Consider the following 57,671-nt stretch of genomic DNA (forward strand, 5'->3'; position numbering starts at 1 on the left):
CAGGCGGACCTTGCGCGTTTGCGCGGCGGCACGGGCCGGCATCATGGCGTCGAGCATGGGCAGGGCGATTGCGGCACCCAGGCCCTTCAGGACGGTACGGCGAGCAAGACGCTTATTCGTGATGACATTCATACATTCGCCTCGTAATCGGCAGCACTAAAGTGCTGCCCTACTGGCACCTCTTGCGGGTGCCGCCCTTCTGGCACTTCTTGTCACGGTACTGCGGCCACGGCGGTCGTGGCGGGTTCGGCGGCGCTGCCCCTCGTGAACAACGGACTGGTCGCCACGGCCTTTACGAAGGCCGACATCTTGTAGTCACGCTTGGCGGCCTCGCGCACCAACTGGCGCACCGCCCACATGTCGGGTGCCTCGATCCGGCGACCGAGCGCATAGGTCATCAGGTTCTCGGTGAAGCTCAGGAGGAACACTTCCTGGTGCTTCAGCAACGCCGCGCGCAGGCCGGCGGCGCCGTTCATGGGCGTGCCGTCGTAGAGCGTGCCGCTCGGGTCCACCGGCATGCCGCTGTCCTTGATCCGCCACTTGCCGGTCGCGTCGAAGTTCTCGAGCGCCAGCCCCAGCGGGTCGATCACGCGGTGGCACGAGGTGCACTGCGGGTTCTTGCGGTGCTCTTCCATGCGCTCGCGCACGGTCAGCACCTTGCCAGAGACATCGCCCTTGGTCTCCTCGAGCGCCGGCACGTTGGGCGGCGGCGGGGGCGGCGGCGAGCCCATCATCACTTCCATCACCCACTTGCCGCGCATCACCGGCGACGTGCGATCCGCCACCGACGTCAGCACCAGCACGCTGCCGTGCGTCAGGATGCCGCGGCGCTCGGCCGGCAGGGTCACCCGGCGAAACGCGTTGCCGGCGACGTTGGGAATGCCGTAGTGCCGGGCAATCCGTTCGTTGACGAACGAGTAGTCCGCCGTCAGCAGATCCAGCACGCTGCGGTCCTCGCGCACGATGCTGTCGAAGAAGAGTTCGGATTCCGTGACGAAGGCATCGCCCAGCGTGCGATCGAAATAGGGATAGGCCACCGCGTCGGGCAGCACGCCTTCCACGTCCCCCAGGCGCAGCCACTGGCGGGCAAACCGCGTCGACAACGCTTCGGACCGCGGATCCGCCACCAGCCGGGCGATCTGCTTCTCGTAAACCCCGGGCACGCTCAGGCGGCCCTGCGCCGCCAGCTTCGCCAGCTCGGCATCGGGCGCGGCGCCCCAGATGAAGTACGACAGCCGCGACGCCAGTTCGCCGTCATTCAGGCGGAACGACTGCCCCGCCTTCAACGTCGCCGGCGTGCTTTCGAGCTTGAACAGGAACTGCGGGCTGGCGAGGATCGCTTCAATGGCGCCGCCGATGGCGTATTCGAAATCGCCTTCCTTGCGGCCATCCTGGTAAAACTTCATCAACGAGGAGAGGTCGCGCTCGGCCACGTTGCCGCGAAAGGCCTGCGTCGCCAGCGTCCGCACAATCCGGGTGGCGCACGTGGCCTCGTCCGCGGCCGAGGTCGGCCGGCACGAGAACACCTTGCGCCGGCTGGCCGTGTCGGAAATGCCCGTGACGTTGTAGGGACCGACGATGCTGAAGTCCTTGACGTGCGGGAGAGTGGTGATGCCGATGGCGACGCCGATCTGCGTGTCGGCGAGCGTGTGATCGATCGGCGCGACCAGGTCGTTGACGGGCCCCTCGAAGCGCTGAACGAAGGCCGCGGTCACGCGCTGCACGCCGGCCTTGACGGCAATCGGCGGCGTCTTCAGCGACAGGCCGGTCGTGGTCTCGGCCATGCGCGGATCGATCTTCATGATCGCCTTGCGCTCGCCGTTCACCGACACTTCCACGGTTTCGCCTTCGTTGGGGCCGCCGAACAGGACGCCACACGCGTTGCTGTGCAGCTCCACCTTGAACACGTAGTCGCCGTCGGCCGGGAACGTGTGCGGCACCGACACGCCGCCGCGCGTGCCGAACGGCGCGCCCTCGACGCGCGCCAGCTGCGACGCGGTCTTCGGGACACGGTAATTGGTTTCCGTCGCGGCCGCCTCGGGATCGCCGATGGCCAGGGCCGTAACGCGGGCCGCGGCGCGCAGGTAGCTTTCCATCAGCGTCGGCGAGAACGACTGCGCGTCGGCGACGTTGTCGAAGCCGTTGCTGATGGTGTCGGCGGGCAGCAGGCTGGCCACATCGATGTCGACGTCGAGGAGGTCCTTCACCGCGCGCGCGTACTCGGCACGGTTCAACCGCTGGAACGGACGCGAGCCGGGATTGGGGTTGAGTGCGGCGGCGCGGTCAACGCGCGTCTCGAGCGCGGCGGCCAGCGCGAGAATCTGGCCGGCCGCGGGCCGCCGGGCGCCGGCCGGCGGCATCATCTGCGCGCGCAGCTTGCGAATGATCTTCTCCGTGAGCACCACATCGTCAGCCGCCTGGCCCGCATCGAACGCCGCCAGCGTCAGCCCGCCGGCCTTGCCGCGATCGCTGTGGCAGGCCACGCAGTACTGCTTGACCATGGCGTTCTGCTCGGCAGCGCCGAAGACAGGCACCACCGGCGCATGCGACGCCACCGGCTTCGGTGCCGCGGCAGGTGCCGGAGCGGCTGGCTTGGCGGGCGCTGTCGCGGCGGGCGCAGCGGGAGCCTGCCCGCTATCTCGCTCGGCGGTGACAGCAATATGGAGACTGGGAAGCGCGGCGACAAGCACCGCGATGATCAATCGCTTCATGGCCCTCGATTTCTGGCGCCAGTATAGCCGACTAAGTGCTGTCTCCGCAGAGACATCGGGAGACAGGACGGGGTGAGGTCCGATGCGCCGGGCCTACCTCTTGAGGAGGACGTATAAGCCGGGAAGATAGGCCATTGACCACGCCACGAAATGGCGAAATACCGAGAATTCCGGCGGCGGCCATCCCCGGTACAGCTGGAACAGCACGACGGCGAAGCCGAGGCCGGCGGCGAGGGCGGTCGCCAGACCGCGGCCGAGGGCCCTGGCAATGTCGAGACGACCGTCGAGGTGGGTCTGCAGCGCCGCCAGCATGATCCACAGCAGGACCCACGACACGATCATCATCGCGTAGCCACCAATCGGCGCCAGCGCGTAGAACGACAGCGCGGCCAGCATGCCGCTCAACAGGCCGCCGATCGCGCCGGCCGCCAGCTTGCCCTTGCGCCAACCCAGGTAGCCGCCGAGCGCGGCAAACAACACCGAGCCGTGGATCATGCCCGACGACACCTGGTGCTGCGGGATGTCGAGAAACCAGACGTAGTCGGCCACCGTGCTGAGCACGGCCAGCAGCATGGAACCGATCAACGCGGGGCCGAGCAACGTCATGGTCCTATCGTCCCGCGGCCGCGCGCCCGATCTTGATCGCCTCGTCGGCCTGAGGGCCGTTCATCAACAACGCCAGGAAGCCTTCCTTCACGCGGGTTTCAACATCCTTCGCGTTGGCCGTGAGCATGTTGGCGATCTTCACGCGCTTGGTCTCCACCAGCACCTGTTGCGTGCCGGCTTCGGCGCCGGCCCGCGCGGACTCGCGATCGCCGCCGATGGCTTGCGCCAGGCTGCCGATACCGCAGGCGAGGACGCTCAGGTTGGGCAAGTTGGCGATCTCGGCACGCTGACCAATAGCCTTCGGATCCTCGAGCATCAGCATGGCGAGCTTGGTGCCCTGGGGATTAGCGGGCGACCAAACGTCGGCCTTGGCCGCGGCGAAGAAGCTGAGCGCGAGCTTCGCCTCCTCGATGTCGCGGATGTGCGGAATAGTCACGCCGTCAGCGCCGGCATCAAGAATCTCCTTCACGCGGGCGCGCGTCACGTCCGCGCCGTCCCTGGAAATGGGCGGGATCCGGACGATCAGGGTCTTCTGGCTGGCCTTCCTGAGACCGGTGCCGTAGGCCTTCACGGCGGCAGCATCGTACGCGCCTTCGAGATTCAGGAACACATAGTCATACAACGGGTTCGCGGCCACCTTCGCCGCGCCATCGGGCGTGTAGACCGGCGGCTTGCCGCGCTCCGCTTCGCTCGGCGCGTAGACGCCGAAGGCGACCTTGCCTTGCGACCAGAGCGGGATGACCTGCGCGTGCGCCGCGGATGCGGTTACAACGGCGGCCACGGTGATGATGCCAGTGCGAATGAAAGCGTTCATGGTTGGTAGATGCTACCCGACCGCGGCGTCTTTTCAAATGCAGCCGCAGATTGCGCAGATTACGCAGATACGAACGAGCCGCGCCGCCGGTCGAAGACCGGCGGCCAGGGAACGCACGAGACCCGGCTGGCAAGACCACAATGCGCTGGACCAGGTCTTGCCAGCCGGGTCTCGCGCGTTCCACGCGGCGGCCTTGGGCCGCCGCGGCTCGTTGCAGTCTGGTTTCGCGGTCGAGTGAGGATCATGAGTCTCCGTTTCGGAATCGGTGAAATCTGCGAAATCTGTGGCCGTATTTGATTTACCCTGCGGCTGCAACCGGAGGCCCTGATGGCTGATGAGAAGAAGTCGGGAGTATCTCGGCGCGATCTGTTGAAGCGGGCGGGCATGGCGGGCGCGGCGATGACTATGCCGATCGCGCCGGTCACCGGCGACTCGGCGCCTGCGGCCCCCCATAAAGGGGGGCCCTACGAGGAAGCCCTGCAATCGGCGTTGCGGCGAGAGCCCATCGAGAATCTCACGGCATCTGAGGCCGATCTGCTCGAGGTGATCTGTTCGCGGATCATCCCCTCTGACGAGAACGGTCCTGGCGCGCGCGAAGCGCGGGCGGCGCATTACATCGATCGTGCGCTCGGCGGCGCGCTCGCGGCATCCAAGCCGGCCTACTCCGCGGGCTTCGCGGCCCTCGACCGCTACGCCCGCTCGTCGCGCGGCAAACCGTTCCTCGAGTTGTCCGAGCGCGACATGGACTCGGTGCTGATCGACGTCGAAACCGGCGCGGCCACCGGCTTCACCGGCAGCCCGGCGGCGTTCTTCGCCATGGTCCGCACTCACACGCTGCAAGGCACATTCGGTGATCCGTATTACGGCGGCAATGCCAACTTCGTCGGCTGGGACCTGCTGGGCTACCCCGGCGTGCGCACAAACGTGTCGGCTGACGATCAGCGGCTCGGCGTGAAGCTCACGCCCAATCACCAGTCGGCATACGACAACGCCATGTTCACCAAGGCGGTGGCGCGGAATGGTCCGCCTGAAGGCGGACGCCACATTGCCGAGGGCAAGAAGCATGGCCACTAAGCTCAAGCCCACTGACGTCGTGGTCGTCGGCCTCGGGGCCGCGGGCGGCGTGGCCGTGTGGCCGCTGACCCAGGCCGGCATCGACGTGGTCGGCCTCGAGGCCGGCACGTGGCTGACCCGCCGCGACTTCGCGCCCGACGAGATCCGGAACAACGTGCGCGACTGGCCGCAGTCGGTGCAGAAGGCGCAGCAGGAGGTCCCCACGCATCGCGCCAACCCCAAGGCCAACACGACGCGGGCCGGCAGCCATCCGATGATGAATGCCGTCGGCGGCACGACGCTGCACTACTGGGCGCAGTCGTGGCGGCTGAACCCGTGGGACTTCAGGGTGGTCAGTGACACCACGACGCGCTACGGCGCGTCGCGCGTCCCGGCAGGTTCAACCGTCGAAGACTGGCCGTTCGGCCTGGACGAGCTCGAGGCGTACTACGACAAGGTCGAGTACGAACTCGGCGTCTCGGGGCAGGCCGGCAACCTCGGGGGCACGATCGATCCACGCGGCAACATTTTCGAGGGCCCGCGCGCGCGGCCGTACCCGATGCCGCCGCTGCGCAGCACCGGCTTCATCGACCTGATGGCGGCCGCCGCCCGGGGTCTCGGCTGGCATCCCTTCGCGGGACCGGCGGCGATCAACTCGCGCATTTACCAGGGCCGCTCGGCGTGCCTGTATCACGGCTTCTGCAACAAGGGCGGATGCCACGTCGATGCCAAGAACGGCCCGCACCTCACTACCATTCCGCGCGCCCAGGACACCGGCCGCCTGAAGGTGGTCACCCGCGCGCACGTCACGTCGATCGACACCGACAACCAGGGCCGCGTGACCGGCGTGACCTACGTTACCGACGGCCAGGAGTTCACCCAGCCGGCCAAGGTGGTGCTGCTCGCCAGCTACACCTACGAGAACACGCGCCTGTTGCTGCTGTCGAAGTCGAAGGCGTTCCCGAACGGCCTGTCGAACAACCACGGCCAGGTCGGCCGCCACTACTTCAGCCACGCGCAGGGCGCGGGCGTCACGGCGCTGTTCCCGTTCAACATCAACGCCTGGTACGGGCTGCCGGCGCAGGGCGTCGCCGTCGACAACTTCGCCGACGACAACTACGACCACGGCGGGCTCGACTACGTCGGCGGCGGCAACCTCTGGGTGATGTCCGACCGCCGGCCGATTGCCGCGGCGAGCATGGGCACATTCGGGCGGACCCACACGTGGGGTAAGGATTGGAAGCGGTTCGTGATGGACAATGCGGACCGGACCAACACCGCGTACATCCAGAAGACCACGTTGCCATACGAGGACAACTACCTCGATCTCGATCCGACGGTGAAGGATCCGCTCGGCTTCCCGGTGTGCCGCATCACCGCCGACTTCAAGGACAACGAACGCAAGGTCACCGCCCACACGCAGGACAAGATGATCCAGTGGTACAAGGCCGCGGGCGCCATCGCCACGCAGGCCAACCCGCTCGGCTCCATGGGCCCGACCACCCATGCCTACGGCGGCACCCGAATGGGCCGCAACGCCGAGACCAATGTCGTGAACGAGTGGGGCTTCTCGCACGAGGCGCCGAACCTGGGCGTGCTCGGCGCGTCGGTGATGGGGACCAGCGGTGCCCGCAACCCGACGCTCACCGTGCAAGCGCTCGCGTGGCGCACCGCGGAGTATCTTGCGAAAAACTGGAAGAGCGTGACGGTGTAGACGTCGGGAGTCGGGAGTCGGGAGTCGGGAGTTGGGAGTCGGTCGGGAGTCGAGTGAACGGGTCTCCCGGTTCCCGGTTCGCGACTCCCGGCAGGTTCTATTTCGGAAAGCGCTCGTAGATCGCGACGAGCGAGCCCTGGCCGATGATGTGCCCCTTGATCGCTTCCATCAGCGCGTTGCGAGTGAGCCCTTCGGCGAGCGGCAACTCTGCATCGAGCGCGTAGACGGTGAAGGTGTAGTGATGCGGCTTGCCGGGCGGCGGCGCGGGCCCGCGGTAGCCCATCTGCCGGAAGCCCGACGGTCCCTGGATCGCGCCGGCCGGCTCGGTCAGCGTCGCGCCCATCGGCAATTCGGCCGGCAGCCCCTTGGCGGTGCCTGGGACCTTGTAGATCACCCAGTGCACGAACGTCTGGCCGCCAAACACGACATCGGGATCGTCAAACACCAGCGCGAACTGCTTGGTCGCCGCCGGCGCACCGATCCAGGCCAAGGCCGGCGAGACGTTGCGGCCGTCGGCGGTGTGATCTTTCGGAATCGTCTCGTTGGCCGTGATCGTCGGGCTCGTGACGGTGATGACGGCCGGTGTCTGTGCCCAGGCGTTGCCTGACGTGGCGAGCATCAGCGTGGTCACTGCCAGCGCTCGACAGCCGTCTCCAAGTCGCATTGTTTTTTCTCCGAGTCTCATGTGGTCCGCCGTCGCCAAGGCTTCGGCGGGACGGGCGGGTCAATTGGCTTGAGTTGTGACCCGCCCGAATTATACAGTTGGCGCCATGATTCGAACCTCGAGCCGGTGGTGGGTGCGGGCAGGCGTAATGGTGTTGGGAATCGGCGCGGCCACGGGGGCCATGCGCGGACAGACGGCGCCCAAGGTTGGCGAATGGCCGACCTATAGCGGTGATCTTGCCGCCACCCGCTATTCGCCGCTCGACCAGATCAACGCCGCCAACTTCAGCAAGCTGCAGCTGGCGTTCCGCTTCAGGACCGAAAACTTCGGGCCACGACCGGAGTTCCAGTTCCAGTCCACGCCGCTGATGGTCAACGGCCGGCTGTTCACCACCGCCGGCACCCGCCGCGCCGTCGTCGCGCTCGACGCGACCACCGGCGAGACGCTGTGGATGCACAGCATCAACGAAGGCCCGCGCGCCGCGGCGGCGCCGCGCCAACTGTCGGGCCGCGGCCTGTCGTACTGGAGCGACGGCAAGGACGAGCGGATCATCTACGTCACGCCTGGCTACCAGATGATTGCGCTCAACGCCCAAACCGGTGCGCGCATCGCCGGGTTCGGCACCGACGGCATCGTCGACCTGAAGCAGGGCCTCGACCAGGACGGCATTGACCTGGTCACCGCCGACATCGGCCTGCACGCCGCGCCGATCATCGCGAAGGACATCGTCGTGATCGGCGCCGCGCACCGTGAAGGCGGCGCGCCGCGCAGCAAGACCAACGTCAAGGGCTACATTCGCGGCTACGACGTCCGCACCGGCAAGCGCGTGTGGGTCTTCCACACCATCCCGCTCAAGGGCGAGGCCGGCTACGAGACGTGGGATCCGGACGCTCACGTCTACACCGGCAACGTCGGCGTGTGGGCGCAGATGAGCGCCGACGAAGAACTGGGCATCGTCTACATGCCGGTGGAACTGCCGACCGGCGACTACTACGGCGGCCACCGCCGCGGTTCGGGCAAGGGCCCGGAAACGTCGCTCTACTCGGAAAGCCTGCTGGCGCTCGACATCAAGACCGGCCAGCGCAAGTGGCACTACCAGCTCGTGCACCACGGCATCTGGGACCACGACATTCCATGTGCGCCAATCCTGATGGACCTGGTCGTCGACGGTAAGCCCGTGAAGGCGGTCGCGCAGCCGACCAAGCAGAACTGGCTCTACGTGTTCGACCGCGTCACCGGCAAGCCGATCTGGCCGATTGAAGAGCGCCCGGTCGAGAAGGGCGACGTCCCCGGCGAGTGGTATTCGCCAACGCAGCCGTTCGTCACCAAGCCGCCGGCGTACGAACGCCAGGGCGTCACGCTCGACGACCTGATCGACTTCACGCCCGAACTCAAGGCCGAGGGCGCCAAGATCGCGTCGATGTACAAGCTCGGCCCGATCTTCACGCCGCCGGTCGTCAGCAAGTGGGAGGGCCCGCGCGGCACGCTGATGATTCCAGACGTCACCGGCGGCGCCAACTGGCAGGGCGGCTCGTTCGATCCCGAGACGAAGATGTTCTACATCTTCACCAACGTCGCCGTCACCACGCTCGGCCTGCTGCCGCCCGAAGAGGGCCGATCAGACATGCTGTATGTCCGCGGCGCGGCGCGCAATCCGAATCCACCCGCGCCCGGCGCCGGCGGCCCCGGGGGTGGTGGCGGACTGAACGTGCAGGGCCTGCCGCTGATCAAGCCGCCCTACGCCACCATCAGCGCCCTCGACATGAAGAACGCCAGCCTCGCGTGGAAGATTCCCCACGGCGACACGGCCGACAACGTCAAGAACCACCCGGCGCTCAAGGGCCTCACGCTGCCCCGCCTGGGACGGCCGGGCCGCATCGGCGTGCTCACCACCAAGACGCTGCTGATTGCGGGTGAAGGCGGCTTCGCCACCACGCCGGACGGCCGCGGCGCCTACCTGCGCGCATATGACAAGGCGACGGGCGCGGATGTCGGCCAGGTGTTCATGCCGGCGCCGCAGACCGGCTCGCCGATGACCTATGCGATCAACGGCACGCAGTACATCGCGGTCGCAGTGAGCGGACCGGGATACGCGGGCGAACTGCTCGTCTACAAACTCGGCACCTAGACATAGACAGGAGAGCAGGAGCTCAGGAGTCTTATTTTCAATGCTCCTGACCTCCTGAGCTCCTGTTTTATCCGATCGGAATCCAGAAGCTGGTCTTAATCAGGAAGATGTTCGACCCCGGCGCGGTGATCGACCGGAAGGCGTCGTTGGCGCTGACCGGTGAACCGATCCTCTCGGTTCCCGATCGATCCTGCTGCCACACCAGGTAGAGCGTGCTGCCAGCGCGATATTCCCAGCGCAGCACGACGTTGCTTCGATACGACAGCGTGTTGAAGTCGCGATTGCGCAGTGTGAAGCTGGCGCCGTCGATGTTGACCGCCTGGCTGCCATCGGGATTGGTCGTCACCGTCGAGCCGCTGGTGCCGTACTTCAACCGCTCGCGGCTCTGCGGGGCCAGCAGCTCGCCGTAGTCGTAATAGTGTCCTGAGGCCGCGAACGGCTCCGCATAGATATCAAGATTCATGTCCGGGCGGATGGTCAGGCCGAGGCGCAACTCCATCGACACCGTGTTGCGGTCGATGAACGCGAAGACATAGCGACGATCGTAGGTGTCAGGCCGGCCGTCGGGAAGCGTGGTCACATACTGCTGCGGCTCGGTCACCTTGTCCCAGAACGGCGACACCGAGAACTGGACGCTCGGGCCCGGCCGCATGGAGACAAAGGTGCTCACGCTCTTCACCGAGGCGCCGTCGTCGTTGTTGCGCAGCTGCGCCGAGCCGCCGACGCGAGTACGCGAGGTGGCGGGGTTGCCGAAGCTGACGTTGGTGGTCCAGCCCGGCCCGCGCGCCATCAGCGGACCGCCCCGGGTCAGCGAGACGCTCATCTGCTGGAAGTCGCGGGCCACGTTGATGCTCGACGTCCAGAAGTTCAGCCAGGTGGCGTTGGCGCTGCTACGCAGCCGCCCGCTCTGCATCAGGCCGCGCAGGGTGGTGTCGGTCTGGGCGTCGAACTGCAGCGAGTAGCTGCGGAAGAGGCGGCCCGGCTGTGTTTCGCGCCAGCGGATGTTGGCGTTGGTCATCCAGCCGTCGGCGCCGTTCAACTGCGCGAAGTCGTTGGTCTCGAAATTCTCGGAGTCAATCTTCGTGTTGACGCCCCATAACCAGTGCCGGCCGCCGGTCTTGTCGAAGGCGGCCTGCACGGTCCAGCCACCGAGCAAGGTCAAGGTCGGGTCAAGCCTCGAGTAATCGCGGTCGGGCCGCTGCGCGTAGTGGGCGCTCGCGGTCTGCACCCGCGTGATCGCGGCCTCGGTGCCCTTGACGATGGAGCCGCCGCCGGAGGCTCGCAGCTCGTACTGTCCGCCCTTGAACCGCAGCGTCGTGTTGCCGGCCACGCCGAGGGCGTCGCGGGTATACAGATTCGCGAGCGGGCTGCCCTCGTCGAAGTCGCGATGGACGTAGTTCACCAGGAAGCCGGCGGTCGATGCCAACGGCCCGAACTCCTGCAGCACGCGGCCCACCATGTGGTACGCATTGGGCGCCACGGGAATGCTGCGCACGCCCGGCACCCCGATGGTCGCAACTTCGGCATCCTCGTTGTTGGTGACCGCCGTCAAGAACCCGATTGAGGTCTTCGACGGCAGGCGGCCCGAGAGCTTCGCGGCCGCAATGATGGTGGTCGAGTCCGGGTAATCAACGTAGTCCCCTGACGCCGGCCCGATCGGCCGGTTGCCGATGCGGCGTGAGTAGTAGAAGTTGGGATGGCCAATGTTGAAGAGCTGCGCGCCCTCGAGAAAAAAGGGCCGCTTCTCGGGGAAGCGGGTCTCGAAGGCCGTCAGGTTCACTTCCGCGGGATCCGCCTCGACCTGGCCGAAATCCGGGTTGATGGCGGCCTCGAGCGTCAGGTTCGGACCGAGTCCCATCCTCACGTCGGCGCCTACCCGGCCCTGCAAATTCTTGCCATCGTCAAAGGGATTGGCCAGGTCTCGATTCTCGCCGTTAAAGGTCGCACCACCGGCGACGTACGGCAGGGCCTCGAGGCGCCGTGGCGGCACGAGGTCGGCGATGCCGGTGAGGTCGCCGAACCGGGACGACCAGGCCCGCTCGGTCCTCGGAATCACGATCCAGTAATCCTCTTCGTTCAGCGTGGGTCGGAAGCGAAACAGGTTCAAGCCCCAGGTCTGCATTGACTGCGGATTGAAGCGCAGTTGCGAGAACGGGATCCACAGCTCCGCCGTCCACTGATCGCCTGACACCTGCGTCTCGGCGCGCCAGACCGGGTCGAAGCCGGAATCGTAGCTGTCTTCGTTGTCGGTCGAGTGATAGCGGTCAAGGCGGACCCCTGACGCGGTGACGCCAAAGACGACGGCCGTACGGCGGTCGAGAAAGGTATCGAACGCAACCAGGATGTGCTCGGCCTGGCCGGTGCTGTCGCGACGGCCGAGCGGCGCCTGGATGCGCCCGTCGCTGCTGAACATCCGCGCGCCGATGTACAGCACGTCATCGTCATAGAGAATCCTCACGTCCATCCGGTCGGTGGGCGCGGCGTTTTCGACAGGCTCTTTCTGGACGAAATCGGTGATCGGCGTGGCCTTCTGCCACGCGTCCTCGTCCAGGCGGCCGTCAACGCGCACGCTGCCATTGGGAATACGTGTCGCTGTCGCCTGCTTTCGCCCGCTGGCGTCGCCGACCGACACTTGCGCCGACGCCGACAGGGCGAACAGAGAGAAACAGAAGGCAATAGTTGAAACTTGAAAGTTGGTAGTTGGTAGTTGAAGTGACCAGTTTCTAGTTTTCAATGCGCACGACCATCCGAACTTTCAACTGAAACTGCAACTGAAACTATCAACTAAAACTACCAACTTTCAACTCGTCAACTTTCAACTCGCTTCACGCGCCCGCCGCGGATGGTGAGCGCGGGCTCAAGGCGGGCGCCGTCCTGCGGGTTCTCGACCCCGACCAGGATGTAGCCGTCCGACACTTCGGGGTCGTACATCTTGCCGCCCTTGCTTGGCAGCCCGGCCGAGACGAACAGGTAGACGACCGTCGCGAGAATGGCGCTCAGCATCGTCATCTCGAAGATGATGATCAGGTTCGACCACAACGGTACGATCGGCATGCCGGAGGTGACGATCGGCCACGACCGCTGCGCCGCGCCGAGCAGGTAGTAGCTCAGCCCCAGCCCGACGACACCGGCAGCCACGGCCACCCAGGGCATGGCGGTCTTCGCATCCCGGTGCCCGAACTCGAAATGGTCGAACGGCTCCGACGAGATGACGGTGATGTCAGCATCGGCCACGCCCGCCGCGCGCAGGTTGTCGACCGCCTGCTGCGCGACGTGCGGGTCGTCGTACAGACCGTAGACGGCCCTCATCGATGCTCTCCGTGGGTCGAGGACGCGTCTGAGAACTCTTCGGTGTCGAGCCGTGTCGCCAGCAACGACGCCTCGGCCAGGGCCGCCGGGTCAAGACGCGATGGCAAGCCGGCTTTGAGCTCCCAGATCGCGATGATCGGGACGAACTTCGAGAACAGCGCATAGAGCAGGATCATGCCCGCGAAGGTGGCGGCCATGATCGTCAGTTCCACCGGCTGCGGCGCGTATTCGCCCCACGAATAGGGCAACTGCTTGTGTGCCAGCGACGGAATGATGATCAGGAAGCGCTCGAGCCACATCCCAATCAGGACGCCGATCGAGGCGATCACGCAGCCGGCGATCGTTCGCGTCTTGTAGTTGGCCAGGATCACGAACGGGATCACGAAGTTGCAGATCACCATGGTCCAGTAGAACGGCGCGAAGGCACCGCGCTGGGTGGCCCAGAACACCACCATCTCGTGATGCTCGTTGCCGTACCACACGGTCAGGCGCTCGGCGAACACGAAGTACGCCCACAGAATGCTCATCAACAACAGCAGCTTGCCCAGATTCTCGAAGTGCAGCGGCTGCAGGTATTTCTCGAGCCCGAGCATCTTGCGCAGCACCGCCATGGCGATGATCAAGGCCGCGATGCCGCTGAAAATGGCGCCGGCCACGAAGTACGGCCCGAAGATCGTGGAGTGCCACATGGGCACGGCCGCCATCGAGAAGTCGAACGAGACGATGGTATGCACCGAGACGGCCACCGGGAGAATGGCGACGGCCATGATCTGCATGGCCGATTCGAGCCGGTTCCACTGCTTGGTGGTGCCGCGCCAGCCAAACGACAGCAAGCCGTACACCGTCTTGCGCCAGCCGGTCGAGCGATCGCGAATCAACGCGAAGTCGGGAATCATCGGCAGGAACAAAAACAGCACGCTGCCGGTGAGATACGTGTTGATCGCGAAGAAGTCCCACGCCAGCGGCGACCGGAAGTTCGGCCAGATCTCACGGTCGCTCGGATAGGGAAACAGCCAGAAGGCCAGCCACGGACGGCCCAGGTGGATGATCGGAAACATCGCGCCGATCATCAACGCGAATACGGTGATCGCCTCGGCGCAGCGCGTGACCGGCCGGCGCCAGCCGGCGTTCACCAGCCGCAGGATCGCCGAGATCAGGGTGCCGGCGTGGCTGATGCCAATCCAGAACACGAAGTTGACGAGATAGAAACCCCAGAACACCGGCCAGCGGATGCCCGCCGAACCAATGCCGAACCAGATCTGGTAGCCCCACGCCGCGGCGCCGCAGGCGACGACGGTGCCGGCCGCAAAGACGATGGCGTAGAACCAGATCGAGGTCTGGAACAACGGCCGGACCAAGTCGTCCGCTATCGGTTTAGTGGCTGTGCGATTCAACGGAGTTGCCTCCTCGCGAATAATCGCTCAGACCAAGCCCGGCGACCGTTCCGCAGGAACGGTCGAGTAAGGCAACCAACGTGATCACCCTAGAAAGTGTCCGGTTCATGCCAGCTTTGCTTGTCCAGGTAGGTGATCTTCGGCTCGGCGCCGAGGTCTTCGAGCAACTTGCTGCCACGCGGCGACTGCGACAGCCGCGCGACGCGGCTGTTCGGATCGTTCAGGTCGCCGAACACGAGCGCGGTGGTCGGGCACGCCTGCGCGCACGCCGGCTGCAGCGCGCCGTCCACCAGGCCGCGGTTCTCGGCCTTGGCGGTCGTCTTCGCGGCCTTGATCCGCTGCACGCAGAAGGTGCACTTCTCCATCACGCCCACTTCGCGGATCGAGACGTCGGGATTGAGCTGCAGGTTGAGCGGCTTGGGCCACTCCGGGTTGAAGAAGTTGAAGAACCGGACGTTGTAGGTGCAGGCGTTGGCGCAGTAGCGGGTGCCAATGCAGCGGTTGTAGACCTGCGCGTTCAGGCCGTCTTCGTTCCGGTGAGCGGCATAGGTCGGGCACACCGATTCGCACGGCGCGTTGTCGCACTGCTGGCACAGCACCGGCCGGAACTTGACCTTCACGTCGGGGTAGTTGCCCTCGTAGTAACGCTCGACGCGGATCCAGTGCATGGCGCGGCCGCGCGCGGCCTGTTGCGCGCCCACGGTCGGAATGTTGTTCTCGGCATGGCAGGCCGTGACACAGGCCTCGCAGCCCGTGCACTTGTCGAGATCGACCGCCATCCCCCAGCGATAAGCCGCCATTAGTGCTCGTCTCCCCGGCCGTGGGTCCAGTCGGGCCGTTCGCGCGTGGCGCCGCCAAACAGGATCAGGCCATCGGTGTCGGGGCCGCCGACGCGGGCAATCTTCACCCGCGTCGCCGACCATGCCAGCGTCCCGGTTTCGGGAATGGTCGTCGGCGCCAGGATGGCAATGGGGTTCACGCCACGATTGGTCGCGTACCGCGTGAAGTTGGTATGGCCTTGCCCGACCGGCATGGCCACGGCGTCGGGCGCCAGGCCGGGATTGAGAAACGCATGCGCGCGCACGCTGCCCTGCGTGGAGGTCACTTCCACCAGGTCGCCCTCGGCGATGCCGAGCTCGCGGGCCTTGAGCTCGTTGATCTCCACCCAGCTGCACCACATGGCCGAACTCATGGGATCCGGCAGTTCCTGCAGCCACGGCAGGTGCGCGGTTGAGCCGTCGCCGAACGCCTGCGAGGCGTACGGCAGGAAGTGATACGGGTATTGCGCCGCATCACCGTCGAAGACGGGCTCGGTGTACTGGAGGGCGGGGGCTTTAGCCCCCGCCGAGGCAGCGGGCGCTGAAGCGCCCGCTCTCCGAACGTCGGCGGCAGGTTCTTGACTCAAATACTCTTCAAACGTGTTCGGCAGTGCCGGCGCGAACGGCGTGGCCAGCTTGCGCGATACGTCCAGCAACACGTCTGGGGTGGAACGCGTGTCGTACAGCGGCCGCATCACCGGACCAAACTTGCTCGGCGCGGCCTTCGCCGATCCGCTCTCCGGCGCGGCGTCCACCCACGATTCCAGGAACGAGTGATCCGGCAGGATCAAATCGGCCAGCGCGCTCGTCTCGTCCACGAACGAACCGAAGCTGACGATGAACGGCACGCGCTTGAGCGCCTCGGCCACCTGCCACGACGCCGGCGATGCAAACACCGGATTCACATCATCGATCAACAGGACCTTCGGGGCGGCGTCGAGAATCTCCTTCAGCGGGCGGGTCGCCGCCGGGCTCCCCTGCGGCACGAACGACAGGCCGCCCGGTTGATTCAGGGCGTTGGCCGCGCGGTTCAGCGTGTTGACCGCGAAGGCGTGGAACGCCGCGTTGGTGTGGGCGAGTGGCGGGCCGCCGACCAGCGCCACCGACGGCCCGTTGGCGGCGAACTCGCGTGCGAGGCGCTCGATCTTCTCCACCGGCACGCCGGTCTTCCCGGCAACGTTCGCGGGCGCATAGTCGCCCGCGTCGGCCGTCTTATTCACGACCGCGGCGATCGCCATGGCCAACAAGCCTTCGGTGCCCGGCTTGCAGGCGACGAACTCGTCAGCGTTGGCGGCGGTCTGCGTCAGGCGCGCGTCCACGTGCACGAACTTCGGTCGCAGGCCACGGCCCGACTGTCGCATGCGGCCGTAGGCCACGCTCTGGGCGACGGCCGAGTTCCACGTGCCGAGGAAGTCGGCACCGAACGAGATCACGTAGCGGGCGTTCTCGAGGTCGACCGTCGCCAACTGGTGCGAGCCAAAGGCCTGGGCATTCGCGCGACGCAGCACCTCGTCTCCGAATAACTCGTAGGTCACGGGCGCCTTGGCGCCAAAGCGCTGCAGCCACTCGGCCTGCAAATCCATTCGGCGGCCGCGCCGGGGCTTGGTCAGCAGCGCCAGCGATTGCTGGTCGTTGGCGGCGACGAGCGTATCGAGCTGGCCCACCAACTCCGTGATCGCCTCGTCCCACGAGATGTCGGCAAACTGCCCGCTGCCCCGCTCGCCGGTGCGCTTGCGCGGGTTGGCCAGGCGGTCGGGGTGATAGGTCACCTGAATGGCCGCTTGCCCGCGCGAGCACAGCTTGCCCTGGCTGATCGCATCCTCGGGATTGCCTTCGAGCTTCTTGGCGAGCCCCATGCTGATGACGCCGGGTTGGCCGTTGCGGAACACCTCGGCATCGCCGTCCATGACCCGCGCGATCACGCCACAGCCGGCGGCGCACAGCGGACAGATGCTGGGCTTCCAGGTCGCCACGCCAGGGACCAGGTCATCTTCCGGAATGAAGCGGATGATCTGATTTTCCGGGTTCCCGCACGCGGTCAGCGCAGCGGCGGTGCCGGTGATGGCGGTGAGCTTGATGAAATTTCGGCGGTCCATGTGGCTCACGGGGATCAGTAATGACAGGTCAGGCAGTCGTTCGACGCCTGCTTTTCCTTGTGGCAGTTCACGCAGAACGACATCGTCATGTTGACGGCGCGGCGGGCCACGGTCTGCTCCGCCTGGTTGCCGTGACACGTCGAACACTCCACCTTGGCCCTGATGTGGGGCGCGTGGTCGAACCGCACGTGCGCCTGCGGCTGGTAGTCGTAGACGCGCCGCCAGTTCAAGTCGAGTCCCTGCTCCTGCAGCCTGGTGAGCTGCTGGATCAACGGCCGCTCGGTGGCGATCTGCGAGTGGCAGATCATGCAGGTGTTGACGCTCGGCAAGCCGGCGCGCGGACCCTGCTCGACGCCAGTGTGGCAGTCGGTGCAGACCGCGCCCTTGGAGAGGTGGATCTGGTGTGAGAAGTCGAACGGCTGTTCGACGTTGGCAGGCCGCCGATCGAAAAACGCGGCGATCGCCTCGCCCGGCGTGGCGTGCGCAGGCGTGAACACGGCCGACGTGCCCCATCGCGAACGATCGGACATGCCGGACGGCCGGCCAGGACTGGCAAATTCGCACGCCGCCGTCACCAGGGTGACCAGGAACAGGCACGCGAGCGCCACATAGGGCCACGCGCCGCCTGCCCGATGCCCCGGCAAAGGGGCGGTCTTACGACTTGGGAACACCACCGAGGCTGCGGACGTAGTGGACGAGGTTCCAGGTGTCGGCGTCGGTAATCTTGCCCTTGAGGCCCTTCATGTCGTACTCGGGCGGGGCGCCGTTCTGGATGACCCAGAACATCTCGCCTTCGCTCGAGCCGCGGGTCCAGGTGGTGTCGGTCAGGTTCGACGGCTTCATGTTCTTGGGCGCCATGGTGCTGTCGCCCGCGCCGGTGTTGCCGTGGCAGAAGCGACAGTACTTCGTGTAGAGCACCTTGCCTGCCGCAATGGCCGCCGGTGACGAAGCGAACGCCGCCTTCATTTTCCTGGCCTCGGCCGGTACGGCGGCCGGGCCCGCCGGGGCCGGGGCCTGGGCCCACACACTGACGCCAGTCGCGACGATCCACACGAGGGCGACAGTGGGGAATATTCCTCTGGAGGTCCAGTTCATGTGCGAAGTTTCACACAGGGTCGGATTTCACGCAACCAAATGTGTTCTTATCGCCTCAATAGGAAAAACAGAGGCATCCTGCCAAAGAACCTACGCACCTGTCGGGAAGGCGAGACTTGCCGGAAGGGACTTCTCGTCGGGAGGATAACTCTTGTCGGGAAGATTACCCTTGTCGGGAGGACAACCCTTATCGGATTTGCTAACCCGGATCCGACAGATGCCGATTGACACCGGCCGTGAGCCACCAGGGCGCATCGATGATCGAGAGCGTGTCGCGCTGCGATTACGGTTCGCGGTACCGCAGCGGCCTGACACCGCCGGCCAGGTGGAAACTCCCGAGGCACGCTTCGTCAGCTGCGACTACCTACGCGCGATGCGACGCGGTCATCATGGAGCGCCCTCCCGACAAGGAGTGCCCCCCGACAAAGTTGTCCTCCCGTCAAGAGTTGCCCTCCCGTCAGGCCGGGCAACCCGTCAGGGCCTTTCGTGCGCGGGTCCGTCCGGCGGGGCGGACGGTTCGTGCACCCAGCGCTGCACGGTCGCGAGCACCTGGTCTGGCGTCGAGGGCTTGGGCAGAATGGCCGCGAACAACTCGGAATTGAACGAGGGGCGATCGACGGGCTCCGGGCTCAAGGCGATCACCCGGGCGGCGCGGAGTTCATCAATCGCCTTGATCAAGCGCGTGGCCTCGATCCCGTCAAGCACCGGCAGGCCGATGTCCATCAGGATGACCGCCGGCCGCAGCTGGTGGGCCGCGATCACCGCCTCGAGCCCGTTCGTCACCGTTCGCACCAGGAAGCCGGCTTCGTTCAACAGGTTCAACAACCACTCGCGATGTTCGGGATAGCCGTCGGCCACCAGCACCACCGGCGAACGCGGGCGATCCGCGGGCAGGTCCGCACCCAGGTCAACGATCACCTGCTCGAGCGCGATTTGCTGCTCCCTCGCATCAAGGCACAGCTGCCGGGCCAGGCGCACGGCCCCGGTCCGCCTGGCACTCGGCTCGTCTGAACCGTCGCGCATATCCAGCTCGACACTGGCCAGCAGCGATTGCAGGCCGTGTTCGAGGTCAGCGGCCCGGGTGGCCAGCAGGCGGGTCGCTTCGCGTAACCGCGTCATCTGTTCGAGTGAGAAATGCAGCGACACGTCTGCCTCCTCTTCGGGCTACTTTACGCCGGCGAGATTCGGAGGCCGCCCCCGCATCGCAACAAACGCGGTGGCAGCCTGGGAATGAATATAGCGTAACGTACAATGTAGGGTAAGGTACTCAATGGATGCACGCGGGGTGCTAACCTCCGGCTGCGTCCGCTTTCCTGAGCTGCCCTCCGCATCCCGCTGGGTTCACAGTCTCATCGAAGCTCTCGACAGTTCTTCGTCGGGTTCGCTAGAGGAGACACCATGCGCAACACTCGGAGTCCGGCCACCCGGCTTCTACCGGATGGAACACCGCTTAAAAACAAGATCCTTTTAAAGCTGCCGGCCGAGCTCTACGCCCGCGTCGCGAAGGACCTCACCATCGTCGACGTGGTGCTCGGCGCGGCGCTCTTCGAAAGCGGGGTCGTCTCACGCCAGGTGTACTTCCCGAACGGCGGCGTGTACTCGGTGACCAACCAGATGCGCGACGGCGAACTGGTGGAGGTTGCCACCGTCGGGATCGAGGGCATGCTGGGCGTGGGGGTGTTTCTTGGCGACGCGGTCGGTACCGGCCGGACACTGCAACAGGTCCCCGACGGCCGGCTGCCGGCCATGCCCGCCGCCCGCTTCCTGGACTACACCACCGAGCCAGGCCCCTTCCGCGATCTGGTGGCGCGCTACGCCCAGGCCCACATCCTGCAGATCATGCAGTGCACGGCGTGCAACGCGCTGCACCGACTCGAGCAGCGCTGCAGCCGCTGGCTGCTGCAGACCCACGACCGCGTCGAGGGTGACGAGTTCCTGCTCAAGCAGGAGTTCCTCGCCATCATGCTTGGCACCAACCGGCCCAGCGTCACGGTGGTCATGGGCGTGCTCCAGAAGGCTGGCGCAATCTCGAGCCGGTACGGGCGCATTACCGTCCTCGACCGCAAGAAGCTCGAACGGATGTCGTGCGAGTGCTACCGGGCGATCCGCGATAACTTCCGACGCCTCGGAATCTAGCCCGGCCCTCGGCGGCTTTCGCTGAAACCGCCCTGACCTCGCGTTATCATTGCTTCCTTGACTGTCACCCACCTGCGGTGGACCGCCGTCGTGGCGGTGCTGGCGCTGTCGCTCGCCGCGGCGGCCCAGACGCCGTCGCTGACCGTGCTGTCGCGCGAGGGGCGCAAGCCCCTGCCACTCACCGCCATCAACAATCTTGACTACGTCGCGGTTGACGACATCAACACCGCGTTTGGCACGACCGCGCGCGAGGATCGGCTGGCCGGCGGCCTCACCATCTCGCTGCGCGGCCGGTCGATTGTGCTGACCGTCGATCAGAACGTGGTCTCGGTCGGCGGCCGGCTGGTCAACCTGCCGTCGCCGCCGGTCAGGCGCGACAATCGCTGGTTCGTGCCGGCGGAGTTTCTGCCGCGGGCGCTGTCGCTGCTCCTCGATACGCGGCTCGACCTGCGGCGGGCCGCGCGCCTGCTGATCGTCGGCGACGTGCGGGTGCCGCGCGTGGTCGCACGCGTCGATGCCGGCACCACCAACGCGGCCGTGACCTTCGAGGTCACGCCGAACACCGAGGCCCGCGTCACGGCGCAGGCGGACCGGCTGGTGGTGCAGTTCGAGGCTGACGTGCTCGACCTGGCGCTGCCCTCGCTGCCGCCGCAAACCTTCCTGACCGGGCTGACCGCCGGCGACACGCCCAACACGGTGGTGCTGACGACCGGGCCGCGCTACGCGTCGTACCGCGTCACCACGTCGCAGGCCGACGCCGGGTCGGGCCGCCTCACCGTCGACTTGCTGCCGGCCGCCACCACTGATGCGCCCGCGGCGCCGGCCGTGCCGCCGCCGGATGCGCGGCTGGTCATTCCGTCGCAGGCGCCGTCCACCGGCCTGCGCACAGTGGTGATCGATCCAGGCCACGGCGGCGACGAACTCGGCACGCAAGGCGCGAAGGGCACGCTCGAAAAGGACGTGACGCTATCGGTGGCGCGCCGGCTGCGCACCCTGATTGAAAGCCGGCTGGGCGCCAAGGTCTTCCTGACGCGCGAGGATGATCGCACGGTGTCGCTCGATGACCGCTCGGCGTTTGCCAATAACCACCAGGCCGACGTCTTTCTCAGCATCCACGCCAACTCGGCGGTGCGGCCGGCGGTCAAGGGCGCGGAGGTCTATTTCCTGACGGTGGAGCGCGCCGATGCCGAGGCCCGCAAGCGGGCCGGCGACCAGGCCACCACCCTGCCGGCGCTCGGCGGCGGCTCGCGCGAGATCGACCTGATCCTCTGGGAGACCGCGCAGGCCCGCTACCTCGAACAGTCAGCGGCCCTTGCCGGCTTCGTCGAACAGGCCCTCGCGGGCCGCGTCGAGATGAGCCCACGGGCCGTGCAACAGGCGCCGTTCCGGGTGCTGGTCGGCGCCAACATGCCGGCCGCGCTCGTCGAGATCGGATACCTCTCCAACGCCGAGCAGGAAACCCAGCTCGCCAGCGGCAGCTACCAGGACCAGGTGGCGCAGGCCCTGCTTGACGCCCTCATCAAGTTCCGCGGGTTCCTTGAACATTAAGCTGCCGCGGAAGCTGACGACCGGGCAGTGGGCGGCCATCATCGGCGGCATCGCCGCTGCGCTGCTCTTCGCCTGGGCCGTCATTGGCGGATTGACCCGCGTCCTGAACACGCCGGCGCCCGGCGCGGCCGTCGACGCGCCGGTCACGGCGGCGTCGGCGTTGGACGATCCGGCCGTGCCGCGCATCAAGGCCACGCTGTATTTCGCGGCGGAAGACGGCCTGCGGCTGGTCGCGGCCGAGCGCGACGTGCCGCTGGCCGTGGGCGCGGTCGCCCAGGCGCGCTCGATCCTCGAGGCGCAGCTGTCGGCCGAGCCGGCTGCGCCGCTGCTGTCCACGATCCCGAAAGGCGCGACGCTGCGCGGGGTGTTCATCTCCGCGCGCAACGAGGCGTTCGTGGACCTCGACCCCGTCATCAGGACCGCGCACCCCGGCGGCTCCCACCAGGAGCTGATGACCGTTTACACCATCGTCAACGCGCTGCTGACCAACCTGCCGAACCTGCAGGAAGTGCAGATCCTGATCGGCGGACAGGAAGTCGACACGCTCGCGGGACATGTGGACTTGCGCCGCCCGCTGCGGAAGAATGAGGGGTTGCTTTTGCCGCCCACGTCCACACCAACACCCCCGAGTCCCCAATGACCCGCTTGAACGATCGCGCTCCCGGCGAACTGCGCCCCACCACCATCACGCCAAATTTCTCGATTCACGCGGAAGGCTCGGTGCTGATCGAGGTCGGCTTCACGCGCGTGATCTGCACGGCCAGCATCGAAGACAAGGTGCCGCCGTTCCTGCGCGGCGCCGGCAAGGGCTGGGTCACGGCCGAGTACGGCATGCTGCCGCGCGCCACCAACACCCGCTCGGGTCGCGAGGCCACGGCCGGCAAGGTCGGCGGCCGCACCATGGAGATCCAGCGGCTGATCGGCCGGTCGCTGCGCTCGGTGATCAAGCTCGAGCAGCTTGGCGAACGGACCATCTGGCTCGACTGCGACGTCATCCAGGCCGACGGCGGCACCCGCTGCGCGTCGATCACCGGCGCCTTCGTCGCGCTGGTGCTGGCGCTCGGCAAGCTCAAGAACAAGGACGCGCTACGCGCCATTCCGGTGTCGGATTACGTCGCCGCCACGAGCGTCGGCATTGTCGGCGGCATGCCGCTGCTCGACCTGGCCTACGAAGAAGACTCGAAGGCCGACGTCGACATGAACATCGTCAAGACCAGCGACGGCCGGTTCATCGAGATCCAGGGGACGGCCGAGGCCGAGCCCTTTGGCACCGACGCGCTCACGGGCCTGCTGGCGCTCGCCGACAAGGGCATCAACGACCTCGTCGCCAAGCAGCGCGAGATCGTCGGGCCGATTCTCGGCCGATGAAGCCCGCCGTCGCGCCACGAGCCAATCCGGCGCTATGGCGGGGCAAGCTCCTGGTTGCCACCACCAACCCGAACAAGCTGAAAGAGATTCGTCCGTTGATGGACGACGGTTCGGTTGAGTTGGTGACGCTGGCCGACCTCGCCTCAGTACCCGAGCCGGAAGAGACCGGCACCACGTTCTGGGAGAACGCTCGCATCAAAGCGCTGGCGTACGCCGCCGCCACGAACCTCGTTACGGTCGCGGAAGATTCCGGCTTCGAAGTGGACGCCCTCGGTGGCGAACCCGGCGTGCAGTCCGCGCGCTTCCTGGGACCTGCCGCGACTTACGATGCGCGCTTCGCGGAGATTTTTCGCAGGCTGGCCGGCCGGTCGTCGCCTGCCCGGTTCGTGACGGCGCTGGCCGTGGCCAGGGGACAGGAGATCCTGTTCGAAACCGAAACGGTCATCGAGGGCACCGTGGCCGAGGCCCCGCGGGGCGAGCACGGCTTTGGCTACGACCCCATCTTTCTTTACCTGCCTCTCGGCCGAACTACCGCAGAGATGACCATCAGCGAGAAGGCCGCCGTTTCGCACCGGGCCCGCGCCTTCCGCGATTTGCGCCGCTGGCTCACCCCCGCCCGATAACACGCAGTTCGTGTTCGATGGTCTGCGCCAGGCCTTCCTCGATTGGACGGGCCGTGAAGCCGAGGTCACGTACCGCCTTGTCGTTGGCGCCCAGGTAGGTCGTGCCGGCCAGCACGCGCAGCGACTCGGGTTGCAACGCCGTCGGCAGGGTCGCGAACCGTCCGGCCAGGCTCATCAGGGCGGCGGCGCTGCGCATGGTTCGCGGCCCGGGATGCATCAACGGGGCTCGTACCTTCCCGATCTTCGCCGCAACATCAAACGCATGCTCGAACGTGTGGCGGGGGCCGGTGATGAGGTAGGTTTCGCCCGGGACGCCCTTCTCCATGGCGAGAATGTGGCCGCGCGCCGTGTCTTCCACGTGCGCCCAGCAGAAGGCGGTGCGGGCCGGCGTCATCGGCAGGCGGCCGCGCAACAGGTCGACCAACGCGGTGTGCATGCCGCTGGTATCACCCGGGCCATAGACCAGACCTGGCATGACGATCGTCAGCGGTAACCCCTCCTGGATCTTGGGCAACGCGACGCGGTAATGGGCAATCCACTTCGTGCGGTCGTACTGGCTCAGGTGCGCGCCGTCATAGCGATAGGTCTCGTCGGGGACGACGCCCCGGGTGTTCGAGAACACCGCCACGGTGCTGGTATACACCCCGCGCGGAATCTCGAGCGTGCGCATGGTCTTGAGGACGTTGCGCGTGCCATCGACGTTGATGCGATCGGCCAGCGGCTCGTGCACGCCGACCTTGTACCAGGCCGCGACATGAAACACGCCATCGACGCCCTGCATGGGCGCGCGCAGGGTTTCGCGATCGGTGATGTCGCCGGCATGCATTTCGACGCCGAGGGCCTTCAGCATGCCGGCCTTGTGCGGGGAACGGACCAGCGCCACGACCTTGTGGCCGCGCCCGATCAGCTGCTTGACGATTTCCCCGCCGATGAAGCCGGTTGCGCCCGTGACGAAGTATTTCGCCATTCCTCGGGGCACAGCTTACTACGCGTGTTCGAATGCGCTGCACGGAAGCACCGAAACACGGAACACGCCTTTCCTCTTAGCTGACGATACATTCCTGACGTTTCAGTGCTTCCGTGGTTCCGTGTGACGCATTCGCAGCCGGGCCATCAAGACCGCTGACGAGATCGTCGATCAGATCATCCGCGTGTTCAATCCCTGGTGACAACCGGATCAACGTGTCCGACAAGCCGAGCGCGGCGCGTTGCTCGGGCGGAATCGACGCGTGCGTCATCCGCGCGGGATGGCAGATGAGCGATCGCACGCCCCCGAGGCTCTCCCCCAGCGTGAACAGCCGGCGGTTCGACACGAACGCCGTCACGTCCGCCACGGTCCCCGCCAGCTCGAACGACAGCATGCCGCCGAAGCCGGTCATCTGTCGTCTCGCCACGGCGTGACCGGGATGCGACGGCAGACCTGGATAGTAGACGCGCGATACGGCCGGGTGAGCGCCCAGCGCCGCGGCAATTCGCCCGGCATTCTCGGCATGGCGTTGCACCCGCAACTCGAGGGTCTTCAGCCCGCGCAGGGTCAACCAGCAGTCGAGAGGCGCGGGGACCGCGCCGATCGCGTTCTGCAGGAACTTGACCGGCTCGAACACGGCGGCATCGCGCGCCAGCACGGCGCCCTGGATCAGGTCGGAATGGCCCGCCAGGTACTTGGTGACGCTGTGGACGACGAGATCGGCGCCGAGGGTGAAGGGTTGCTGGAATACGGGAGTCGCGAAAGTGTTATCAACGACCACCAGGGCGCCCTTCGCATGGGCGAGGTCCGCGATCGCCCGAATGTCGGAGACCAGCAGACGCGGGTTGGTCGGTGTTTCCAGCCACACCAGCCGGGTCGCCGTGGTGATGGCCGCGGCCACGGCCGCGAGGTTGGTGGTATCGACCGGGGTGACGCGGAGGTGGAATCCCGCGAAGACTCGGTTCAACAACCGATAGGTGCCGCCGTAGACATCGACCGGGACAATCACTTCATCGTGCGGCCGCAAGTACGCCTGAAGCACGGCATGCTCAGCCGCCAGCCCCGAGGCAAACACCGCGCCGTGCTCGACGCCTTCCAGTTCGGCCAGCACCGCCTCCAGCCGCTGGCGCGTGGGGTTGTTGGTGCGCGCGTAGTCGTATCCGCGGTTGACGCCCGGACTCTCCTGCTCGAAGGTCGAGGTCTGGTAGATCGGCGCAATCAGCGCCCCGGTCGCGGGATCGCTGGGTTGAGCGGCATGAATGGCACGAGTGGCAAAGTTCATAACGACTAATCCTCTACGGTTCGAAAGGGCACGGCGTGAATACGGTGGACGGCGCGCAGGCGCGCCACCGCGGACGTAAGTTCAGCAGGTGATTGCGGGGCGATCAGCAGCCACCGAGGCGAGCCCGCCGAGCCCTGGGCGAGGGATTCGACGCGCAGTCCCGCGGCGGTCGCCACGTCAACGATGAAAACGTCGGTCGGCGGGATGCCCGGAAACGTCAGGCGAACAAACCGGGGTGGCGATTCCCGGTCGCGGCGACCATCGAGCGGGTCGGGCGTCAGGCCGCCCCAACCCAGGCCGGCAATAAGCCCCGCCACGGCCGCGTCGCCGCCGGTCGAGACCGAGTCGCCCGCCAGGATGGCGAGCATGTGATGGATGGCCGAGGGCGGCGTCATGTGACCCGTATCTCTCCCCGTCAGGGGCGGGAGTTAGCACCACGGCGCTTGCAGCCAGGTTGCTGTGGCGTCTGCGGGCCCGGTCCCTCAGCCACTCTCGATAACCGTCCTGGCCGTCACGGCCAAGACATAATCAATGTATTTCGATGTAATGATTACTGTCAAGTCCCCCGATAATCGCCGCTTCATGCGCACCCTGATCGCCGCCGTCCTCCTGCTGCCCGCCCTGGCCGCCGCCGACACATATCCGCGGCAAGCCGGTGTCGATGTGCTTCACTACGTCTTCCGCCTCTCGCTCGGCGACGCCAGCGACGAAATCGTCGGCCGCGCAACCGTGACCGTGAAGTTCGTGGCCGACGATGTGCGCGAGGTCGTGCTCGACCTCACGTCGGCGGCCGATGGCAAGGGCATGACGGTGCAGTCGGTGACACACCAGCCCAACCCGCCCGACCTGCCCGACCCGCCTAACCCGCCCAACCCGCCCCTGCCCTTCACCCACGACACCCACCGCCTGCGGGTGGCGCTGCCGGCGGCGGCGCGCGCCGGCCAGGAGTTCAGCTTCACCGTCGCCTATTCGGGGGTCCCCGGCGCGGGGATTCACATCGGGCCGAACATCCACGGCGAGCGCGCCATGTTCAGCGACAGCTGGCCCAACAACGCGCGCCAGTGGCTGCCGGCGATCGATCACCCCTACGACAAGGCGACCGGCGAGTTCATCGTCACGGCGCCCAACCACTACCAGGTGGTGTCGAACGGCCTGCTGGTGGAGGAGATCGACCTCCCTGGCAACCAGCGGCGGACGCACTGGAGGCAGACGGTGCCGATCGCCTCGTGGTTACACGCGCTCGGGGTGGCGCGCTTTTCCTCCCATCACGCCGGTACCGTCAGGGGCATTCCCCTGCAGACGTGGGTGTTCCCGCAAAACCGCGATGGCGGCATCGCGCTGTTCGAAGATCTATCGAAGCGCGCGCTCACGTTCTTTATCGATCGCGTCGGCCCCTACTCGTACGAGAAACTGGCGAACGTGCAGGCGGTGGGCATCAGTGGCGGCATGGAACTGGCTAGCGCGATCTTCTACGGCGAGAAGGACGTGGCGGCTGGCCGCGGACCGGTCGTCCACGAGATTGCGCACCAGTGGTTCGGCAACGCGGTGACCGAGCGCGACTGGGATGATGTGTGGCTCAGTGAAGGCTTCGCCACCTACTTCGCGCTGTTGTTCACCGAGCACGACGAAGGACGCGACGCGTTCGTGGAGGGCCTGAAGCGAAGCCGCGACCAGGTGTTCACCCTGACCCAGAAACTGCCCGAGGCGCCGATCGTCCACCGCAACCTCGACGATATGACGCGCGTGCTGAGCGGCCTGATCTACCAGAAGGGCGCATGGGTGCTGCACATGCTGCGGGCCGAAGTGGGCACCGAACACTTCTGGACGGCCATCCGCGAGTACTACCGGCGCTACCAGGACCTGAATGCGTCCACGGCCGATCTGCAGGCCGTGTTCGAACAGGTCTCGGGGAAGGACCTCGACTGGTTCTTCATGCAGTGGCTGACGCGGCCGGGCCTCCCCAGGCTCGAGGGCACGTGGCGCTACGACGCAGCGGCCAGGCAGGTCGAGGTGACCTTGACCCAGTCGCAGGCCGCCGACGCATTCCGCCTCAATGTGGACGTCGGCCTCACCGCCGTACCCGGCGGGCTGCCCCGGATTGAGCGCGTGGCGATGACGGCCAAACGTGCCACCATGCGCTTCGACGCCGCGACCGAACCCGCGGCGGTCGTGATCGACCCGGGCACGTGGGTGCTCTTCGAGCCGGGCCCCTTCACCAAGGCGAAATAACACCATGAACAGACGCACCTTCATCAAGGCCGCCGGAGTGCCACTGGGCGCCTCGGCGCTCGGCCTCAAGGCCTCTGCCCTCTCTGCCACGACGCAAACCACGCCGCGTTCGTCGATCGTGGTCGTCGGCGGCGGGGCGTTTGGCGCCTGGACTGCCCTCCACCTGCGCGAGATGGGCCACACGGTGACGTTGCTCGACGCCTACGGCCCGGGCAACTCGCGCGCGACCTCGGGGGATGAAACCCGGCAGATTCGCTGCGGCTACGGCGACCGCGAGCTGTACTCGCGCTCGGCGCTCGCCGCCTTCACGGCGTGGAAGGCACGCCAGGAAGAGTTCGGCGTGCCGCTGATGATGGAGACCGGCCGTCTGCAGTTGCTGCCCGACTGGACGCCCAGTGCCAGGGCCACGCAGGCCACGCTGGCGAAGATCGGCGTCAAGACCGAGGCGATGACCGAGGACGACATGCGGAAGCGGTATCCGCAGATGAATCCTGACGGCATGGGCGTTGGCTTGCTCGAACCCGGCGCGGCCGTGCTGCGCGCCAAGCAGGCGATTCTCGCGGTGGCGGCCGCGTTCAAGCGCAAGGGCGGCACGGTAACTATTGCCCGCGCCACCCCCGGCCGCGGTGAGGGGCGGCGCTTGATCGATCTGCAGACCGGAAACGGCGACCGCGTGGCCGCGCAACAGTTCGTGTTCGCGTGCGGGCCGTGGCTGCCGCGGCTGTTCCCGGCACTGCTCGGCAAGAGGATCCAGGTGCCCGGCCGCGACGTCCTGTACTTCGGCACGCCGGCCGGCGACACCCGGTTCAACTTCCCGAACTTCCCCAACTACTCTGAAGAGCGCTGCTACGGCTTCTCGAACATCGACGAGCGCGGCTTCAAGGTCTGCGCCACCTCCGGCTCGACGTCGTTCGATCCCGACACCGACGAGCGCATCGTCACGCCCCACGAGGTGCGCCGCGCCCGCGCCTACCTCGCGTTGCGCTTTCCTGCGCTGAAGGATCAGCCGGTGATCGAAACGCGTGTCTGCCAGCTGGAGAACACCGCGGACGAGCATTTCATCATCGACCGGCATCCCGACTACGACAACGTGTTGATTGCCGGCGGTGGATCGGGGCACGGCTTCAAGCACGGGCCGGTGCTGGGCGAGTACATCGCCAAGCGGGCGCTCGGCGAAGCCACTGACCCGGCTTTCGACCACATGGTGCGACTGGCCAGATAAGTTGAAAGTTGAAGAGTTGAAAGTTGGTAGTTGAAGTTGAAAGTTGCAGTTGCAGTTGCAGCTGCAGTTGCAGTTGAAAGTGGTCGGGGCGACTGGATTCGAACCAGCGACATTCCGCTCCCAAAGCGGACGCTCTACCAAGCTGAGCCACGCCCCGGACCTGTGGCTATTGTAGCCCACGATGACCGACATCCAGTGGCCGCCGGCACGCGAGCGGAACGGGGCCGGCCGGTCAGGCGCCCACAGCCAGCGGGCCCGACAGCTCGGGCAAGCGGGCCTGCCACCAGGCGCGCGCATGATCGTTGGACCAACCCTTGGCCAGGTGGTGCGCCCCAATAGCTGCCAGTAGCTCACCTGCATCCGTCGGCCGGTCGGCGGGGTCCTTGCGAAGGCACTTCAGCACCAGTTCATCGACCTCGCGCGGCAGCCCGCCGGGCACGCGCGTGGACGGCGCCACCGGCGCCGCATGCACGTGATCGATCAGCGCCTGCATCTGGGTGCCGTCCTGGAAGACCCGGGTTCCGGTCAGCAGGTAGAACGCCACGCAACCAATCGCATACACGTCGGCGCGCCGATCAACGTCATCGCGGCCCAGGATCACTTCCGGCGCCATATAGGCGGGCGTGCCGATCAGCGTCTGCGCGGTGGCCAGGGTTTCGGTGACGGCGGTCGCCGGGTCGCTCTTGCGCGTCTGCACCAACCCGAAGTCCAGCACCTTCACGAAGTCGAAGTCACGCCCCATGCGGCAGAGGAAGATGTTGGCCGGCTTCACGTCACGGTGCACGAGACCGCGATCGTGCGCCTCGGCCAGCGAGTGACACACCTGCTGCAGCAGGAACATGGCCCTCGCCGGCGGCAAGGGACCGAACTCGCGCACCAGCGACTCGAGGTCGCGTCCTGACAGCAGCTCCATCACGTAGTAGAAGCTGCCATTGTCGGTGGCGCCGAAATCGAACAGCCGGATCGAGTACGGCGAGCTGAGCGCAGCCGTGGCCTGGGCCTCGCGCTCGAACCGCCGCAATTGCGTCTGACAGGCCGACGCGGTGTCGCCCAGCTTGTCGACCTTGATCAATTTGATCGCGGCGTCGCGCGCCAGCAGCCGATGGCGCGCGCGCCAGACCGCGCCCATACCGCCCTCGCCCAGCTGATCGATTAATTCGTAGGCGCCCAGCTCGCGGGCTTCGCTGATGCGCCGCCCCATCTTCTGGAACATCTGCGACGGTAACACCGAGGCGATGGCGCAGCTGTAGTTCGGCATCGCCATCACCAGCGTGTCGATCACACCGGGCACGTCGACGCCGCGCAGGTGCGCAAACCACACGCCGATCGGCCCCATCGACGCCGACGCCAGGGCCGCCAACAGCATGGGGCGCGGCCGGCCGGGCAGCACCATGGCCGACAGCAGGATCGCGATGGGAATCCACGACAAGTGGGCAAGCTCGCTATGTGTGGGATCGCGGGCCCAGGTTTCCAGCATCGCGATGCCGGCCGAGTTGAGCATCATGAGGATGAGCCCCGAATCGGTCTTCGCCCGATCCGACCGGCGCGAGTGACGAGTGTGCAGGTAGACGGAAGCGGCAAACACCACCGCCCCGGCTTCGACCCAGAGGGACGGCTGGTTGACCGAGGTGCCCATGGTCAGGGGGTAGAGGACGCCGTCCATGGCCAGGCCCATCAGCCACATGCCACCGCTCACCAGGGCCAGCAGCCTCAGCCGGCTGATCTGGTCAGCGACGACGTCGTCGGGAAGGCGGACCGAGGACTGGATGCCGGGCGGCGTCCCTGGGGTGGGCAGCTTCGGGGCCAGGACGTTCTTGTTCATCGCGGTGGCCGGCTGCACGGAACGGCAATCACTAGTTGCGCAACCATGGTGATAGTCTATGGCAGCTCATGCACAGCGCTGCTGCCCGTCCCACGATTACGCGCACCACGATCACGACTGGAGACCACTCCAGCGGATGAGGTGAGCTGCCGTTCACCAAGGACCTGAAGACAAGGGCCATCATCCGCAGGGGTGATGGCCCTTTTGCTTGTCCACCGGAGCCTTGGCGAAGGTGGGACGTTAATGAGGAATGGAAATGACACTCGAAGTCTGGAAGTTCGGCGGCGCGTCGCTGGCGGATGGACGCGCCATCCAGAAGGCCGCGCGGCAAATCGCCACGCACCGCGGCCCCCTCGTGGTCGTGGCGTCGGCCCTGGCCGGCGTCACCGATCTGCTGCTGCAGGCCACGCCCGGCGCGGCGCGCGTCTTTCGCAAGCAGCATCGCCAGGTGGCCCGCGCGGTGCTGGGGCCCGGCGCTGCCCTCACTGCCCTCAACAGCACGATCGATACCTTGGCGCGTGAGTACGAGGACTTGTGCGCGGCCGTCGCGGTGCTCGGCCGGCCCGATGCGCGACTGCAAGACGCCCTCGTCTCGCGCGGCGAACGGCTGTCGGCGCGGCTACTGGTCGCGGGCGTCACCCGCCTCAAGCGCCGTGCCCGCTTCATCGACGCCCTCGACGTCGTGGCCACGGACGATGAGCATGGCGGCGCAACGCCGAAGCTGGACGAGACCCGGGTTCGGGCGCGGAAGACGATTGGCGCGGCGACCGCCGCCGGCGCCGTCGCAATCATCCCCGGATACATCGGCCGCGCCGCGGATGGCAGCCTGACGACGCTCGGCCGTGGCGGCTCCGACCTGACGGCCACGCTGCTGGCCAGGTCGCTCGGCGCCCGCACGGTGGTGTTGTGGAAAGACGTCCCCGGCATCCTGACCGCCGACCCGCGCCTCGTCCCCGACGCCCGCCTCATTCCACAGCTGCACCACCGCGAGGCGGCCGAGGTGGCGCACTACGGCGCGAAGGTGCTGCATCCACGCGCGCTGATCCCGATTGCCAGCACCACGATTGCCCTGCACGTGCGGTCGTTCATCAACCCGGAGCAGCCGGGCACCGAAGTGTCGGCCCGGCAGGCCCTGAAGGCCTACCCCGTGAAGGCGCTGGCCATGCTGCCGGCGCAGGCCGTCGTCACCGTTGCCGGCAAGGGCATGGTGGGCGTGCACGGCATTGCCGCTCGCACCTTCGCGGCGGTCGACGCCGAGGGGCTGTCGGTGTCGACGATCTTCCAGGCGTCGTCTGAAAGCTCGATCGGCTTCACGATCCCCGAGTCACAGGCCGAGCGCGCGGTTCGACGGCTGCGCCAGGCGTTCAGGCACGAACTCGAGCAGGGCCTGATTGATGGGGTCAGCGCCCGCCCTCACATGTCGGTCGTCGCGGTCGTCGGCGAGGGCATGGTCGGCACGCCCGGGATTTCGGCGCGGGTCTTTGCCGCGCTCGAAAGCGGCGGCATCAACGTGGTCGCGATCGCACAAGGTTCGTCGGAGCGCAACATCTCGTTCGTCGTGTCGAGTGCCCAGGCGCCGGAGGCGGCGCGGCGGGTGCACGCCGCGTTCCAGCTGTCGAAGATTGGCGGCGGCCAGCCGATCACGAAGCGGCACATCGATGTCGTCCTGCTGGGCTTCGGGCGGGTGGGACGGGCGCTGTCGGATCAGGTCGCCACCGCGGCCGACCGCGACGTTCGCATTGTCGGCCTGCTCGATCGATCGGGCTACGTGTTCGACTCGCGCGGCCTGTCGCGGGCCCGCCTGCTGCGGCTGGCGCGCGACAAGGACGCCGGCGCACTGCTGGCCACGCTCGGCGGCCACCGCGCCTCGGCGGCGGAGGCGCTGTCGGTGCTGTCGAACCACGCGGTGTCGCGGCCGGTGATGGTTGACGTGACCAGCGACGACACCGGCGCGCTGCTGCAGTCGGCAATCAGCCACGGTTTTGACGTCGTCCTGGCCAACAAGAAGCCGCTCGCCGGCTCGCTCGATGCCTACGACCGCCTGATCACCGTGCCGGCGCAAACTGGACGCCGCGTGCGCTATGAAGCGACGGTCGGCGCCGGGCTGCCGATCATCGACACGTTCCGTAAGCTGGATGAAACCGGCGATCGCGTGCTGCGTATTGACGGCTGCGTCAGCGGCACGCTGATGTTCGTGCTGTCGGAGGTGTCGGCGGGACGGCCGTTCTCAGCCGCGGTACGGGAAGCGGTCGCCCGCGGGTACGCTGAGCCTGATCCGCGTGATGACCTGTCGGGCCGTGATGCGGCGCGCAAGGGCCTGATCCTGGCGCGCATGCTGGGTTACCGCGGCGAGGCGCCCAGGCCGGACGACCTGGTGCCCAAGGCCTATGCCGCGTTGTCGCTCGAGACGTTCCTGGAGCGGATGCCTGAACTGGATGCTGCCTGGCAGGCGCGCGCCGTGGCGCTGGCAACGAAGGGCCGCGTGCTGCGATACGTGGTGTCGGCGACGCCTCGAACAGTGTCGGCGGGGCTCATGGAAGTGCCCGTCTCGAGTCCGATGGGTTCCGCCAGCGGTACGCGCAACCTGGTGACGTTCCACTCGCGGCGCTACCAGCGCGAGCCGCTGGTAATCAGCGGTCCGGGCGCAGGAGCCGACGTCACGGCCGCGGGCATCCTGAACGACATCCGCTCGCTCGGCACGGCGTGAGCCTCATTCCCACTTGAACACCCTGGCCGACACCGCCGTGCACACGGCGGCGATGATGGCCAGGGCGGCCAGGTCACCGAGGTGAGCCGACCATGAGGCTCCGTTCCAAATGCCGCTCAGCAGCGAGACCACGTAGGTCATGGGCAACAGCCGCGCGAGTACTTGCAGCCCGCTCGGCATCGCCTCAATCGGAGCGAACAGCCCGGAGATCGCGAGCATGGGGTAGAAGATTAGAGCCGCCACGGGCTGGGCAAACCGGGCGGTGCGGACCAGGCTGGCGATCACAAAGCCCACCGACAGAATCGACAGCGTGCTCACGATCACGGCCAGTGCGAAGCTGAACACCGGCACGTTCAAGCCCACTGGATAGAAGCGGCGGCCGGCCAGCAGGAGCAGGGCGATGGTGGTGGCGGTGAACGCCAATTTCGCGAGCACGTGCGCCGACAGGATGGTCTGCGGCCGCAGCGGCGTGGCGCGCAGGCGCTTGAGAATACCGCCCTCGCGATAGATCGAGATGATGGTGACGAGGGAGGCGACCGCACTGATGGCAATCAACACCGACACCATCACCGGCAGGCCGGTTTGCAGAAACGCGGCGGCGCCCGTCGACAGCGACCCGCCGGTGCGGCGGCCCATTGACCTGCCGATGATCAGGAAGATGGCCACCGGCATCAGGATCGTGCCAATCGCGCCCAGCGGTTCGCGCATGAAGATCTTGATCTCGAGCCAAGTCAGTTGAAACAGTCCCCGCAGCATCGGTTTCCCTCAATCCCGAATGGAGTGGCCGGTGAGCTTGAGGAAGACGTCCTCGAGGCTGGGCAATTCGGTGCGGAAGTCGCTGACGCGCACCTGGTGTTCGGCAAGGCATTGAATGACCTCGGTGACGAAGTCGTCGCCATGGCCGCGAAGGGTGAACCGCGACTCAACCCGCTGCACGTCATCAACCCGCGGCAACGCGCGAAAGCGCTCCTCGGCCAGCGGATGGTCGGTGACCAGGACGACGGTGCGATCCGGGCAATGGCGGGCGACGAGGCGCGCCGGGGTGTCGACGTCGATGATGCGGCCGTGCTCGAGAATGGCCACGCGGTCGCACAATCGTTCGGCCTCCTCCATCAGGTGGGTGGTCATGAACACGGTCTTGCCGCGGGCCCGAATGCCCCGCACCAGTTCCCAGATGGCACGGCGCGCCTGCGGATCAAGGCCGGTGGTCAGCTCGTCGAGAAACACCAGCTCGGGGTCGTTGATGAGGGCGAGCGCGATGAACAGGCGTTGCTGCTGCCCGCCTGACAAGGTCATGAACCAGGCGTTACGTTTCTCGGCGAGACCGAGTTGCTCGAGCAGCCGATCGGCATCGGCGACCGGCTTGCGGTAGAGCGACGCCCACAGGTGCGCCGCCTCCCAGACCTTGATGCGTTTCTGGAGGTGGGCCTGCTGCAGCTGGACGCCAATCCGCTCCTGCAGACGATAGACATCGCGCACCGGATCGAGGCCGAGCACCGAGATGGTGCCGCGGTCGGGCTTGCGCAATCCCTCGACGCATTCGAGCGTGGTGGTCTTGCCGGCGCCATTGGGCCCGATCAGCCCGAAGATCTCCCCTTGCTGCACCTCGAACGAGACCTCATCCACGGCCACGACCTGTCCATAGGACTTGCGGACGCCGGCGACGCGAACGGCCAGGTGGGCGTCGCTGGTCACTGGGTGAGCGACGCCTGGAAGTCTGGGAGCGAACGCTGAATGCGGTGCAGGAAGGCGGTTTCGAAGTCGATGCCGGCGCCAAGGTCGCGCAGCAGGGTGGCGATGGCAACGCCGCCGGCCTCGTCCAGCAGCCGGCGCGCGGCGACGGCGCTGGCCGCGTAGGCGACCTGGGCGTCGGCGCCGCTTAGCTTGCTGAACGGGCCCGAGAGCGCGGCCAGCGAGGGCACGCGGCCGGCCTCGGCGAGGCGGGTCTCGGCCCACGCGAGGCTGTCGCTTTCGAGCACCGAGGCCAGGCCCTCGTTCAGCCACGTCGGCAGCCCGCGCGTGGCGAGCGATCGAATCAGGGCATGCGCGAACTCGTGTGCCAGCACCCGATCGAGATCCTCGCCCTTCTCGCCGGCGCCGCGCATGGGCACCCGGATGGTGCCGTCGAACGCGGCGGCCGCCCACTGCGGCGACCGGGTGATGTCGCGGAACTGCTCGCCGCTGTAGAGCACGACCGGCACCGACTTGGGTGGGAAGGCGCCGAACAGCTCGCAAATGCGCCAGTAGGCGCGGTTGAGCGACTCGAGCGCCTGCGCGGCCATGTCGGCGTCTTCGGCGCCCTCGAACGACACGGTGAAGAAATCGCCGACGGTCAGGCGCATCCGGTCGTGCAGTTCGGCCTCGCGCTTCCAGCGGTCCAGCGTGTCACGTACGCCGTTGTCGTCGGGGGCTGCCGTGGCGACAATCTCGTAGAGCCGGATCGCCTCGGTCAGGTCACCCTGGCGCTTGAAGACCTGGGCCAGCTGCGCGCGAGCGCGGACCAGGCCGGGCGCGAGCACCAGCGCCTGCTCGAGCGCCGCCCTGGCGTCGGTATCGTGCCGAAGCACAAACGCGGCCGTGCCAAGTCCCATGTGCAGACGCGCGTTCTTGGGATCGAGCGCAATCGCATCGCGAAAGGCCTGTTCGGCCACTTGCGCCTTGCCGGCATCAAGCGCCGCCCACGCCTCCTGCTCGAGCATGCCGGCCTTGGGGCTGGACTGGGCGAACGCCGTGGCGGCGCAAGACAAGATTAGGGCCGCCGCAAGGAGTCGGGAGGACACAGCTGAATTATAGATGGTGACGGGGCGGCACTACTGGACGGGGTCGGCACTGCTTGATGGGGCGGCGCTTCTTGACGGGGCACACTGCTTGACGGGGTCACACCTCTTGACGGGCCCAAGACAACCCACTTGGCTCGCGGGGTGCTGATGCGGTCGCATGGACAAGATCGAATCCTTCCGCGACCTGGAGGTCTGGCACCTCTCGATGCAACTGGTGGACCTGGTGATCGCCAACACGAAGAACATGCCCCGCGTCGAGTTCGACCTGACGCGCCAGATGCGTCGCGCGGCCATCTCGATTCCATCAAACATTGCCGAAGGCTGGCGCCGAAAGCGCCGCCGGGCCGCGTATCAGAACCACGTCTCGATCGCCTACGGCTCACACGGCGAGTTGGAGACGCAAATGGAGGTCTGCTTCAGAAACAACTTCCTGGACCGCAAGAAGTGCGCAGCAATGGTCGACGTTTGCGGTCGCGTCGGCACGATGCTTGTCCGCCTGCACGATGCATTGGACTAGCGGCACGCCGTCGGGAGGTGCCTCCCGTCAGAGATCGGAGCCCCGTTAAGAAGTGCCGTCCCCGTCAGAAGTCGGGCCCCCGTCAAGCGATGCCGTCTCCGTCAGCGCCCGGAACTGCCTCGAATACTCGTCCGCGGGCACTTCACGGGGATCCCATGGCAGCGGGAGCCCCGGTGCCGGGTCATCCAAATACCGTGGCACGACGTGAACGTGGAGATGGGGCACGATGTTGCCCAGCAGCAGGTAGTTCATGTGGCACGGGCTGAACACGCGCTCGATCATGCGCCCGACGTCGTGAATGTCTGCCCAATAGTCAGCGAGCTCACCGGCCGTCAGCTCGGTGAGGGCTGCGATGTGCCGGCCACGAAAGGCCACGACGGCATGCCCCTTCGCGATGCCCTTCCGTTCGAGCAGCGCCTCGCTGGTTCGACCGCTGCGGAATGAGTGAGTCGAGACGCCCGCGCAGAAGTGGCACGAATCGCCACGCTTGCGTGTCTCCCAGTCGTCTGGCCACGTGCGCGTCATTGCCACTCCCGACACAACAGACGGGGTCGCACCACTTGACGGGGTGGCAATCCTTGACAGGGGAACGCCACTTGACGGGGGCACTTCCCCGACGGGTTCTCGCCTGCTGAATCCGCGCTGTCTTCGCTCACCTTCACCTCACCTCGCCGCAGTCGCCGCTCATCGGCTGCAGCAGTTTGATCGGAGCGCCCTGCTCTCGTGCGCGGATCCGGATCAAGACAGTTGTCGGGTCTATCACCTCGAATGCGAGGCCGTTCGAGTTGGCGATCGATTGCAGTGCCGCAGCCAACTGTACGTTGACCAGGGACATTGGCGAGGGCTCCAAGCGCCCGTCGCGGACGCTTGCCGGAACCTCGTCGTCAAAGCGAATGGTAATTTTGCTCTGCCTGGCGAGGAAATCGACGGCCTCCGATACCGTGGTCTCGACGAACTTCACCGTGAGCGGTCGCTGGGATGCCAGCGTGGGTGATTGGGCCGACACCCCGCTGACAGCCGCCAGAATGCACGCGCCGAGTAACGCCAACACTCGCATAAGCACTCCCCTTCCAGGTTGGTCTTGGGTCTTGGATCTTCCGACGCACAAGTCCCGGACTCGGTCTGGATCCGCCGGCAACGCTCAAAATGAACCGCGCGCCACGGTGACAGGATTGCGCGGACGGCTAGGCGCGTCGGCTCCATTTTGTTGTTTGGCGGCCACTCGCGCAGACGCCGTGCCACACCCAGTGCGGAACAGGTGAACCGGCGAACCACTTCACTGCGCGCGATAGTCTCGCCACAACCAACGCATGGCATCAGGAAAGACCGCGGCGCCGTGGCGACCGCTGTGCGTGCCCTCACCCATGACCAACTGGTAGTCGTACCCGCGGGCAGCCAAGGCAGCCGACATCGCCCGGTTTCCCTCGGGCCAGTTCAGGCCCTTGAACCGGCCGCCGAGCTCATCGTTGATGCCGTCCTGCAAGAACACGCGAAGTGGCTTCATGGCGCTCTGCCGAACGATGTCAGGATAGGCGCCGCCACCGCGAATATTGACGAAACTCCCAATCGCAGAAAAGACCTTGCGGAACTGATCCGGTCGTTGCCAGGCGACGGTGAAGGCGCAAATTCCACCGCTGCTGCCCCCCGCGATTCCGCGGCCATCAGGATTGTCCGTAATTCGAACGTGTCTGGTGACCTCTGGGAGGATCTCATCGATCAGGAAGCGCGCGTATTGGTCGCTCAACGTATCGTATTCGTAGGATCGCTGCTCGCTCGAGAGCTGTGAAGGCCGGATCGGCTGCCCGGGGTCTACAAATACCGCAGCCATGAGTGGCAGTTCATTCCTAGATATCAAGTTGTCCAGGACGACAGGCACACGCCACATGCCGTCGCGCTGGACAAATCGTCCGCCATCTTGGAACACCATCAGCGCGAGCGGCGTCTTGCCGTCGTACCGCGCGGGGACGTACAACCACCACTTATGCGAATACCCTCGGTACGTGCTGGAGTCTGGCAGGGTGAATTCGGAGACGCTTCCCGCTGGCACGTCGGGCTGCGGCAATGAGTCCGGACCGAGAACATACCGATCATCAGGAGACGTCGCGGGAGTCGGCGTCTGCGCAAGACTCGGCAGCGCCAATCCGCTGGCAATGAAGACGGCGCTCGCGAAAAGAGGGGCCTTCACGCTGATCTCTTTGATCGGATGCTCATGGTGCTCACCTCCTGCATCGACTGACGCCGTCGTCTCGCCTTGAATCCCGTGTGTCTTGTCCGCCTATCAATTGGCCTGCCGAATCCTACACCCGATCTCGGCAAAGGCTGACCAGTGATGGCAGCCTAATACTGGCGATGTCCCGGTCATCGCCGATACGAAGGCCATGCCGCGCATCGAGTTCGACCTCACGCGGCAGATGCGGCGGGCAGCCGTCTCGATTCCGTCGAATATCGCCGAGGGCTGGCGTCGGAAACGTCGTCGGGCGGCGTATCAGAATCACGTCTCGATCGCCTACGGCTCCCACGGCGAGCTAGAGACCCAGATGGAGGTCTGCTTTCGAAACAACTTCCTTGACCGAAAGAAGTGCTCAGCAACGGTCGACGTCTGCAGCCGACTAGGTCCGATGCTGGACCGATTGCACGATGCGCTCGACTAGGCAAGTAGCGGCCCCGTCAGGTGGTGTAACCCCGTCGGGAAGTGTCCACCCGTCGGGAGGTGACCCCCCGTCGGAGATCGGGCCCCCGTCAAGAAGTGCCGTCCCCGTCAGTGTTCGGGGGCCTGTCAGGTTTCTAAACATCCAGGCCAATCATTCGCATCAGCTCCAGGGCATTGCTCTGCGTGATCACGCCGTCGCGTAGCTTGTAGTCGAACCGCATCTGCCCGCTCTCGACGTGATCCTGCAGGTGCACGTTCTTCAGCTCGCCCGGCAGAATCGCCGCGATCTCGGTCAGCGCCAGGTCGTGGGTCGTCACCACGCCGATGGCGCCGCGGCCGACCAGCATGCGGACCAGTGCCTCGGCAGCGGTCCGCCGGTCTTTCGAGTTGGTGCCGCTCAGCAGTTCGTCGAACAGGAACAGCACCCGCCCTGGTCCATCCAGCAAGTTGCAGATCTGCCGGATCCGCAAGACTTCGGTGAAGAAACCCGAGCGGCCCTCGCGCAACGAGTCGGTGTGGCGCAGGCAGGTGCCGAGCACGAGCGGCGACAGCCGCAGGCTCGTTGCCCGCACCGGCGCGCCGGCCAGCGCCAGCACCGCGTTCAGGCCAATGGTCCGCATCAGCGTGCTCTTGCCGGCCATGTTGGAGCCGCTCACGATGAGAACCTGAGGGCTCGAGCCCAACGACACGCTGTTCCGCACTGCCACGGCCCGTGGAATCAGCGGATGGGCCAGGCCGACCGCTTCGTAAACGGCTTCGCCAGCGGGCGCCGCGGACTCGACGATTTCCGGGAACACGTCCTCTGGACGCTCGTATGAATAGCCGGCGAACGAGAGCAGCGCCTCGACCTCGCCCACCACGTCAACCCAGTCGCGAAGCCGCGCGCCGTCACGCGCCTTCCACGCTTCGGCGCTGAAGCCAACCTGAATCGTGAACAGCGCCGGAATTTCCAGCAGCCGCGCGAACGCGTTGTGACGCGAGTCAACCCAGTCGGAGACCCGCGCCAGCCGCGCAAGCCCGCGCGATGCCGCCTGCGAAGGGGATGCGCCCTTGAGGCGCGCCACGAGCGCGATTAGTTCGGGGTCCTCGAGAGTCGCGCCTTCAATCTCGGCGACGACCCGGGCCAGCAGGTCCAGCCCCGCCGACATGGCCGCCGACGACAAGCCTTCGACGACCGCCGTCGCGGGCTTCATCAACCACCACAGCATCCCGAGATTCGCGAGGGTCACGGGAATCAGCGGCCACGCCGGGCCGCCGTAGACGACGATGACCACACCCGCCGCAAACGCCAGCGACAGCCCCACCGCGACCAGCCTGACCGCGCGTGGCAGCGTCGCCGGGGTTTCGGCCCACTCGATCAGCCGTTCCGGCAACAGCCGGCGGCCGCCGGACGCGGCGTTCACCGTCGCGATGCGCTCCCGCAAGTCGATCTGCGGTCGCAGGGCCATGACGCGCGCCTGGCGCTGGCGAATCACCGTCGGCGCCGCCGGCGCCGACAGCCACGCCGCCAGGTGTTGTTCGCCAACCGGCGTGCGGGCGCTCGAGATCAACTCGAAGAGGCTGCCCTCCCCGAATACGTCCAGGTCGTCGCTGTAGGGATGATCGGCATCGCGGAACCGGGCGCTGGCCTGGCCCTTTCCGATCCAGCGGTCTTCGAGGCGCGCCAAGCCGTCGGTGTAGAACTGCACCGCCGCCTGCGCGCGCGCCATCGCGCGCATCACCACCTCGTGCCAGATCAGCAGGGCCACAAAGGCGACGGCCGCCGCGCTGAGCAGCAGCGAACTGGGACTGCCCTGCACCGTGACCGCCCAGTAGATCATCGTGCCGACAACAATGGCGACCTTGGCATTGCCCAGCCGCACGTGCGTGCGGTCGCGGGCCGCGGCCGCCAGCTGACGGGCCGCAACGCGCTCGCGATAGGCGTCGAGGGGGGACAGCATCAGCGGTTCAACTCGAGCGTCATAATGCGGCCAAGGGCGGCAGGTCGCGCGCCTGAGCAGGTCGAATGGTGATGGCCACAGCCACCAATGATGACACGGAGCGGTTTACCCCGCCGTAGCCCTGGAGGGCGAAGGCGGGCGAGAGGCGGAGGCCGTGAATGGCCTCCGCCCGTAGAAGGTGGGCTTGCCCCGCCGAAGCCGCAACGCGGCGAAGGCGGGTTATCGCGAGCGGATAACCAGCGGATCTGTCAGTGACACTTTCAACTTGCGTCCCGAAGCGAGCCGGATCTCGTCGCCGTCGGTGGCCAGCACCACGGCGGTACCACCACCGGCGCCTACGGCCGTGCCGATGGCCGCGCCCTTCTTGCCGCCGGTGATCGCGCCGATCACCGCGCCGGCCGCGGCGCCCACGCCAATCTTGATGGCATCGTCTTTCTTGTTGCTCTCAGCCACCCAGTAAAGCGGCTTGGTGGAGATGTCGTAGGTGACCGAGCGAAAGGTGATTCGGTCGAACCGGAGGCCGATTTCGGCCCGGCCCTTGACGTTGCCCGATTCCTGGGCGCCGGTCACGTGACCGGTCAGCACGCTGCCGCTCGGAATCACCGTGACCTCGTCGATCACGATCGGCGAGTCGAGGGTGCCGCGCACCGCCTCTTCGGTGCGGCTGGTGTCGGAGGCGTGCGACGATTCGAGGGTCACGTCGAGGGCCGTGCCATCGGGAACCGTGATGGTGCGCACACGAGCGACGGCCGCCGGTTCCTCGGGGGCCGCAGTCGCGCGCTTCACCTCGGTAATGCTCTTGCGCGCCACGCGCGTGGTGGTGTTGGGCCGCTCGCCGGTCAACTCGACGACCTCGGGGTTGACGGTGGCGATCTTGCCCCGGACCAGGGCGCCGTCTGCGGTCACAACGGTAACTTCGGTGCCCGCGGGGATCTCTTCGATGGCTTCTGCCCGCGAGCAGGCCAAGGTCATTCCGCTTAGCGCGACAGTAGCGGTCAACGCGACGGTTGCGAGCTGTATCTTTTTCACTTCAGTGTGCCTCGTAGCTCAACAGAAGCAAGGGGCGTACCCGGTTTCATGCCGGTTTCGAGCCGTAATGGTTGAGGCGGCAACCGATTGTGTGTAATGGACAGCCTAGAGACGGCAGGTGGACGCCACAGCCCCGCTGACGCGGCAAGAAGCGGTACGGGACCTGCAGTCACCTCCCTTGTGAAGAAGACACGTTACTCGGCGGTGCCCATACTGGCCATGGGCCTCATGTTCTTGTGCAGCCTGGGACTTGGCGCCGCGACCGGCTCGTCCACACCGGCATTCGAGCGAGTGGTAGCACGATTCAATACGAACGCGCCGCCCGCGTATCGAGCGTTCCGCCGACTCGAGGCCGGCGTCGCCGGTTCAAGCAGGCATGGCTGGCTCGAGGCGTGGACCGAGTTGCGTCCCGGTACTGGCTTGAACGTTGAAGTGGTTGCAGAAGGCGGCAACGAGTATGTCCGCAATAAGATCCTGCGCAAGATGCTCGTCAACGAGCAACAGTTGATTGCGCGCGGCTTTCCGCTGCGAGCGCCGCTCGAAGCCAGAAACTACACTTTCGAAGATGGCGGCACCACCCCCGAGGGACTTCAGCGCATCGTCCTGAAAGCGGCCCGCAAGTCCGACGGCGTGGTCAATGGCGCGCTGTTCATCTCGCCCACCACCGGCTCGGTCACGCGGCTCGAAGGACGGTTGGTGAAGAGCCCGTCGTTCTGGGTCAGGGACGTCGATGTCACGTGGCAATACGCGCTGATTGATGGGCATCTCTTGCCGGTCGAGATGACGTCCACCGGGCGGGTGAGGATGATCGGTCGATCGACATTCAAGATGGTCTACAACTACGTGTCGATCCAGGGTCGGCCGCGCGGCCGAGGCGTGATGGCCTCGCTAAGCGAGAAGCGCTAGGACTCCCCCGCTACTCAACGAGGCGTCGCAGCAGCCGCACCAGCGCCTGCTGCTCTTCCGGCGACAGCCGGGCCAGGGTGGGTGGTGCAACCGTCATCCGCTGGATCAACGCCGCGCGGAGACGCGCGCCAATCGGCGTCAGGCTGATCACCTTGACCCGCCGGTCCTCGGCGGAAGGGCTGCGCTGAATCAAGCCCCGCGACTCCAGGCGATCCACCAACCCGGTCACATTCGAGGCGTCACAGGCCAGGGCGCCGGCCAACTGCCCCATTGGCATGGGCCGGCCCGGCTCGATCAGGTTCAGCAGGTGGCACTGCGCGGGCGACAACTCCAATTCGGCGGCCATGGCCGGCAGGCTGGCGCGCTGCGTGAACGAAAACTGCACCAGGAGCTGCCACGCTTCACACGCGTGAGGGTCCTTGGGCTTGGCGCACATCCCCGCCAGTATAGTTCACTCGCTCAATAGTTGACATGCTCAAGTAATCAGCGTAACGTCGAAACATGACTTCGTACAAGCTGATTTCCCTCGACGAGACGGTGGTGTTCCCCGGCATGCCGGTCACCCTCTCGGTCGACGCCGGTGCCGATTCCCACGTCCTGCTGCTGCCCAAGCGCGGCCGCGACTACGCCAAGGTCGGCGTCGTCGCCGAAGTCACCGAGCGCGCGAAGCTCCCGGGCGGCCGCGGCTACGCCGTGTCGCTGATGGGCCTGCACCGCGCCGTGCCCGGCGCCGCCAGCACCGACCGCGATGGGCGCCTGCGCGTCGACGTGGACGAGGCCCGCGAAGTCGAGCCGCCGGCCAGCCTCACCCACGACCTCGAGCACGAGTACCGCGCCGTGGTCGAAGAGATCCTGCAACTGCGCGGCGACGATGGGCGCATCAGCGCCTTCCTGCGATCGATTACGGGGGCCAGCGCCCTGGCTGATACCGCCGGCTACTCGCCCGACCTGGGCCTCGAACAGAAAATCGACCTGCTCGAGACCCTCGACGTGGTCGAGCGGCTGACGCTCGCGGTCCGGTTGCAGAAAGAGCGCCTCACCGAACTGCAGCTGCGCAAGCGCATCCGCGAGGACGTGGATTCCGGCGCCCAGAAGCAGCAGCGCGAGTACTTCCTGAACCGGCAGATGGATGCCATCCGCAAGGAGCTCGGCCAGAACGAAGCCTCCGTGGCCGAGGAATACCGCAAGCAGATTGCCGCCGCCGGCATGCCCGAGAAGGTCCAGCAGCAGGCCGAACGTGAGCTGGCGCGGTTTGAGCGGATGGGCGACGCCAACGCCGAATCGTCCATGATCCGCACCTATCTCGACTGGCTGCTGGCCGTGCCGTGGGCCAAGCGCTCTGACGAGCGCCTCGACCCGATCTACGCCCGGCAGGTGCTCGACGCCGACCACGCCGGCCTGGACGACGTGAAGTCGCGCATCACCGAATACCTGGCGGTTCGCAAGCTGCGGGCCGAGCGCGGCCTGTCGGATGACAAGCGCTCGGGCGCCATCCTCACGCTGGTGGGCCCGCCGGGCACCGGCAAGACCTCGATTGGCGAGTCGATCGCCCGCGCCACCGGCCGCCAGTTCGTGCGGATGTCGCTTGGCGGCGTTCGAGACGAAGCGGAGATTCGCGGCCATCGCCGCACCTACATCGGCGCGCTGCCCGGCCGGCTCGTCCGGGCCTTGCGCGACGCCGGCACCATGAACCCGGTGATCATGCTGGACGAGGTGGACAAGCTCGGCGCCGACTGGCGCGGCGACCCGTCGGCCGCGCTGCTGGAAGTGCTGGACCCGGCGCAGAACCACGCCTTCGGCGATCACTATCTCGACGTCGAGATCGACCTGTCGCACGTGTTGTTCATCGCCACGGCCAACGTCGCCGACCGCATTCCCGGCCCGCTGCTGGATCGCATGGAGGTGATTCCCTTCGACGGCTACACCGTTGAGGAGAAGGTCTCGATCGCCCGCGGCTATCTGTGGCCGCGGCAGGTCGAACAGAACGGGCTGGTCGCCGACGATGTGACGACCACCGATGACGTGCTGCGCCTGGTCGTCAGCGAGTACACGCGCGAAGCCGGTGTCCGCCAGCTCGAACGCGAGATCGGGACACTGCTGCGCAAGACCGCCGCCTCGGTGGCGACGGCAACCTCCGCCGGGCCTGTGGTGATCGACGAGGCCGCGGTGCGGCGCGCGTTGGGCCGCCAGAAGGTATTCCACGAAGTGGCCGCGCGCACCGCGACCCCGGGCGTGGCCACGGGCCTGGCGGTCACCGGCGTCGGCGGCGACGTCTTGTTCGTCGAGGCCGCCTCAATGGCCGGCTCCGGCGGGCTCGTGCTCACCGGCCAGTTGGGCGACGTGATGAAGGAATCGGCGCGGATCGCGCTGACCTACGTGCGCAGCCATGCCGCGCCGCTGGACATCCCGGACGACGCCTTCTTCGGCAAGGAGTTCCACCTCCACGTGCCGGCCGGCGCCGTGCCGAAGGACGGCCCCAGTGCCGGCGTCACCATGGTCACGGCGCTGGCGTCGCTCCTGACCGGCCGGCCGGTCAAGAGCACGGTCGGCATGACCGGCGAGGTCACGCTGCAAGGCCGCGTGCTGCCGATTGGCGGCCTGAAGCAGAAGGTGCTGGCGGCGCACGCCGCGGGGCTGACCGAGGTGATCCTGCCGTCGCGCAACGCGCCCGACCTGGCTGATGTGCCGGCCGATGTCCGCGACCAGATGCGCTTCCACGCGGTGAGCACCATCGACGAGGTGTTGGCCCTGGCGCTCGAGCCGGCCGTGCTGGCGCAAGCCGCCTGACGGATCCAGACCACCGAGACGCACAGCTATGTTGCGGGCGCGTCCAGAATCTGTCGCACTCTCGACAACAGCTGCGTGCCGGTGAACGGCTTCTGCAGGAAGGCGCTGTCGACCGCCAGCCGGCCCTGCCGAGCCAGTACGGCCCCGGCATAGCCAGACATGTAGAGGGCGCGCGGCCGGCCAAACTTCGTGCACAGGCCGGCGACGAGCTCAGGTCCGGTCCCGTCCGGCATCATGACATCGGTCAGGACCAGGTGAATTGGCACGTCCGACTCGGAGGCGAGCCGGCGCGCCGGACCAGCCTCGGCAGCGGTCAACACCACATAGCCGTTGCGCTGAAGGATACTGGTCGCCAGCGTTCTCACCGACTCTTCGTCCTCCACCAGCAACACGGTCTCGCCGCCGCCGATCACCGCCTCGATCGTGGGCGGCTCCTGGTGCTCGGCCACCGTGGCCGCGTGGCTCTTTGGCAACAAGACCCGGAAGGTCGTGCCCTCGCCGGGCGTGCTGGCCACGCGAATGCCGCCGCCGATCGACTTGACGATCTCGTAGACGGTGGCCAGGCCGAGACCGGTGCCATGGTCGGCATCCTTGGTGGTGAAGAACGGCTCGAAGATGCGGCCGCAGGTTCCTGAATCCATGCCGGTCCCGGTGTCGCTGACGGCGAGGAGCACATAGTCGCCGCGAGTCAGCTTGAACCGGCGGGCGGCCCCCTCATCCAGCGCGGCGTTGCTCACCTTGATTCTCAACTCACCGCCGTTCGGCATGGCGTCGCGGGCGTTGATCGCCAGGTTGAGCACGATCTGTTCGAGCTGACCGCGATCGGCGAACACCGTGTGCAGCGGCGTCGCGAATTCGCGCTCGACCCGGATCTGTTCACTCAGAATCTTTCCAAGCATTGGCAGCAGGTCGGTCACGATGTCGGCTACGCACACCACCCGGCGCTCGATGACCTGGCGGCGGCTGAACGCCAGCAGCTGCCGTGACAGGGTCGCGGCGCGATTGGCTGCCTTCGTGATCTGGGCGGCATGTGAACGGGTCTGCACCTCGTCGATCGGGTCGCCCTCGATCAGCACGGCGTAGCCGAGAATTGCCGTCAGGATGTTATTGAAGTCGTGGGCGACGCCGCCGGCCAGCCGGCCCATGGCCTCCATTTTCTGTGCCTGCCGCAGCTGCAGTTCCAGTTCCTTGTACTCGGTGATGTCCTGTGCGACGCCCAGCAGCTGAATCGACATCGGGTCGACCTGCCGGATGCGCCCGCGCAACTGCACCCAGTGGATCGCGCCGTTCGGCCAGGGCACGCGGACGTCGACCTGGAAATCGCGAAGGTCGTCGAAGTTGCCGTGGATGATCCGCGACAGCTTGTCGCGATCGTCGGGGTGCACCAGCGCCCTGAGCCCTTCGATGGTCCCACCGCAGTCCGCCGCGGCGCAGCCCATCACCAGAGGCATGGTCTCGGACCATTCCATCTGGCCGGTGATGAGCTCGGCCTCCCAAATGCCGGTCCGCGCCACCCCCAACGCGAACCGCGTGCGGTCGTCGCTTCTGCGGAGGTCGTCCACCAGGCTGCGCACCTGGCAATCGTCGACCGACCACTCGCGTTCGATCAGGTCGGCGGCGCCCGTCATGACGGTCGTCGCCGATCGGCCCGTCCGAACGCCGACAACACGCCTGGCAACGCTGTTCATGTCCCATGGCGGTGCAAGGCGGATGCCGCGTCGGTTTGCCGCAAACGCGCCGCATTGGGCCATGCGAGCGGCGCGAACGAGGTGTGCGCGCACACCTTCGCACAGGTGCCGCGCATGCGCCACGGTCGCGTGGTGCACGCTCGTGTCAGGCCGAGGCGCCCGCGAACTCACGGAAACGCAGGGAAAAACCATCTGCCGCCGAAAACGCGCCGGTGACCGGCGAGTGGCAGCGCAGTTGCAATCTGCGTCGGCATGTCAGTCCCCCACACGAACGCTCGCCGCCCGTCAGTGCCGGTCTATCGGCCGGTAATCCTTGCCGTCATGATGAGCGCGGCCTTGGCCGGCCAGAGTCGCGCGCAGTCCAGCATCAATCTCGAACAGGCCACCCTCGAAGACCTGATGAACATGGAAGTGACCTCGGCGTCGAAGAAGGAACAAGCGCTGTTCCGCGCCGCCGCCGCGGTCTACGTCCTCACCGGCGAAGACATTCGCCGTTCGGGCGCGACGAACCTGCCCGACGCGCTGCGGCTGGTTCCCGGGCTGCAGGTGGCCACCATCGATGGCAACAAGTGGGGGGTCAGCTCGCGCGGGTTCAACGGCCTGTGGTCCAACAAGTTGCTGGTGCTGGTGGACGGCCGCAGCGTCTACACGCCGATGTCATCGGGCGCCGACTGGAACCTGCTCGACGTGATGCTCGAGGACGTGGACCGCATCGAGGTGGTGCGCGGTCCCGGCGCGTCGGTGTGGGGCGCCAATGCGGTCAATGGCGTCATCAATATCATCAGCAAGACCTCTTCGGCGACCCGGGGCGGCGTGCTGTCGGCAGCCAGCGGCTCGCTGGCACCGGGAATTGCGTCGCTGCGGTACGGCGGCCGGGCCGGCAGCCGCGGGCACTACCGCATCTTCGGCAAGCACTCCGAGCGGGGTGCGATGAAGGATGACCTCGGGAAGACTGCGGCGGACGCGTCCCAGCTGAGCTCCGGGGGCTTTCGCTTCGACTTCGAGCAGAACGATACCGACCACTGGAGCGTGCTGGGCTCGGTGGCGGCCGGCGAGAGGGGCCAGCGAATCCTCGAGCCCATCAGCAGCTACGTGCCAGCCGCCCCGCCGCTCATCGACAGCGTCGAGACGGTCACGACGAGCCACGTGCTGGCCCGGTGGACGCGGAAGGTGTCGGCCGACAGCAAGCTGTCCGCGCAGGTGTTCTGGGACCGCAGCTCCCGCCTCGAGGCCGGCAAGGGTGACCGGGCGGAGACCCTCGACTTCGAGTTCCAGCACCAGTTCAAGCCCCGCCGCCATCACGATGTCGTGTGGGGCGCCGGCCAGAGGTTCTTGTCCGATCACCTGGACCCGACGTTCGCCTTGTTCTTAACTCCGGCGAGCAGCCAGCGCCGCCTGTTCAACGTGTTCGTCCAGGACGAAATCCGGCTGCCCAACGCGGTCGTCCTGACGGTCGGCACCAAGGTCGAGCGGCAGAGCGGCGCCGGCATCGAAATTCAGCCGACCGCGCGGGTCGCGTGGCTGCCCTCGGGACGGCAAACCGTCTGGGCCGCCGTCTCGCGCGCCGCGCGCACGCCGTCGCGCCTCGAGCGCGACATCCACAACGATTTCATGGCGTTCCCCGACGCCCGCGGAACACTCAACGTTCTGGGCTTGCGAGGGAATCCCGATCTGCGGGCCGAGCACACGGTCTCGTACGAGGCGGGCTACCGCCTCAATCCACGCTCCGGCGTCTCGCTCGACGGCGCCATCTTCTACCAGCGCTACAGCGACCTCGTCACTGTGAACCTCGACGTGCGGTTCGTGACCACGCCGGCGCCGGCTCACCTGGCGATCGTCAATCAGTTCGTCAGCGGGATGAACGGCGAGAGCGTCGGCGGGGAACTACTCCTCCGCTGGCAGCCGCTCAGCATCTGGACCCTCGACGCGAGCGTCGACTACCTGCGGGCGAGTTTCACGGACATCGGCAACGCGCCCGGGACCACCGCATACGCCGATCGCGAGCCCCGCTACCAGGCACGGGTCCGCTCGCAGCTGAACCTGCCGGGGACATGGCAAGCCGATACCACCTGGACCTACGTGGCACGGCTCAAGGGCATTGAAGTGCCTGCATACGGGCGGCTCGACGTGCGTGTGGGCCGGACCGTCGCCGGCCTGACGCTCAACGTCACCGGCCAGAACCTGCTGCGGGCGCAACATCGCGAGTTTGGCGGGTTCGAGGGTGTCTTTACCAGCCAGGTGCCGCGCGGCTGGGTCGCGAGCGTCACGTGGGCCTTCTAGTCCACCGCCGGCCCGCGGCCGGTCGAGCGCCCTGCCGCGGGCCGACCTACGCGCTCGCGTGCCTGCTGCTCATCGGCCAGGCCGCGGGGTGGCCGGCCGCCGCCGCGGAGCAGGGCGCGACCGGCGCCGACGTCAAGGCCGCCTTCCTGCTGAACTTCGTGAAGTTCGTCGAGTGGCCCGCGGCGCCATCGGGCGAGTTCGTCATCGGCGTGCTCGGTGACGATGCCGTGGCCGATGCGTTGCGCGACCTCGCGAAGGGCAAGGCGGTTGGCGGGCGCCCGCTCGTGGCCCGCCGCGTGCTGCTCAAGGACCACCTGGCCGGGTTGCAGGTGCTGTTCATCGGCGCGTCAGAAAGCGCGCGCCTGGGCGACGTGCTGCAGCGCACGAGCGGCGGCCACGTGCTGACCGTGTCGGACCTCGACCGGTTCAGCCTGCAGGGCGGCGTCATCGAGTTCCGGTCGGAACGCGATCGCGTCCGCTTCGACATCGCTCTGGGCCAGGCCGAGCGGTCGGGCCTGATCATCAACTCCAAGCTCCTCGCCCTCGCGAAGACCGTTCACCATGCGACCAAGTCCCCCGGAGCATCGCGATGACTCATTACTCCATCAGGACCAAGCTGATCCTGATCAGCATGTGCACCACGGCGACGGCCCTCCTGCTGGCCAGCCTCGCGTTTGTCAGCTACGACTACCTGACCTTCCGCGAGCAGCAACTGAACGGCATGCGGACGCTGGCCAACATGCTGGGCGCTGGCACCACGGCCGCCCTGACCTTCGAAGATCGCAAGGCGGCAAGCGAGACGCTCGCGACGCTGGCGACCCACCGTGACGTCAAGCGGGCCATGCTGTTCGCGCCGGACGGCAGCACCTTCGCGGCCTACCATCGGGAACAAGGCGCCGTCGCCGACTTCGGAACGTCCGGCAACCTGCCTGCCCAGAAGACCGGCACCGAGATCACCTGGACCGGTCTGGCAGTGTTCCAGCCGGTGGTCTTCGAGCGCGACACCATCGGCGGGGTCTACCTGGAATCGGACCGCAATGAAAGCGACGCCCGCCTGCGCCGTTTCGCCGGCATCACATTGCTGTTCCTGCTGCTGTCGATGCTGGTCGCCTTCCTGGTGACGGCCTGGCTGCAGCGACTGATCTCGGGGCCGATCTTGTCGCTGGCCAAGGCTGCCGAACAGATCTCGCGGGCGAAGGACTACTCCATTCGAGTCGCCCACCATAGCCGCGACGAGGTCGGCGCACTGGTGACCGGCTTCAACCACATGCTCCAGCAAATCGAGGAGCGCGACGGGCAGTTGGAGCGTCACAAGGCCAATCTCGAGGCCGACATTGCCGATCGCACCTCCGACCTGGTGGCCCTCAACCACCAGCTGACCAGCGCCAAGGACCGCGCCGAAGAAGCCAGCCGCGCCAAGAGCGAGTTCCTGGCCAACATGAGCCACGAGATCCGGACGCCGATGAACGGCATCATCGGCATGACCGAGCTGGCCCTCGACACCGACCTCGATGGCGAGCAGCGCGAGCAGCTCGGCCTGGTCAAGAGCTCGGCCGAGTCGCTGCTGATGATCGTGAACGACATTCTTGATTACTCGAAGATCGAGGCCGGGCGCATGGAACTGGACCACACGGACTTCTCGCTGCGCGAGACCCTGGACGAGGCCGTCACCTCGCTGGCGGTGCGGGCGCACCAGAAAGGCCTCGAGCTGCTGTGCGACGTGGCCGCTGACGTGCCCGACGCGCTCACCGGCGATGCCGGCCGCCTGCGCCAGGTGCTGATCAACCTGCTCGGTAACGCGGTCAAATTCACCGAGCGTGGCGAGGTCGTGGTCGCGATCACCAACGACGGCTGGAGCGAGGGCAAGGCGCTGCTGCACCTGGCCGTCTCGGACACCGGCATCGGCATCCCCGCCGACAAGCAGGCGCTGGTCTTCGAAGCGTTCAGCCAGGCCGACGGGTCGACGACCCGCCGCTTCGGCGGCACCGGCCTGGGCCTGACGATCTGCGCCAAGCTCGTCGCCCTGATGGGCGGACGCATCTGGGTCGACAGCGCCCCCGGCCAGGGATCGACGTTCCACTTCACGGTCGAGGTCGCGCTCCAGCGCATCCAGGCCGCGCGCCCGGCCGCGTCGGAACTGGTGGGCCTGGCGGTGCTGGTGGTCGACGACAACGCCACCAATCGCCACATCTTCGAGCGCACGCTGCTCAAGTGGGGCATGGTGCCGACCCTGGTCGATGGCGGTGAGACGGCGGTAGCCGCGGTCCGCGCCGCGCACGACCGCAGCCAGCCATTCGACATCGTGCTGCTCGACGTCCAGATGCCCGGCGTCGATGGATTCGCCACGGCCGAACGGCTGCGGGCCGGCGCCGGCGCGATTGCCCCGACGATCATGATGCTGACGTCGGCCGATTCCATGGGGGACGCGGCCCGGTGCCGCGCCATCGGCGTCGACTGTTACCTGGTCAAACCGGTGCGGCAGGCGGCACTGCGCGACGCGATGCTCCGCTCGATCAACACGGCGCCGGCCCACGCCGGAGCGGCGCCCGCCGATCAGACGTGGGCCCGCAATCGCACCCCGCGCCGAATCCTGCTGGCGGAGGACAATCTCGTCAACCAGCGGGTCGCGATCGGCATCCTGCAGAAAGCCGGCCACACCGTGGTGCTGGCCAACAACGGCCGCGAAGCCCTCGACGCGCTGGCGGCGGCCACCTGCGACGTGGTTCTCATGGACATGCAGATGCCCGAGATGGGCGGCGTCGAGGCCATGGGCCTGATTCGTGAGCGCGAGCGAACGACCGGAGCGCACCTGCCGATCATCGCCCTGACGGCGCACGCCATGAAAGGCGACCGCGAGAAGTGCCTGGCGGCCGGCGCTGACGCCTACCAGGCCAAGCCGCTGTCGGCGAGAGACCTGCTTGATGAGATCGACACCATCACCGCGACCCGGGTCGCACCGACGATCCCCGCCAACGCGGCGGTGACCAGCCCGAACGACCGGTCTGCGATCCTGCGCAGCCTGATCGCCTGTGTCGGCGATGACGGCGATCTGCAGAGAGCGGTGGTCACCCTCTTCCGTGAGGAAGCCCCCAAGCAACTGGAGGCCCTTCGTGTCGCGCTGGCCGAAGCGGAGACCAATGCCGTGCAGATGGCCGCTCACGCGCTGCGTGGCGCGGCGGCCAATTTCGGGACGAGCGACCTGGTCGACTCGCTTCTGGAGATCGAGCTCGCCGGCAGGGCCGGCGACCTTCCCGCGGCCCGCGCCACCTTCGCGCGGACCGAGGCTGAAGCCGCCAGGCTGCTGGCGCTACTGCCAGGCAGCCAGGATCTCGCATGCGCATCCTAGTGGCCGACGACGACCCGGTGACAACCCATCGCCGGCGAACACTGGCGGAGGCATGGGGGTACACGGTGATGACCGCACCCGACGGGCTCACGGCGCTCGCCCGCGAGCGCGATGGCGGCTCCTAAAACCGGAACAGCCGCGTCATCTTGACCACGAACGCCCGGTTCCTGAGGGCCAGCGTCGCACGGGGATCGAGCGGGTTGGTGTTGTGCTCATCGGTCCAGACCAGGAAGAATTCGCTGCCCGGCTTGTACTCCCACCGAAAGCGCACGTTACTGCTGAAGGTGCGGTCGGTCGAGCTGTACTGCAGCAACGCGCTGGCGAACATCCGCGGCGAGAAGCCGTAGTCGGTGCGGGCACTGACCAACTTCGTCGTAAACGCCGCCGTCGGCAACTCCACGCGGCTGATTGAGGCGCGCGGTTCCACCGACAGTTGCTTCAGGATCGAGACGCGCCCCTGCGAGAACGACACGGTGCGAATGGTGCCATTGTAGTACTCACCGAACTGGAATGAGGCGTTGCCGGAGAAGCGGCGCTGCTGCCCCATGTTGTACGAGAGGCGGGCGTCGGCGTAGTGATAGCCGCCCACGGGAATCACGACGCCAGGCGACGGGCTGAATGGGGTCACCAGCAGATCGTAGTTGGCGTTAGCTTCCATCGACAGTTGATCGCTGTTGTCGAACTCGGCGCTGAACTGTCCGGTCTGCTGCCGCGACTCCACCTGGCCCGCGCCATTCTCGAAGTACTCGATGCTCCCCTCATAGGTGAACTTGCGCACCGCCCGAAGGTTCCTGGGCCGAGGGCTGAAGCGGCCCGACGCGAATGAACGCGTGAAGTTGGTCCGGCGGAGGAAGCCGACCTCGGGATTGAAGTCCCGCCCCACCTTCAGGATGCTCGCGCTGGCGCCATAGCGATCGGGCGTCCAGTCGAACTTGCCCTGGTAGCTCTCGTTGTCGCCGGTCAACCCGGTAGTCCGGGTCTGGGCGTAGTATGTCGTCAGGCTGACGTTCTGGTAGAAGCCGAGCGCCGCATCCACACCGAACGCCTGGTTGCTGCCGCCCGTCGTCACCGCCGACTGGTTGCGGTTGGTGAAGATGGCGCCAATGGTGCTGCGGCGCAGGATGTCGCGCTTGGCGCGCAGCACGGTGAAGTTGGTCGCCGGCGTGCTGGACACGTCCTCGTCGCCGGCCTGGATGTTCATCACGCCGACGCCAAACGCACCGATCTTGCCCGTGAGGCGGCCGCCGACGTCAATCGGGACGACCCGGCCGCGATTGAGGCCGATGCGCCGGCTGTAGAACACGTATGGCTGGTCGCTGCCGCCGCCGCCGAAACCGCCGCCCGACGAACCGCCACGCCCAAAGTCGAACAGTCCGCGCCCTTCGAGAAAGAAGTCGCGCTTCTCGGGCAGGAACAGGTTGAAGCGCGTCAGGTTGACTTGCTGTTCGTCGATCTCGACCTGGGCGAAATCCGTGTTGACCGTGAGATCGGCCGTGAGGTTGGCGGTGATGCCGTACTTGAGGTCACCTCCAATCTCGCCGTCGCGATCGCCGGAGACCGGCGGAGTCTGAATCCGATCCGTCAGGCTGCGGCCAAGCGCATAGGGCTTGATCTCGACATTGCGGCCGGCCGGCGGCAAGTCCAGGCCGACGACGGTGCCGTACACCGAGACCCGATTGAGTGCCTGGGGCCCAGCCATGTTCCGCGGCACCGGCGTCCAGTAGGCCCACTCGTTCTTATGACGGATCGCGCGACGGAACTGGATGCCCCACGTCTGATTGCTGCCAGAGGCATAGCGCAACGACTTGAACGGGAAGGCCATCTCGATGGTCCAGCCGCCGTCGAAGCGGCCGGTCTTCGCCAGCCACACCGGGTTCCAGTCGGTATTGGGCGACCCTTCATCCACCACCGAGTAATCAGCGAAGCCGCCGATCGGGTTGGCGTAGAACATGTAGCCGCTGCGGCGATCGTAGAAGGTATCGAAGCCGACCCCGAAATGATCGTTGTTGCGCATCTGGTTGGTGTCGCGCCGCAGCTCGTTGGCAATCCACCGCTCGGGCGGGGCCTGGTCCCAGACCCTCGCCGACACGTAGATGTGGTCCTCGTCGAACGAGACCCAAATCTCGGTCTTCTCGGTCGATGGTTCGCGGTAACGAGGCGCGGCCTGCACCATGCCATCGAAGCCGGGATAGGTCGTGTAGATCGACTCATCGAGCTGGCCATCGAGCTTGAACGGCTCGACCAGTTTGATCGCACGAATCGTCGACTTGCCGGTGGCCTCGTCGCGGGCCATGCCGTTGGGCGATTCAGGCGCGGCCGGTCCGTCCACCACCTGGGTGGCCGGGGCCGGCGGCTGCTGAGCAAGAGCGAGTGGGGTCGAAAGGAAAAAGACTGCGGACGCTAACAGGAGACGCACTTATGGTTGTTCTTTGCTCCGAGCTTTTCCAGAAGGGCGATGGTCTCGGGATAGGGTTGCACGCGCTGTACTGCGCCATTGGCCATGTCGACGGTCGTTCTCCCCTCGCGGTCGACAGCCATGACGTTGGCGCCTTTCGACACCAGATAGAGAATCATCTCGTTGTCGCCCCGGGCGGCCGCGTGATGCAGCGCGGTGTTGCCGTCGTGGTCGGCGGCATTGACGTCGGCGCCCAGTTCCTCGACGAGGTACTTGACGGCCGCCATCATGCCGGTGGGCGCGAAGCGATGGGAGTTGGCAGCGAAGCCCTCGCCGTAGCCGACGCCGGCCGTGGCATGGAGCGCCGTGACCGACGGCCCGCCGATCGCGACCGGCGGCAGTCCCGACAGGTCTTTCACTTCGCGCTCGGCCGCGTCGCCGAAACGGGGGCGGCCGGCCGGCTTGATGGTGGGCACGTTGGGGTCGGCACCGGCCGCCACCAGCATGCGCATGGCGGCGACGTCGCTGGCATAGGCGGCGCGCCAGAACACGCTGGCGCCAATCTCATCAACGCCAGAAAGATCGAAGCTGTAACCCGAGTACCACACCTTCATCTTCAGGCGCGCGTTGACGTCGGCGCCCCGGTCGATCAGGTTCTTCATCAAGTCGAGGTAGCCGAGCTTCTGCTGCATGTGCGCGCGCGGCTGCGGATAGAGCGCCTTGGGCGCCCACTCGACGTTCAGGGCCGCGTAGAGCGGGGTGACACCGTTGACGCTCGCCAGGTTCGGGTTGGCGCCGCGGTCGAGCAGGTCCTGGGCCAGGTCGAAGTGACCGTTGATCACCGCCATCAGCAACGGGGTGGTCTGGTCACCGGCCGACGGCAGGTTGACATCGGCGCCGGCGGCCAGCAGGGCCGAGGTTGACTCGGCGTAGCCCTGGCGCACCGCGAACAGCAGCGGCGTGAGGCCGCCGTGCGCGTTGATCAGTTCGTTCAGCTGGTAGTTGCGATCGACACCCGGCATCGGCGGGCGCGCGCCCGCCGCCGGC

General features: G+C 66.8%; 48 protein-coding genes, 1 tRNA gene and 1 riboswitch (2 of these 50 only partly in view). Of the genes, 19 read left to right on the forward strand and 30 right to left on the reverse strand.

Features of this window, described 5'->3' with window-relative positions:
* From Q8T13_23190 to Q8T13_23205, 4 genes are all read right to left on the reverse strand, one after another.
* Positions 1–132, reverse strand: the start of a protein-coding gene (locus Q8T13_23190; GenBank protein MDP3720678.1) for a DUF1552 domain-containing protein. 1,260 nt of this gene lie to the left of the window's left edge; only the first 132 of its 1,392 coding nucleotides appear in the window; its start codon is at positions 130–132; its stop codon lies off the left edge, out of view.
* An 80-nt stretch (positions 133–212) separates the two neighbouring features.
* Positions 213–2,711 (reverse strand): DUF1592 domain-containing protein, encoded by a 2,499-nt coding sequence (locus Q8T13_23195; GenBank protein ID MDP3720679.1) that lies wholly within the window; start codon positions 2,709–2,711, stop codon positions 213–215.
* Between the two features lie 93 nt (positions 2,712–2,804).
* Positions 2,805–3,317: a hypothetical protein gene (locus tag Q8T13_23200; protein ID MDP3720680.1), complete on the reverse strand. Its 513-nt coding sequence runs from the start codon at positions 3,315–3,317 to the stop codon at positions 2,805–2,807.
* Between the two features lie 4 nt (positions 3,318–3,321).
* Positions 3,322–4,131, reverse strand: a complete 810-nt coding sequence (locus tag Q8T13_23205; protein MDP3720681.1) for an aldolase/citrate lyase family protein — start codon at positions 4,129–4,131, stop codon at positions 3,322–3,324.
* A gap of 327 nt (positions 4,132–4,458) precedes the next feature.
* On the opposite strand from Q8T13_23205, the gene Q8T13_23210 reads away from it, so the two are divergent.
* Positions 4,459–5,205, forward strand: a complete 747-nt coding sequence (locus tag Q8T13_23210; GenBank protein MDP3720682.1) for a gluconate 2-dehydrogenase subunit 3 family protein — start codon at positions 4,459–4,461, stop codon at positions 5,203–5,205.
* Entirely contained in the window at positions 5,195–6,898 is a 1,704-nt protein-coding gene (locus tag Q8T13_23215; GenBank protein ID MDP3720683.1) for a GMC family oxidoreductase, read from the forward strand. The genes Q8T13_23210 and Q8T13_23215 overlap by 11 nt, the downstream gene beginning before the upstream one ends.
* 97 nt (positions 6,899–6,995) lie before the next feature.
* On the opposite strand, the gene Q8T13_23220 is transcribed toward Q8T13_23215, so the two are convergent.
* On the reverse strand, positions 6,996–7,562 hold the full coding sequence (locus Q8T13_23220; protein ID MDP3720684.1) for a YbhB/YbcL family Raf kinase inhibitor-like protein: 567 nt from the start codon (positions 7,560–7,562) through the stop codon (positions 6,996–6,998).
* Between the two features lie 106 nt (positions 7,563–7,668).
* Here Q8T13_23220 and Q8T13_23225 point away from each other — a divergent pair, with 106 nt between their 5' ends.
* A complete protein-coding gene (locus Q8T13_23225) occupies positions 7,669–9,690 on the forward strand; it encodes a PQQ-binding-like beta-propeller repeat protein (protein ID MDP3720685.1) in 2,022 nt (673 codons plus the stop codon).
* Positions 9,691–9,757: 67 nt separating this feature from the next.
* Here Q8T13_23225 and Q8T13_23230 read toward each other — a convergent pair whose 3' ends face one another.
* The 8 genes from Q8T13_23230 to Q8T13_23265 all read right to left on the reverse strand — a co-directional run bounded on the left by Q8T13_23230 (position 9,758) and on the right by Q8T13_23265 (position 19,548).
* Entirely contained in the window at positions 9,758–12,322 is a 2,565-nt protein-coding gene (locus Q8T13_23230; GenBank protein ID MDP3720686.1) for a DUF5916 domain-containing protein, read from the reverse strand.
* A 176-nt stretch (positions 12,323–12,498) separates the two neighbouring features.
* Complete coding sequence (locus tag Q8T13_23235; GenBank protein ID MDP3720687.1) at positions 12,499–12,999, reverse strand: DUF3341 domain-containing protein; 501 nt, start codon at positions 12,997–12,999, stop codon at positions 12,499–12,501.
* Complete coding sequence (gene nrfD / locus Q8T13_23240; GenBank protein MDP3720688.1) at positions 12,996–14,357, reverse strand: NrfD/PsrC family molybdoenzyme membrane anchor subunit; 1,362 nt, start codon at positions 14,355–14,357, stop codon at positions 12,996–12,998. The genes Q8T13_23235 and nrfD overlap by 4 nt, the downstream gene beginning before the upstream one ends.
* A gap of 125 nt (positions 14,358–14,482) precedes the next feature.
* Complete coding sequence (locus tag Q8T13_23245) at positions 14,483–15,193, reverse strand: 4Fe-4S dicluster domain-containing protein (protein ID MDP3720689.1); 711 nt, start codon at positions 15,191–15,193, stop codon at positions 14,483–14,485.
* Positions 15,193–17,307: a molybdopterin-dependent oxidoreductase gene (locus Q8T13_23250; GenBank protein ID MDP3720690.1), complete on the reverse strand. Its 2,115-nt coding sequence runs from the start codon at positions 17,305–17,307 to the stop codon at positions 15,193–15,195. Before Q8T13_23250 ends, Q8T13_23245 begins: the two co-directional genes overlap by 1 nt.
* 14 nt (positions 17,308–17,321) lie before the next feature.
* Positions 17,322–17,951: a cytochrome c3 family protein gene (locus tag Q8T13_23255; protein MDP3720691.1), complete on the reverse strand. Its 630-nt coding sequence runs from the start codon at positions 17,949–17,951 to the stop codon at positions 17,322–17,324.
* 10 nt (positions 17,952–17,961) lie between these two features.
* Positions 17,962–18,402: a cytochrome c gene (locus Q8T13_23260; GenBank protein MDP3720692.1), complete on the reverse strand. Its 441-nt coding sequence runs from the start codon at positions 18,400–18,402 to the stop codon at positions 17,962–17,964.
* Positions 18,403–18,876: 474 nt separating this feature from the next.
* Positions 18,877–19,548 (reverse strand): response regulator, encoded by a 672-nt coding sequence (locus tag Q8T13_23265; protein MDP3720693.1) that lies wholly within the window; start codon positions 19,546–19,548, stop codon positions 18,877–18,879.
* A gap of 252 nt (positions 19,549–19,800) precedes the next feature.
* On the opposite strand from Q8T13_23265, the gene Q8T13_23270 reads away from it, so the two are divergent.
* Genes Q8T13_23270 through rdgB form a run of 5 tightly spaced genes read left to right on the forward strand, consistent with a single transcriptional unit; the run spans position 19,801 to position 24,077 of the window.
* Positions 19,801–20,538 (forward strand): Crp/Fnr family transcriptional regulator, encoded by a 738-nt coding sequence (locus tag Q8T13_23270; protein MDP3720694.1) that lies wholly within the window; start codon positions 19,801–19,803, stop codon positions 20,536–20,538.
* 57 nt (positions 20,539–20,595) lie between these two features.
* Positions 20,596–22,086 carry an N-acetylmuramoyl-L-alanine amidase gene (locus Q8T13_23275; protein MDP3720695.1) on the forward strand — a complete coding sequence of 497 codons (1,491 nt, stop codon included), beginning with the start codon at positions 20,596–20,598 and terminating at the stop codon, positions 22,084–22,086.
* Entirely contained in the window at positions 22,076–22,726 is a 651-nt protein-coding gene (locus tag Q8T13_23280; GenBank protein MDP3720696.1) for a GerMN domain-containing protein, read from the forward strand. The genes Q8T13_23275 and Q8T13_23280 overlap by 11 nt, the downstream gene beginning before the upstream one ends.
* Positions 22,723–23,454 carry a ribonuclease PH gene (gene rph / locus Q8T13_23285; GenBank protein MDP3720697.1) on the forward strand — a complete coding sequence of 244 codons (732 nt, stop codon included), beginning with the start codon at positions 22,723–22,725 and terminating at the stop codon, positions 23,452–23,454. Before Q8T13_23280 ends, rph begins: the two co-directional genes overlap by 4 nt.
* Complete coding sequence (gene rdgB / locus Q8T13_23290; protein MDP3720698.1) at positions 23,451–24,077, forward strand: RdgB/HAM1 family non-canonical purine NTP pyrophosphatase; 627 nt, start codon at positions 23,451–23,453, stop codon at positions 24,075–24,077. Before rph ends, rdgB begins: the two co-directional genes overlap by 4 nt.
* Here the strand turns inward: rdgB and Q8T13_23295 are convergent.
* The 3 genes from Q8T13_23295 to Q8T13_23305 form a co-directional block, all read right to left on the reverse strand.
* Entirely contained in the window at positions 24,061–25,044 is a 984-nt protein-coding gene (locus Q8T13_23295; protein MDP3720699.1) for an NAD-dependent epimerase/dehydratase family protein, read from the reverse strand. The genes rdgB and Q8T13_23295 overlap by 17 nt on opposite strands.
* A gap of 76 nt (positions 25,045–25,120) precedes the next feature.
* A complete protein-coding gene (locus Q8T13_23300) occupies positions 25,121–26,326 on the reverse strand; it encodes a cystathionine gamma-synthase (GenBank protein MDP3720700.1) in 1,206 nt (401 codons plus the stop codon).
* A gap of 5 nt (positions 26,327–26,331) precedes the next feature.
* On the reverse strand, positions 26,332–26,721 hold the full coding sequence (locus tag Q8T13_23305) for a hypothetical protein (GenBank protein ID MDP3720701.1): 390 nt from the start codon (positions 26,719–26,721) through the stop codon (positions 26,332–26,334).
* A gap of 5 nt (positions 26,722–26,726) precedes the next feature.
* A riboswitch (SAM riboswitch) is annotated at positions 26,727–26,828 on the reverse strand.
* 80 nt (positions 26,829–26,908) lie between these two features.
* Between Q8T13_23305 and Q8T13_23310 the strand changes: the two genes are divergently transcribed.
* Positions 26,909–28,555, forward strand: a complete 1,647-nt coding sequence (locus Q8T13_23310; protein MDP3720702.1) for a M1 family metallopeptidase — start codon at positions 26,909–26,911, stop codon at positions 28,553–28,555.
* A 4-nt stretch (positions 28,556–28,559) separates the two neighbouring features.
* Complete coding sequence (locus tag Q8T13_23315; GenBank protein MDP3720703.1) at positions 28,560–29,777, forward strand: FAD-dependent oxidoreductase; 1,218 nt, start codon at positions 28,560–28,562, stop codon at positions 29,775–29,777.
* An 80-nt stretch (positions 29,778–29,857) separates the two neighbouring features.
* On the opposite strand, the gene Q8T13_23320 is transcribed toward Q8T13_23315, so the two are convergent.
* Together Q8T13_23320 and Q8T13_23325 are read right to left on the reverse strand one after the other, a co-directional pair.
* Positions 29,858–29,934: transfer RNA gene (locus Q8T13_23320), tRNA-Pro, on the reverse strand.
* A 75-nt stretch (positions 29,935–30,009) separates the two neighbouring features.
* A complete protein-coding gene (locus Q8T13_23325; protein MDP3720704.1) occupies positions 30,010–31,617 on the reverse strand; it encodes a serine/threonine-protein kinase in 1,608 nt (535 codons plus the stop codon).
* 238 nt (positions 31,618–31,855) lie between these two features.
* Between Q8T13_23325 and Q8T13_23330 the strand changes: the two genes are divergently transcribed.
* Entirely contained in the window at positions 31,856–34,306 is a 2,451-nt protein-coding gene (locus tag Q8T13_23330; protein ID MDP3720705.1) for an aspartate kinase, read from the forward strand.
* Between the two features lie 3 nt (positions 34,307–34,309).
* On the opposite strand, the gene Q8T13_23335 is transcribed toward Q8T13_23330, so the two are convergent.
* Genes Q8T13_23335 through Q8T13_23345 form a run of 3 tightly spaced genes read right to left on the reverse strand, consistent with a single transcriptional unit; the run spans position 34,310 to position 37,086 of the window.
* The gene (locus tag Q8T13_23335) at positions 34,310–35,062 is read right to left on the reverse strand and encodes an ABC transporter permease (protein MDP3720706.1); all 753 of its coding nucleotides are present in this window, start codon (positions 35,060–35,062) and stop codon (positions 34,310–34,312) included.
* 9 nt (positions 35,063–35,071) lie between these two features.
* Complete coding sequence (locus Q8T13_23340; protein MDP3720707.1) at positions 35,072–36,001, reverse strand: ABC transporter ATP-binding protein; 930 nt, start codon at positions 35,999–36,001, stop codon at positions 35,072–35,074.
* A complete protein-coding gene (locus tag Q8T13_23345) occupies positions 35,998–37,086 on the reverse strand; it encodes a tetratricopeptide repeat protein (GenBank protein ID MDP3720708.1) in 1,089 nt (362 codons plus the stop codon). Before Q8T13_23345 ends, Q8T13_23340 begins: the two co-directional genes overlap by 4 nt.
* Positions 37,087–37,243: 157 nt before the next feature.
* Here Q8T13_23345 and Q8T13_23350 point away from each other — a divergent pair, with 157 nt between their 5' ends.
* A complete protein-coding gene (locus Q8T13_23350) occupies positions 37,244–37,603 on the forward strand; it encodes a four helix bundle protein (GenBank protein MDP3720709.1) in 360 nt (119 codons plus the stop codon).
* Positions 37,604–37,648: 45 nt separating this feature from the next.
* Here Q8T13_23350 and Q8T13_23355 read toward each other — a convergent pair whose 3' ends face one another.
* The 3 genes from Q8T13_23355 to Q8T13_23365 form a co-directional block, all read right to left on the reverse strand.
* Positions 37,649–38,128, reverse strand: a complete 480-nt coding sequence (locus Q8T13_23355) for an HIT family protein (GenBank protein MDP3720710.1) — start codon at positions 38,126–38,128, stop codon at positions 37,649–37,651.
* 133 nt (positions 38,129–38,261) lie between these two features.
* Positions 38,262–38,660: a hypothetical protein gene (locus tag Q8T13_23360; GenBank protein ID MDP3720711.1), complete on the reverse strand. Its 399-nt coding sequence runs from the start codon at positions 38,658–38,660 to the stop codon at positions 38,262–38,264.
* 219 nt (positions 38,661–38,879) lie between these two features.
* Entirely contained in the window at positions 38,880–39,788 is a 909-nt protein-coding gene (locus Q8T13_23365) for an alpha/beta hydrolase-fold protein (protein MDP3720712.1), read from the reverse strand.
* A gap of 193 nt (positions 39,789–39,981) precedes the next feature.
* Here Q8T13_23365 and Q8T13_23370 point away from each other — a divergent pair, with 193 nt between their 5' ends.
* On the forward strand, positions 39,982–40,254 hold the full coding sequence (locus tag Q8T13_23370) for a four helix bundle protein (GenBank protein ID MDP3720713.1): 273 nt from the start codon (positions 39,982–39,984) through the stop codon (positions 40,252–40,254).
* 133 nt (positions 40,255–40,387) lie between these two features.
* On the opposite strand, the gene Q8T13_23375 is transcribed toward Q8T13_23370, so the two are convergent.
* Both Q8T13_23375 and Q8T13_23380 read right to left on the reverse strand, forming a co-directional pair.
* Positions 40,388–42,193 (reverse strand): mismatch repair protein, encoded by a 1,806-nt coding sequence (locus Q8T13_23375; protein MDP3720714.1) that lies wholly within the window; start codon positions 42,191–42,193, stop codon positions 40,388–40,390.
* A gap of 219 nt (positions 42,194–42,412) precedes the next feature.
* Positions 42,413–43,222, reverse strand: a complete 810-nt coding sequence (locus Q8T13_23380) for a hypothetical protein (GenBank protein ID MDP3720715.1) — start codon at positions 43,220–43,222, stop codon at positions 42,413–42,415.
* 180 nt (positions 43,223–43,402) lie between these two features.
* On the opposite strand from Q8T13_23380, the gene Q8T13_23385 reads away from it, so the two are divergent.
* Positions 43,403–44,128 (forward strand): hypothetical protein, encoded by a 726-nt coding sequence (locus Q8T13_23385; GenBank protein MDP3720716.1) that lies wholly within the window; start codon positions 43,403–43,405, stop codon positions 44,126–44,128.
* A gap of 10 nt (positions 44,129–44,138) precedes the next feature.
* Here Q8T13_23385 and Q8T13_23390 read toward each other — a convergent pair whose 3' ends face one another.
* Positions 44,139–44,564, reverse strand: coding sequence for a MarR family transcriptional regulator (locus Q8T13_23390; protein MDP3720717.1), 426 nt, complete (start codon positions 44,562–44,564; stop codon positions 44,139–44,141).
* A 65-nt stretch (positions 44,565–44,629) separates the two neighbouring features.
* On the opposite strand from Q8T13_23390, the gene lon reads away from it, so the two are divergent.
* Positions 44,630–46,915, forward strand: coding sequence for an endopeptidase La (gene lon, locus Q8T13_23395; protein ID MDP3720718.1), 2,286 nt, complete (start codon positions 44,630–44,632; stop codon positions 46,913–46,915).
* A gap of 26 nt (positions 46,916–46,941) precedes the next feature.
* Here the strand turns inward: lon and Q8T13_23400 are convergent, their stop codons facing one another.
* Positions 46,942–48,603: an ATP-binding protein gene (locus tag Q8T13_23400; protein MDP3720719.1), complete on the reverse strand. Its 1,662-nt coding sequence runs from the start codon at positions 48,601–48,603 to the stop codon at positions 46,942–46,944.
* Positions 48,604–48,855: 252 nt separating this feature from the next.
* Here Q8T13_23400 and Q8T13_23405 point away from each other — a divergent pair, with 252 nt between their 5' ends.
* The 4 genes from Q8T13_23405 to Q8T13_23420 are packed head-to-tail and all read left to right on the forward strand — an operon-like array spanning position 48,856 to position 54,354.
* Entirely contained in the window at positions 48,856–50,883 is a 2,028-nt protein-coding gene (locus Q8T13_23405) for a TonB-dependent receptor (protein MDP3720720.1), read from the forward strand.
* Entirely contained in the window at positions 50,871–51,476 is a 606-nt protein-coding gene (locus Q8T13_23410; GenBank protein ID MDP3720721.1) for a YfiR family protein, read from the forward strand. Before Q8T13_23405 ends, Q8T13_23410 begins: the two co-directional genes overlap by 13 nt.
* On the forward strand, positions 51,473–54,229 hold the full coding sequence (locus Q8T13_23415; GenBank protein MDP3720722.1) for a response regulator: 2,757 nt from the start codon (positions 51,473–51,475) through the stop codon (positions 54,227–54,229). The genes Q8T13_23410 and Q8T13_23415 overlap by 4 nt, the downstream gene beginning before the upstream one ends.
* Positions 54,217–54,354 carry a response regulator gene (locus Q8T13_23420; GenBank protein ID MDP3720723.1) on the forward strand — a complete coding sequence of 46 codons (138 nt, stop codon included), beginning with the start codon at positions 54,217–54,219 and terminating at the stop codon, positions 54,352–54,354. Before Q8T13_23415 ends, Q8T13_23420 begins: the two co-directional genes overlap by 13 nt.
* Here the strand turns inward: Q8T13_23420 and Q8T13_23425 are convergent.
* Together Q8T13_23425 and Q8T13_23430 are read right to left on the reverse strand one after the other, a co-directional pair.
* Entirely contained in the window at positions 54,351–56,645 is a 2,295-nt protein-coding gene (locus Q8T13_23425) for a DUF5916 domain-containing protein (GenBank protein MDP3720724.1), read from the reverse strand. The genes Q8T13_23420 and Q8T13_23425 overlap by 4 nt on opposite strands.
* Positions 56,630–57,671: the 3' portion of an ankyrin repeat domain-containing protein gene (locus Q8T13_23430; protein MDP3720725.1), read on the reverse strand. Its footprint extends 659 nt past the window's final position; the window shows 1,042 of its 1,701 coding nt (coding positions 660–1,701); the start codon falls outside the window, past its right edge — the gene reads right to left on this strand; the stop codon is at positions 56,630–56,632. The genes Q8T13_23425 and Q8T13_23430 overlap by 16 nt, the downstream gene beginning before the upstream one ends.

The sequence above is a fragment of the Acidobacteriota bacterium genome (assembly GCA_030697165.1).
Taxonomy (GTDB): Bacteria; Acidobacteriota; Vicinamibacteria; order Vicinamibacterales; family UBA2999; genus 12-FULL-67-14b.

What these genes read in the sequence shown, in the direction of transcription:
- Q8T13_23195 (MDP3720679.1), bottom strand. Translation starts at nt 2,711, where the DNA reads ATGAAGCGATTGATCATCGCGGTGCTTGTCGCCGCGCTTCCCAGTCTC.
- Q8T13_23200 (MDP3720680.1), bottom strand. Translation starts at nt 3,317, where the DNA reads ATGACGTTGCTCGGCCCCGCGTTGATCGGTTCCATGCTGCTGGCCGTG.
- Q8T13_23205 (MDP3720681.1), bottom strand. Translation starts at nt 4,131, where the DNA reads ATGAACGCTTTCATTCGCACTGGCATCATCACCGTGGCCGCCGTTGTA.
- Q8T13_23210 (MDP3720682.1), top strand. Translation starts at nt 4,459, where the DNA reads ATGGCTGATGAGAAGAAGTCGGGAGTATCTCGGCGCGATCTGTTGAAG.
- Q8T13_23215 (MDP3720683.1), top strand. Translation starts at nt 5,195, where the DNA reads ATGGCCACTAAGCTCAAGCCCACTGACGTCGTGGTCGTCGGCCTCGGG.
- Q8T13_23220 (MDP3720684.1), bottom strand. Translation starts at nt 7,562, where the DNA reads ATGCGACTTGGAGACGGCTGTCGAGCGCTGGCAGTGACCACGCTGATG.
- Q8T13_23225 (MDP3720685.1), top strand. Translation starts at nt 7,669, where the DNA reads ATGATTCGAACCTCGAGCCGGTGGTGGGTGCGGGCAGGCGTAATGGTG.
- Q8T13_23235 (MDP3720687.1), bottom strand. Translation starts at nt 12,999, where the DNA reads ATGAGGGCCGTCTACGGTCTGTACGACGACCCGCACGTCGCGCAGCAG.
- Q8T13_23245 (MDP3720689.1), bottom strand. Translation starts at nt 15,193, where the DNA reads ATGGCGGCTTATCGCTGGGGGATGGCGGTCGATCTCGACAAGTGCACG.
- Q8T13_23250 (MDP3720690.1), bottom strand. Translation starts at nt 17,307, where the DNA reads ATGGACCGCCGAAATTTCATCAAGCTCACCGCCATCACCGGCACCGCC.
- Q8T13_23260 (MDP3720692.1), bottom strand. Translation starts at nt 18,402, where the DNA reads ATGAACTGGACCTCCAGAGGAATATTCCCCACTGTCGCCCTCGTGTGG.
- Q8T13_23270 (MDP3720694.1), top strand. Translation starts at nt 19,801, where the DNA reads ATGCGCAACACTCGGAGTCCGGCCACCCGGCTTCTACCGGATGGAACA.
- rph (MDP3720697.1), top strand. Translation starts at nt 22,723, where the DNA reads ATGACCCGCTTGAACGATCGCGCTCCCGGCGAACTGCGCCCCACCACC.
- rdgB (MDP3720698.1), top strand. Translation starts at nt 23,451, where the DNA reads ATGAAGCCCGCCGTCGCGCCACGAGCCAATCCGGCGCTATGGCGGGGC.
- Q8T13_23295 (MDP3720699.1), bottom strand. Translation starts at nt 25,044, where the DNA reads ATGGCGAAATACTTCGTCACGGGCGCAACCGGCTTCATCGGCGGGGAA.
- Q8T13_23300 (MDP3720700.1), bottom strand. Translation starts at nt 26,326, where the DNA reads ATGAACTTTGCCACTCGTGCCATTCATGCCGCTCAACCCAGCGATCCC.
- Q8T13_23305 (MDP3720701.1), bottom strand. Translation starts at nt 26,721, where the DNA reads ATGACGCCGCCCTCGGCCATCCATCACATGCTCGCCATCCTGGCGGGC.
- Q8T13_23310 (MDP3720702.1), top strand. Translation starts at nt 26,909, where the DNA reads ATGCGCACCCTGATCGCCGCCGTCCTCCTGCTGCCCGCCCTGGCCGCC.
- Q8T13_23315 (MDP3720703.1), top strand. Translation starts at nt 28,560, where the DNA reads ATGAACAGACGCACCTTCATCAAGGCCGCCGGAGTGCCACTGGGCGCC.
- Q8T13_23330 (MDP3720705.1), top strand. Translation starts at nt 31,856, where the DNA reads ATGACACTCGAAGTCTGGAAGTTCGGCGGCGCGTCGCTGGCGGATGGA.
- Q8T13_23335 (MDP3720706.1), bottom strand. Translation starts at nt 35,062, where the DNA reads ATGCTGCGGGGACTGTTTCAACTGACTTGGCTCGAGATCAAGATCTTC.
- Q8T13_23350 (MDP3720709.1), top strand. Translation starts at nt 37,244, where the DNA reads ATGGACAAGATCGAATCCTTCCGCGACCTGGAGGTCTGGCACCTCTCG.
- Q8T13_23355 (MDP3720710.1), bottom strand. Translation starts at nt 38,128, where the DNA reads ATGACGCGCACGTGGCCAGACGACTGGGAGACACGCAAGCGTGGCGAT.
- Q8T13_23360 (MDP3720711.1), bottom strand. Translation starts at nt 38,660, where the DNA reads ATGCGAGTGTTGGCGTTACTCGGCGCGTGCATTCTGGCGGCTGTCAGC.
- Q8T13_23370 (MDP3720713.1), top strand. Translation starts at nt 39,982, where the DNA reads ATGCCGCGCATCGAGTTCGACCTCACGCGGCAGATGCGGCGGGCAGCC.
- Q8T13_23375 (MDP3720714.1), bottom strand. Translation starts at nt 42,193, where the DNA reads ATGCTGTCCCCCCTCGACGCCTATCGCGAGCGCGTTGCGGCCCGTCAG.
- Q8T13_23390 (MDP3720717.1), bottom strand. Translation starts at nt 44,564, where the DNA reads ATGTGCGCCAAGCCCAAGGACCCTCACGCGTGTGAAGCGTGGCAGCTC.
- lon (MDP3720718.1), top strand. Translation starts at nt 44,630, where the DNA reads ATGACTTCGTACAAGCTGATTTCCCTCGACGAGACGGTGGTGTTCCCC.
- Q8T13_23400 (MDP3720719.1), bottom strand. Translation starts at nt 48,603, where the DNA reads ATGAACAGCGTTGCCAGGCGTGTTGTCGGCGTTCGGACGGGCCGATCG.
- Q8T13_23405 (MDP3720720.1), top strand. Translation starts at nt 48,856, where the DNA reads ATGTCAGTCCCCCACACGAACGCTCGCCGCCCGTCAGTGCCGGTCTAT.
- Q8T13_23415 (MDP3720722.1), top strand. Translation starts at nt 51,473, where the DNA reads ATGACTCATTACTCCATCAGGACCAAGCTGATCCTGATCAGCATGTGC.
- Q8T13_23420 (MDP3720723.1), top strand. Translation starts at nt 54,217, where the DNA reads ATGCGCATCCTAGTGGCCGACGACGACCCGGTGACAACCCATCGCCGG.